Genomic DNA, 56063 nt, shown 5'->3' on the forward strand with positions numbered 1-56063 from the left:
AAAGGTCCCGAAAAAGAGCGGCGAAAACATCACTCTGCATTCAAGATATTCAGTCGGTAAAGCAGATCAATTGCATTAATTTTTACATATAGGCTAGAATATGTGCGAATCCAAACGAAAGAAGATGATCAAATGAATCCTAAGTATAAGCCACTGTTTGAACCATTTACGTTTAAAAGCGGCGTTACAATCGACAACCGGATCGCAGTAGCACCAATGACTCATTACGCTTCTAATGAAGACGGTACAATTTCTGAAGCGGAGCTCGACTACATCATCCCCCGTTCAAAAGAGATGGGAATGGTGATTACAGCCTGCGCAAATGTTACACCGGACGGAAAAGCATTCCCCGGGCAGCCGGCCATCCATGACGATTCCAACATTCCAGGTTTAAAAAAGTTAGCACAAGCCATTCAGGCACAAGGCGCTAAAGCTGTTGTACAAATTCATCACGGCGGTATTGAGTGCCCGTCTGAGCTCGTTCCTCAACAAGATGTTGTGGGGCCAAGTGACGTGTTTGATAACGGCAAACAAATTGCTCGCGCATTAAAAGAAGAAGAAGTGGAAAACATTGTGAAGGCGTTTGGAGAAGCGACAAGACGTGCCATTGAAGCGGGCTTTGACGGTGTCGAAATTCACGGTGCAAACGGCTACTTAATTCAGCAGTTTTATTCTCCGAAAACCAACCAGCGCACGGATCGCTGGGGAGGAAGCGATGAAAAACGATTAGCCTTCCCGCTCGCTATTGTCGATGAAGTGAAAAAAGCCGCTTCAGAACATGCGAAGGGTGCGTTCTTAGTCGGCTACCGTCTGTCTCCGGAAGAACCTGAGACACCGGGATTGACAATGACTGAAACTTATACGCTTGTTGATGCTTTAGGGGATAAAGAATTGGACTATCTTCATATCTCACTGATGGACGTGAACTCAAAAGCGCGCCGCGGTGCAGATCCGACTCGCACACGCATGGACTTATTGAATGAACGTGTCGGAAACAAAGTGCCGCTGATCGCCGTCGGTTCCATCCATTCCGCTGATGACGCGCTTGCCGTCATCGAAAACGGTATTCCGCTAGTCGCTATGGGACGCGAAATTCTAGTTGACCCTGACTGGACGGTAAAAGTAAAAGAAGGCCGTGAAAAGCAAATCGAAACAGTGATCAAAGGCACAGATAAAGAAAAATATCATTTGCCTGAACCGCTATGGCAAGCAATTGTGAACACGCCAGGCTGGGTGCCTTATAAAGATTAATGTGCAAAAGACTGCCGAAACGATTCGGCAGTCTTTTTCCCTTTATATAAATAGTTTGTGTACACATCTAAACAGCAAAAGAAAGAGCTCCCCACCAACTTCGAAAAGAAAGTCCAGGAAAAACCCCTCACGCTTTCTTGCTTTTTTCTTTTTCATTCGTACGTCTCCTTTTTACATGAATACGCCTTACTTACGATTTTGCAGGAGAAAGGTTTCATTTTATAACGGACACATTTAGGGTCGATCATGCTTCGTGATCCTATAAGATGTATGAATGGACCAAGAGTGCAGGTAATACCGCCATTTGCTTTCCTTACTTTTCAAACCTATCCTTTACTATATGCGGATACTTAATATTCTTCTCCCATACTACAAATGTCCCCAAAACAAAACGCCTCCTATTTATCAGCGCAAACTAATAAATAAAAGACGTTTGATTTAATGACCACTTAATAAGCTCATGTTTAAGAAGCCTTATGTTCTAATCTCAGCTTATCCGCAACCATTGCAATGAATTCCGAATTTGTCGGTTTAGCTTTTGTCATGCTGACAGTATAACCAAACAACGAGGAAATGGAATCAATGTTTCCTCTGCTCCATGCCACTTCAATTGCATGGCGGATCGCTCTTTCTACACGGCTTGCGGTTGTGTTAAATTTTTTGGCGATGTCCGGATAGAGGACTTTTGTAATGCTGCCGAGCAATTCGATGTCATTGTATACCATTGAGATTGCTTCGCGCAGATAGAGATAGCCTTTAATATGGGCTGGGACGCCGATTTCATGGATAATGCTTGTGATGCTCGCGTCGAGATTTTTCTTCTTTGGTTCAGGCTGGCTGCTGCGTATAATACTGCTTTGCGATGATGGCGCACGATGCGTCACACTGCTGGCATTTCCGCTGACCTGGCGGATATGGCCGACAAGGTTTTCCATATCAAACGGTTTGAGAATAAAGTAGGACGCGCCTAAATCGACGGCCTTTTTCGTGACATCTTCCTGTCCAAAGGCTGTCAGCATAATGACATTCGGCTGTTTTTTCAGATCTGATTCCCTCAGCCTCTCTAAAACCGCAAGTCCGTCTAAATGCGGCATAATAATATCTAATACGAGCACATCGGGATCTTTTTCTTTAAACAGCGACAGGCATTCCTGTCCGTTATAAGCAACGCCGATCACTTCCATGTCTTCCTGTCCTTCTATATATTCACTTAACAGGCTTACCAGCTCTCGATTATCATCAGCAACACAAACTTTAATTTTCTCCACGTTTCTTCCTCCCCAAATGTAGTTAACAGGATTCACCCTTGCTACATGTTTACATTCGACAAAACCGCTATATACCCTCTAAAAAAATCATAATCACCAATATTAGTGGCATATCTTTGTTATTCTATGTTTTTCTCTGTTTTTCGACTAAAAATGAAATTTGACAAACAAGGAAACGTGAATTTGTCGAAAAATCTTCTTTTGTATATTTTACCGTATGTATTCTGAGAAGTGAAGAGGGATCAAAATAAAAAAACTGCCGGAAACTCCGGCAGTCAACTTGCTTTTTCTTTTCCATAAATATCGATTCCTGCTTCTGACAGCATCCATTCAATATGAACACCGTAGCCGCTTGTCGGGTCATTTACAAATACATGGGTGACAGCACCGATCACTTTTCCATTTTGAATAATCGGGCTTCCGCTCATCCCCTGTACGATGCCTCCTGTTTCTTTCAACAGCCTTGGATCGGTAATTTTCAACACCATTCCTTTTGTCGCAGGGAATTTTTGCGGCGTTGTGCTGACGATTTCAATATCGAATTTTTCTACTTTGTCATCATCAATAACCGTTAAAATTTCAGCCGGCCCTTTTTTGACTTCGGTAGAAAACGCAACCGGCAATGCTTGATCTGATATGTTGTTTTGAATCGGCTGATGCAGTGTGCCGAAAATCCCAAACGGGCTGTTTCTGTTAATATCCCCGATCGTTTTGCGTTCTGAGGAAAATCGCGCCAGTTTTTCTCCCGGATTACCGCCTGTCCCTTTTTCAATTGATGTTACAGTGGATTTAACGATTTCTCCATTCTCCACTACAATTGGTTTCTTTGTGTCCATATCGGAAATCACGTGGCCAAGTGCTCCGTATTTTTTTGTTTTCGGTTCATAAAAGGTCATAGTGCCGATGCCGGCAGCAGAATCTCTGATATATAACCCGATTCTGTATTTGCCTTCTCCTTCATCCTTTTCTGGGATCAGCTTCGTTTTGATTTTCTGTTTATCACGTTTGATCAGTAAATCTAAAGGTTCACCAGTTTTCCCAGCCTTTTGAATAAATGGGGCTACATCATTCATTTTTTCAATTTTCTGTCCATTCATCTCAATAATGATGTCGCCCGCTTCAATTCCGGCCGTTTCTCCCGGAGATTTTTTGCCTTCACTTGTATTGATTTGATGAAATCCGACGACAAGAACACCGACGGAATGAAGTTTTACACCGATTGATTGTCCGCCAGGTATAACCTTTAAATCAGGAAGAACATGCACTTTTGTTTTTTTTATTGGAAATCCGGCAAGATCGTATACCAATTCTGACTCACCTGATTTTTTGCCCGTCACCTTGATTTCATGCGGATCTTTCTTTACTGTAAACGCTTCTGAGGATTCTGATGGCTGAGCGTTTACCGATAAACTCGTTTCAATCGCTTGTGTTTGGGTTTCAAATACTCTCATTTGCGTTGGAATCAGTAAATATTCTTTTAGCGGTTTGCATAAACCTACACTTAATAACGAAACAAGGAGAATTAAACCTACTGCTTTTCTGATGTTATCGGGCATTCACTACTTCACTCTCCTCGCTCCTATCCCACACCTTCTTTATGACTTGCTGCTACATCATTTAATTTTGCCTTCTGACGGCTTATTTATAACTGTCATATGAAGAAAAACATTGGATATACTGATGAACGAATGGATGTACACGAAAAAAATAAGCTGCGCTTCTCGCGCAGCTTACCCAGTTGTTTTGACTTGATCCGCTTGTTTTAAAAGTTCTTTCGCATGGCGTTTCGTTAAGTCGGTTACTTCGACACCTGCAATCATGCGCCCGATTTCCGCTACCTTTTCCTGCTTAGAGAGCGGCTTGACACGTGTCGTCGTTCTGCCGTCTTTTAACTCCTTCGCAATATAAAGATGCGTATCGGCCATGGCAGCCACCTGAGGCAGGTGTGTAATGCACAGCACTTGTGAACCTATTGACACCTTATGGATCTTCTCAGCGATTGCCTGTGCGACCCTGCCGCTTACACCGGTATCAACCTCGTCAAAAATGATCGATGTCACATCCTGTTGTGAGGAGAAAATGCTTTTTATGGCAAGCATCACCCGTGACAGCTCTCCACCTGAAGCGACTTTCGAAAGGGATTTCAGCGGCTCGCCTGTATTGGTTGAAATTAAAAACTTCACCAGGTCAATCCCTTGTTCAGTCAACTGAACGGGCTGGCCGTTTACAAGCGGCGCCTCTTCATTGCGTGACGCTGTTCTGACCTTAAATTCCGTATCGAAAGTTGATTTTTCCATGTACAGGCTTTTTAATTCCCGATGAATCTCATCAGCCAGCTTTTTCGCCCATGTTTTTCGGATTTGTGACACATTTGCCGCTTCCACTGCGACATCTTTGCCGACGGAGTCAAGCTCCTTTTTCAAGCTTTGAAGGTGGCTGTCCCTGTTTTCAATTTGGTCAATCTCTTCTTCAATTTTAGAAGCATATTCCAAAATGTCTTCAACAGTGGCACCGTATTTTCGTTTCAGCTGTTTGATTTCATTAAGTCGTGTCTCAATATAGTTCAAGCGTTCCGGATCAAATTCAAGCTCATCCAGCATATTTCTCATCTGAAATGTGGCATCCTCAAGCAAATAGTAGGAGTTCGAAACACTTTCAGACAGTTTTTTCAGCGGTTCGTTAATATCAGAGATATCTTCAAGCTGCGCTGAAGCCATTCCGACCCAGTCCAATCCGCCCTGCTCACTGCGAAGCGCGTTATATGCATTTTGCAGCGATTCATATATCTTCTCAAAGTTTGAAATTTCCTGGCGCTCTTCTTGGAGCTGTTTATCTTCGTTAAGCTCAAGCTTTGCCGATTCGATTTCTTCGAGCTGAAATTGAATAAGATCAAGACGATGGGCCATTTCCTGTTCGCTTTCAGAAAGCTGCTTAAGCTTTTTGAGCAGCTTCATATACCGCTGGTATCCTTCCTGATACGTTTTGAGCGCGCTTTCCACTTCGGCCCCGGCAAACTTGTCCAAAAGCTGGAGATGATTTTCGTCTTCCATTAACAGCTGGTTATCGTGCTGTCCGTGAATATCTAATAAAAGCCTGCCGATCTCTCTTAGCGAAGCAATCGTGACAAGCTTGCCATTGACACGGCAAACGCTTTTCCCGCTCGTGCTGATATCCCTTCTCATGACGATCATTTCGTCTGAAACGTCGATTCCCTGCTCAGCGCATACGCCTAAAACAGGATGGCCGCTCTCCAACAGAAACAGCCCTTCAAGTTCAGCTTTTGCTTCCCCATATCTAACAAATTCAGATGATCCGCGGCCTCCGACTAAAAGAGAAATGGCATCTATGATGATGGATTTGCCGGCTCCGGTTTCTCCTGTTAAAACCGTAAGCCCGCGTTCAAAAGAAACCGTCAGTTCCTCAATAATGGCAAAGTTTTTAATCGATAGTTCAGCTAACAAACAGCATTACACCTCTTATCTTTGTTAGATTCTGTTACAGCAGTTCAAGCAGTCTGTTTTTTACACCGTCTGTATCTTCAGGAGTCCGGCAAATAATTAAAATCGTGTCATCTCCGCAAATGGTCCCCATCATTTCATCCCAGTCCAAATTGTCCATCAGCGCCCCGATTGCCTGAGCATTGCCCGGCATCGTTTTCAGTACGATCATATGGCTTGCAGAGTCTATTTTCACAAATGCGTCCATCAAGGCCCGCTTTAGCTTAGACAGCGGATTGAAACGCTGGTCCGCCGGAAGACTGTATTTGTAAGAACCATTATTTGTAGGCACTTTTACAAGGTGAAGTTCTTTAATATCCCGTGATACCGTGGCTTGCGTTACTTTGTATCCATCCTGCTTTAGCATGTCGACCAATTCATCCTGCGTTTCGATTTCATTGCTTGTAATGATCTCTCTGATTTTAATATGCCTCTGGCCTTTGTTCATGTAAGCACCTCTATTTCCAAGCTTATCTGTTCTTTTATGTTATATGATTCTCTGCACATTGTACATGAATGCAGAAAAAAGGAATAATAGCGCCCTATTATTCCGGTACATCTGCTTTTTTTTCTTTTAACGTCTTATGTGCTTCTTCTACAACGCGCATGATCTCTTCTTCCGGCAGCTCCTGGCCTTCCTGTCCCTCTCCCGGCCAATGCAAATGAAGGAGAAACTCAATATTTCCGTCTCCTCCCGTGATTGGAGAAAATGACAAGCCTTTACAGATATAGCCTTCAGCGGCAGAAAAACTGATCATTCGCTTGAGCACATCAGCATGCACTTTAGGATCTCTGACAATTCCTTTTTTGCCGACGGATTCCCGTCCCGCTTCAAACTGAGGCTTAACTAGAGCCATGCAGTCGCTGCCCGGTACGAGTAAAGTCCTTAGGACAGGCAGGATGAGCCGCAGTGAAATAAAGGACACATCAATTGTGGCAAACTCCGGCATGCCCTTTGTAAAGTCTGCCGGTGTTGCATAACGAAAGTTCGTCCGTTCCATCACGACGACCCGTTCATCCTGTCTAAGCTTCCATGCAAGCTGATTATAGCCTACATCCACAGCGTATGACTGTTTAGCTCCATTTTGCAAAGCGCAGTCCGTAAAACCGCCGGTGGAGGAGCCAATATCAATCATAATTTTATCTTTGACAGAGACGGGAAATTCCTTCAACGCTTTTTCGAGCTTTAAGCCGCCCCTGCTCACATACCTCAGCGGGTTTCCTTTGACGGTTAACGGAAGGTCGCGGTCAATTTTTTCTCCAGGCTTGTCCAAGCGGTTTTCGTTTGAATAGACGATCCCCGCCATAATGGCTCTTTTGGCTTTTTCACGCGTTTCCGCCAGCCCTCTTTCCACTAATAATACATCTAATCGTTCTTTCTTTGACGTCATGATCCAATTCCTTTGTGTGTCTTTGGCGGCATCAGTAATCTAATACGATTTGCCACCTGCTGTTTTGTCAGTCCAATTTCCTCAAGAAGCGCTGTTACACTTCCGTGTTCAATAAACCGATCAGGTATACCCATTCTGTCGATCGGAGTATGATATTCACCTTGATCATGAGCGAATTCTAAAATCGAGCTTCCGAAACCGCCTTCTAAGACCGCTTCTTCAATTGTTAAAATTGGCAAGCCTTCTTTTAGGATACTCTTCATCATCTTTTCATCAATCGGCTTAATAAAACGCGCATTCACAACGCGCACGGAAAGGCCTTCTTTCTGCAGCTCTTCGGCTGCTTCAATCGCCATTTCGATTGTTGTGCCGAATGTTAAGATGACAGCATCGTTCCCCGGACGTAGCACCTCCCACGTACCGATCGGAATCGTTTTCAACTGTTCATCCATTTTTACGCCGAGTCCGTTTCCGCGCGGAAAACGCATCGCTATCGGGCCTTCGTCATAGCTAAGTGCTGTATGAACCATGTGCTGGCCTTCATTTTCGTCTTTCGGCATCATTAAGACCATGTTTGGAATGTGGCGCATAAACGCAATATCAAACACGCCTTGATGTGTCTCTCCATCAGCGCCAACGAGTCCTGCACGGTCAATTCCAATAAACACATTGGCGTTTTGGCGGCAGATGTCATGGACAACTTGGTCATATGCCCTTTGCAGGAAGGTTGAGTAAATCGCCAAAAACGGCTTCATACCCTGCATTGCCATAGCTGCCGCCATCGTTGCGGCATGCTGTTCTGCGATTCCTACGTCGAACATCCGGTCAGGGAATTCCTTTGCGAAACCTTCAAGCTTTGAACCGACAGGCATAGCCGGCGTAATGGCTACAATGCGTCCGTCCTCGCGCGCCATTCGCTGCACAGTTCCGCTGACAAGACCGCTCCACGAAGGAGCTGCGGCTTTCGGCTTTACAAAGTCACCGGTATTAATTTTATATGGTCCGGTACCATGCCATGTCCCAATCGTATCGGTCTCAGCCGGTTTGTACCCCTTCCCTTTTTTCGTGATGACATGCAGAAGAACAGGGCCTTTCGTTTTTTTGGCGTATTGAAGATTCTCAATCAGCTCATGATAAGAATGTCCGTCCACCGGGCCCAAATACGTAAAACCGAGCTCCTCGAAAAACATTCCGGAGACGAGCATGTATTTCAGGCTGTCTTTGACTCGTTCCGCCGTGGCGGCAAGCTTGCCCCCAACTGCCGGAATCTTTTTAAATAAGTATTCAAGCTCATCTTTGACCCACTGGTATTTCCCCGCAGTACGGAGCCGTCCGAGCATAGAGTGAATGGCACCGACATTCGGTGCAATACTCATTTCATTATCATTAAGGATGACAATCATGTCTTTTTTCTCGTCGCCGATGTGGTTAAGGGCTTCGAGCGCCATACCGCCGGTCAGCGCGCCGTCACCTATGATCGGAATAATATATTCATCCGTTCCTTTAATATCACGGGCAGCTGCCATTCCCATCGCGCCTGACAGAGAAGTCGAGCTGTGCCCGGTTTCCCAAACATCGTGCTCGCTTTCACTCCGCTTTGGAAATCCGCAAAGCCCTTTGTACTGGCGAAGCGTCGCAAATTCTTTTCCGCGTCCTGTCAGCAGCTTATGGACATACGATTGATGGCCTACATCCCATAAAAATTTGTCTTTCGGGCTGTTAAATTCCTTATGCAAAGCAATAGTAAGCTCTACGACACCTAAGTTTGGGCCGATGTGGCCGCCGGAAGCGGATAAACTTGTAATTAAAAACTGACGGATTTCATCACTTAATTTCTCTAATTCATCAATGGACATGTTTTTTAAAAACGACGGGTCCTGTATTGATAAAAGATCCAAAGCGGATCAACTCACTTTCAGCATGAATTTCTGCAATGATACATGTCTTTTGCATGCCGAGCTGACAATAATCTCAGACATAAAAAAAGACAAACGCGCTTTTCCTTTTCATTTTTCATATAAACTGCTTACATTTTACCATATCTCGTGCAGCCGCTTCAAATTAGGATCGTTTTAGTGATCTCTTGCCGCAATTAAATCACAAAGCTCATATAAAAGGTCTTTTTGAAGAGAGAGTCCGTCGATCAATCGCTTCGCCTCTTTTATATGAACATCCAATTTATGTTTGGCCCCTTCCAATGAAAGAAGCGACGGGTATGTCGATTTGTCATTTGTGGTATCCGAGCCGACACGTTTGCCGATTTTCTCTTCACTGCCTTCTAAATCTAAAATATCGTCTCTGATTTGAAATCCGATTCCAATGTGGCTGCTGAAGGTACGCAGTGTTTCAATGTCTTCCTCAGGCGCATCAGCCAAAATAGCACCGGCGATTACACAAAAGCCAAGGAGCTTGGCAGTTTTCCGTTCATGAATGGATTCGAGCTCTTCAAGCGTGACTTGTCGGTTTTCCGCTTCCATATCAGCTACTTGCCCACCGACCATGCCTTCGGTGCCTGCCGCTGAAATCAGTTCATTCACAAGCCGCAGGCGCTTTTCTGCTGACACCTCGTCTGACACGTGGGAGGTAATCAGCTTAAAGCTTTCTGTGAGCAGCCCGTCACCCGCTAATACTGCCGTCGCTTCACCAAACACTTTATGGTTTGTCGGCTTCCCACGGCGCAAATCGTCATCATCCATGCATGGAAGATCATCATGAATTAACGAATACGTGTGAATCATTTCGACAGCACAGCCCACCGGAATGCCGTCTTTTTCGCTTTTTCCATATGCGTTTAAAACAGCCAGTACAATCAGAGGCCGCAGCCGCTTTCCGCCGGCCTGTAGAGAATACAGCATAGACTTCTTTAATGAGTCCGGCATATCAAGCTTTTCTGTATAGACAGAAAGCTGATTTTCAATTGTTTTTTTCCGGTCCGCTAGAAAGCTCGTTAATTTATTTGTCACCTTCGTCTTCCTCCTGAACACTGAAAGGTGCCAGTTCGCCGTCTTCTTTTAAAATGAAGTCCATTTGCTTTTCGACTTTTTGCAGCTTTTCATGGCACATTTTTGACAGAGCCATGCCTTCTTGGAAATAGTTAATGGCTTGCTCTAGAGGCACATCTCCCTCTTCAAGCTTTGATACAATGCTCTCAAGCCCTTTCATCGCTTCTTCAAATGTCATGTTTTCATTTTTTTTCACGTCTGTCATTTTTCTTCCCCTCTCTTTTCTAATACTTCACAGGTCAGCACGCCATCCTTCAGCTTGACTTCAAGCCGGTCCTGCTCTTCTATTTGACTGACACTTTTAATGAGTTTATCTTCTTTATAAGCCAAGCTGTATCCTCTTTCCATCACTTGAAGAGGACTTAGTGCATTCAGCTTGCCAAGAACGGTTTGAAATTGGGAATGCAGCTGCTTCATTTGGATATTCATATTTTTTCTCAGCTGATTTGTTTGTTCCTGATATCGTGTTCTTGCTTGTTTCAGCTGTTCATGAGGATGCAGTGCCTCTAATCTGTACGTTTCACGCTCCAGCTGTCTGCTTTTCCGATCTAAAAGAGCGGTCAGCTGTGCTTGAAACTGCTGGTACGCGAGGTCAAACTGCTGCTCTTTTTGCGCATACAAACGCTTTGGAAAACGAAAGGCATAGGACGATTGCAGCGTTTGTATCCGTTCTTTTTTCTGGCCGAGATGCTGCTGCATTGCTCTTGTCATTCTGACTTCCGCTGTTTTTGTCCGTTCGATTAAATCAGTGGTATGAGGCACAGCAATCTCAGCTGCTCCTGTCGGCGTCGCAGCTCTGATATCGGCGACAAAATCACTGATCGTAAAATCCGTCTCATGTCCGACTGCCGATATAATCGGAATATTGGAAGCAAAGATGGCGCGTGCTACAATTTCTTCATTGAATGCCCACAGTTCTTCTATCGAACCGCCGCCTCTCCCGACAATTAATACGTCGCAAATCTCTTTTTCATTTGCCTCTTCAATGCGCGTAACGATGGATCTGCTCGCATTTTCACCTTGTACGAGCGCTGGAAGAACAATGACTTTTACAAGGGGATATCTTCTTTTTAGAGTTGTAATAACGTCTCTGACAGCGGCACCCGTTGGAGATGTCACAACCCCGATTGTGGCTGGAAATGCGGGGATTTGTTTTTTGTAGCGGTCGTCAAATAAACCTTCTCCGGCAAGCTTCTTTTTTAATTCTTCGTACGCTAAATAAAGCGCTCCAACCCCGTCAGGCTGCATTTCTTTGGCATATAATTGATAGTTTCCGCTCGGTTCATATACGGAAATTCCGCCTCTTACCAGCACTTTCATTCCGTTTTCAGGTTTAAAAGGCAGACGCTCGCTTTGTCTCGCGAACATCACCGACTGCATTCTTGCGTTTTCGTCTTTTAAAGTGAAATAAATATGCCCTCGTGTGTGTATCTTTACATTCGACAATTCGCCTTTAATCCAAATATTTTCAAGGTGAGGATCTACATCGAATTTTCGTTTTATATACTTTGTCAGCGCTGAGACGGTCACATACGCTGCTTCACCCATGTCTAAAAACTCCTCTCCTAAGCATTCCTGCACCATAACTAAAGAAAACCCGCCCTGGCTTTAGGAGCCTGAAGAAGCGGGTATCGTGCTCATATTCAAGGCGGGCAAACATTTCGCCTGTGAATATCTCCAATTATCTATGATAACGTACGTTTCGCAGATTTAACAGTATTATGCGCAAGCATCGTGATGGTCATCGGACCTACTCCGCCCGGAACCGGCGTGATGAAGGACGCTTTTTTCTTTGCCCCTTCAAATTCAACGTCTCCGCAAAGCTTTCCGTTTTCCAGACGGTTAACGCCGACGTCAATGACAACAGCGCCCTCTTTGATCTGGTCTGCACTGATGAAGTTGGCTCTGCCGACTGCCACCACCAGGATGTCCGCTTTTTTCGTATGTTCAGTAATATTTTCTGTTCTTGAATGACAGTAAGTAACCGTCGCGTTTTCATTTAATAAAAGCTGGCCGACAGGTTTGCCGACAATGTTGCTTCGGCCGACTACAACAACCTCTTTACCGGAAAGGTCAATATTGGTTTTCTTCAAAAGCTCAACAATTCCATGAGGCGTGCAAGGAAGAAACGTATCTTCGCCAAGCAGCATTTTCCCTACGTTTAACGGATGAAAACCGTCTACATCTTTATCAGGGGAGATACGTTCGATCACCGCTTTTTCAGAAATATGGTCTGGGAGCGGAAGCTGAACGAGAATGCCATGAAACTCAGGGTCTTGGTTATATTGATCAATAATGGAAAGCAGTTCAGCTTCTGTGAGGCTGCTGTCAAATTGATCGAGCTTGAAATTCATTCCCATTGTTTCTGCCGCTTTTTTCTTTCCTCGCACGTAAGAGTGAGAAGCAGGATCATCTCCAATCAAAATAACCGCCAGTCCGGGAGTGACGCCTTGCTTTTTAAGCTCTTCTACCTCTTTTGCCAATTGTTCGCGTTTTTCTCTAGCCGTTTCTTTTCCGTCGATGATTGTTGCAGTCATTTTCTTTCCTCCTATGATTGTTCAATATCAGATTTAATGTTAGAAAGAACCCCGTTTACAAACTTTGTCGCTTTGTCATCACCAAACCGTTTTGCCAGCTCAATCGCTTCGTTCATGGAGACATTCACCGGAATGTCTTCGGCATATGCCATTTCATATGCTGCCAGGCGCAAAATCGCACGGTCAACATTGGCAATCCGATCGAGCTTCCAATTCACCAGATGCTTGGAGATCATTTCATCCAGCTGATCTTGGTGTTCCAATACCCCGTGTACAAGCTGTTCAAAGAAAGGATCTGTTTTTTCTTCATCCAGTGCGTGTTCTATGGCTTCATTCACTGCAATATCGCTGACATCAATTTGAAATAGTGCCTGCAAAGCTTTTTCTCTTGCTGTTCTTCTTTTCATTTTCTTTCTCCTTTGATCCTCTTTATCCGCTTGTCGTTAAGCCACAAAGAGATCATAACATATTTTTTTCGTATCCGCATATTGAAATCAAGGTTTTTTACCCTATTACCGAATATTTTCACACACCTTAATATGATTATTCGGATTTCACGTTCATGAAGAAACTCGGCTATGTAAGCCGGCTTTCTTCATGCTTTGAAATAAAGGGTAACGTGTAAAAAAACCAAAGGGCCGCCCTCCCCTTGGTTTCGTGTTAAGCCATTTACATTTCTTCGTCGATTTGGACTTCTTGGGCTTTTGTGTCAAATTGAATGCCGACGATGTGAATATTGATCTCGTTAATCGAAAGAGACGTCATATTTAATAAGGTTTGACGAATGTTTTCCTGAACGGATGCTGCAACTTTCGGAATCGAAACGCCAAATGTAACGACACAGTATACATCGATCGTAATTCCGTCTTCCGCCAGGTCGACTTTGACACCTTTGCCATGATTCACTTTGCCAAAGCGCTCAACGACGCCTGTCGCAAAGTTTCCGCGCATTTCGGCAACCCCATCAACTTCTGATGCTGCAATGCCGGCAATGACCTCAATGACCTCCGGTGCAATCTCAACCTTACCCAAATGCGTATCTTCGTGATCCATTTTAAGCAAGCTGTTGTCTTTCATTCAATTCACCTCCGTAAAAATTATGAGCCCATTACATCATATGTTTCTAAAAATTTCGTATTAAACTCTCCGCTCACAAATGTTTCGTGTTCAAGCAGTTTTAAATGGAAAGGGATTGTTGTCTCAATGCCTTCGATGACGAATTCGCTCAATGCGCGCTTCATGCGGGCAATCGCTTCATCCCTCGTTTTTCCGTATGTGATGACCTTTGCAATCATGCTGTCATAGTACGGTGGGATGGAATAGCCAGGGTACGCAGCTGAATCGACACGGACACCAAGACCGCCAGGAGGCAGGTACATTTTAATTTCACCAGGTGACGGCATGAAATTTTTACTTGGGTTTTCTGCGTTGATTCGGCATTCGATGGCCCAGCCTTCAAATTCAACATCCTCTTGCTTGAGGCTCAGTTCCATTCCTGATGCCACTTTGATTTGTTCCTTGATCAGGTCAGTTCCCGTCACCATTTCTGTGACTGGGTGCTCTACCTGAATTCTCGTGTTCATTTCCATGAAGTAATAGCGCTGTTCATTGTAGTCATAGATAAATTCAACTGTTCCAGCACCTGTATAGCCAACCGCTTTTGCAGCCTTTACCGCTGCATCTCCCATTTGCTCCCTGATTTCTGAATCAAGGGCAGGAGATGGTGATTCTTCCAAAAGCTTTTGCAGGCGTCTTTGGATCGAGCAGTCGCGTTCGCCCAAATGGATCGTATTTCCGTAGTTATCAGCAAGCACTTGGATCTCAACGTGGCGAAAATCTTCTATGTATTTTTCGATGTATACACCTGGATTTCCGAATGCAGTTGCCGCTTCCTGCTGTGTAATCTTAATGCCATTAATCAGTTCCTCTTCAGTGCGGGCAACCCTAATTCCTTTTCCGCCTCCGCCTGCGGTGGCTTTTATAATTACAGGATACCCAATTTCATTAGCAAGCGAAACCGCTTCTTCCACATTTTCTATAATTCCCTGTGAACCCGGTACGATTGGCACGCCGGCCTGTTTCATCGTTTCCCGCGCAACGTCTTTTGTTCCCATTTTTGAAATGGCGTCAGCGCTCGGGCCGACAAACGTGACATTCACTTCTTCACATAATTCAGCGAAATCAGCATTTTCAGCTAAAAATCCGTATCCCGGATGAATGGCATCCGTGCCAGTCAGCTTTGCAACACTCACAATATTTGTAACGTTTAAATAGCTGTCTTTTGATGCTTTCGGTCCGATACAAAAAGCTTCATCGGCCATTTGAACATGAAGGGCATCTTTATCAGCTTCTGAATAAACAGCGACAGTCTCAATTCCGAGCTCTCTGCAGGCTCTGATGATTCTGACAGCAATTTCTCCTCTGTTGGCGATCAATAGCTTTTTAATCATGTTCAGTCTCCTTACTCCGCTTTTACAAGAAATAGAGGTTGTCCGTATTCGACCAGCTGGCCGTTTTCTACTAATACTTCAACGATTTCGCCTTTCACTTCTGCTTCGATTTCGTTGAAAAGCTTCATCGCTTCTACAATGCAGACAACTGTGTTTTCATTTACTTTTGAACCGGCTGTTACATACGGGCCAGCTTCCGGTGATGAAGAAGCATAAAATGTTCCTACCATTGGTGAAGTGATTTTATGCAGATTCTCATCTTGCTTTGGTGCTTCTTGGGCAGGTGCCGCTGCTTGCTGCGCTTGCGGCTGGACTGCCTGCGGAGCCTGTGCTTGTACAGGTGCTGCCGGTGCCTGCTGCATGACTTGAACCGTGCCTGCTTCGTGTTTTTTCAGTTTTAAGGATACACCTTCATTTTCATATACGAATTCGTCAATTGTAGACTCGTCAATTGCTTTAATCAGCTCGTGGATTTCTTTGATATTTAACATTCAATCGCACTCCTATGTATGAAATTTCTTTTTTTATAGGTTACTACTAAAAGTACATACTATGTTCATCTTACAGGAGCGGACTTTTGAATTCAACTCTAATATGACAGCAACGCAAAAAGCCCGCTTGTTTAGCGGGCTTCTTTTTCCTCTTTCTTACTTGGATGGTTCAAACGTGACAGCGACATCTTTCATTGTTTTGATTTCTTTTGCGACAAGGTCTATAATGGCTGTCGCCTTCGATTTGGAGTGTTTGTCTGATTTGACTGTAATATTGATTTTATCTCCTTCAGCATTAACAAGCGCATCCTCGTAACCTTGTGTTTTAATCAGCGTTTCCAGCTGTTTTTCTGTTCCTTCCACTTCACTGAGAGCCGTCATTTTATCGTATGCTTCGCTTTTCTCCTTGGCTGTTGCATCATCGCTTGACACAATGGCATTCAGCTCTTCTCTTTCTTTGCTTCTGGCATCTTCTAAATCAAGACGGTACGTTGTAAACAGATCATCATCGGCTGTTTCCGTAACAACAGTTCCTTTTTCACTGGCTTCAGCGGATGTTTCCTTGTCTGCTGATGAATCTTTCGTTCCCTTTGTTCCATCTTCTTTTCCTTTTTCAGTTTCTGTACCGCTTTTTTCCTTCGTGTCTTGCTTGGCAGGCGCTTTTTCAGTTGCGACCTCTCCGCTGTCAGACGCGCTTTTTTCACTTTGCATCTGCACGGCGTTTTTGCTTTCCGGCGACATGATATAGTAGACGCTTAACACCACGACAAGACTGAGCATTGTTAATAGCCAAACGGTTTGTTTTTTAAGCATTTATGAATCCTCCTTTATTTTTTTAGGGGCAACCGCAACCCGGTGGCTTGGAACATCCAGGACCCGTGTCACCGCTTCGATAATGGTTTGTTTTATTTGAACGTTGTCCACTCCCTGAGCAACAACGAGTACACCGCGTATATCAGGTTTTTTCGTTTGGACGACGACAGGTGTTTCTTTATCGCCGTTTTTGATCATGACGATTTCTTCCTCCGATGTTTGGTCTGTAACGCTTCTTGTTCCGCCTTCTTTGTCAGTTTCTTCAGTGGTTGTATTTTTGTTTGATTTGTTTTTTTCGTATACTTTCAGCGACGTTGCATCTACATTCACGACAACCGAGACATCGTCCACACCAATGATTGTTTCAAGGATTTCTTTCAGCTGATTTTCGTACTCTTTTTCATAGTCATCGATCGAGTCTTTAGGTTTATCAGATTTTGAGGCTTTAAACACTTCAGCTGTTTTCTCTTTGCTGTCTGCGGAATGTTGCGATGATACGGCCGTTATCGTTTTGGCGTTTTCTGTTTTCTCAGGTGAAGAAAACAGCTGGCTGACAAGCATAAAGGAAACTCCGAGAACAAAAACGAATAGAAAGTAATGATATTTGGTCAGCTTCGGCTTTTCGCCGTCCTTCGTTTGTCCCGGAAGAAACTGCTTTTTCAATACATTCCATAATCCGTTTTTATTCATTGCCGACACTCTCCCCGCCTTCCATATGAACCGTAATTTTCTCACTTCCGATTTCCCAAATGTCCGCGAGCTGCGTTTTTATCTGTTTGGCTTCTTTTTGTTCGGCTGCTTCTTTCGTTACGTATGCATGATCTGTATCAATGTGGACCGGCGCGACCGTTTGGACCGTTTTTTCAGAAGACGGGGCCATATACACGCTGATTGTTTTAATATCCTCTTCTGAATCTACCTTTTCTCCTGCCGTGAGTTTGATGCGGCCTACTTTATATTCATCATGACTGAATCTCTCCTCCGCTTTCTTTTTTAGTTGGACAGCCATTTCTTCTAGAATATATGCGCGCTGGGAAGCTTGTATTTCTATTTTTTTTGAATTGATTTGATTTTTTATGTCGGCAGACTCTGACTGCCCGTTTTTTGTGAGGTATTCAAAGATGATTTCGGGGTCTGTCTTGAAAAGTTTAAAAATCGGCGTAAGCATGACGACAATCAAGAGCAGGCTGACTACCATTTTTGCGTACTTTTGCATGCTGGAGCTCGGCAGCAGCATATCAATCACAATTGCAAATAGGATAAACAACACGATAGTGGTAAGCCATTCCGTTAAAAAACTCATTCGCCTGCCTCCTTCATTTCATCATCATCGTGAGGTTTCCGGCTGTGATTATGACAGTAAGGCTTAAAAAAAACATGAGAGACACAATAGCGAGAGCTGCAAAAATATAAATGACGCTTTTGCTGATGACGTCGAGGCAGGTGATGACGGGCCCGCCTCCAAGCGGCTGAAGAATCGCGGCTGCCAGCTTATAAATAAAAGCGAGGGAAAGCACTTTGATTGCCGGAAATGCCGCGATACAGATCAAAATAGCGACACCGAGAATCCCTACCGTATTTTTCAGCAGTAAAGAGGCGCTGATTACTGTATCTGTTGCGTCTGTAAACATTCGGCCAAGCACAGGAATAAAATTTCCGGTTATAAATTTAGCCGTCCTGAGCGTAATGCCGTCTGTCACTGCAGCCGAGGCTCCCTGAACAGAGATGACGCCGAGAAAGATGGTAAGAAAAACAGCCAGCGCTCCGATGGCGATATTTCTGAGCAGGTTGGCCAGCTGTGTTACTTTGTATTGTTCGGTCATGGTGCTGACAATGCTCAGAATCGCTGATAAGAAAATCAGCGGCATGACGATATTCTGAATCAAGAGACCGCTCGTGTTCATCAGGAAGAGGATAACAGGATGAAAGAAGGCAGCAGATACAGCTCCGCCTGAGGAAGCCAAAAGCGCCAAGAGGAGCGGAATGAGCGCCAGGATAAAGCTGGTCATCGTCTGAATCGCCTCAGTTGCATAGTTAATTGCCACATGAAAGCTATTAAGCGCAAGGATAATCAGCACCATGTACACAATTGAGTAAGCGACCTTACTGACGGTGCTTTGCTGAAAAGCATTTTGCAAAAGCTGCAGAATGACGCAAAAAATCGTGAGCAAAATCAATGTGCCCAGCAGCTTTCCGTTGGCAAGCACTTCATGAAACAAATAAGAAAAGAGAGCTTTCAGCCATTCTTGAGGTGAGAATGATTTATCGCCATTGATAAACTCCATTAAGCTGCCTTTTTGGCTTTCCGGCAGCAGTCCGCCGTATTCTGTCATAATGTCATTCCAAAATTCCCCGATCTTATCTGTTTCAAGCGAGGCTGCTGTCCTTTCCGCTAATTGCTCAGCTGTTTCAGCATGGTCTTCCGTTTTTTCTGCATTACCAGCTGCTTGTACAATTTCTGCACGGCCTGCTATAATCAGCACGGCCAAAAGCAAAACCCATCGAAAGCGCTTCAATCTACCGCCTCCTTTCGGTTATGACATAGAAGGTATAAGTCCGAGAATCGTTTCGATAATGACGGTTAAAATAGGCACAGCCATAACGAGAATTAAAATTTTTCCCGCCAATTCTATTTTCGAGGCGATGGCCCCTTGGCCGGCATCTTTTGTGAGCTGCGCCCCGAATTCAGCAATATAGGCGATTCCGATAATCTTTAAAATGGTTTCAACATAGACCATGTTGACATTTGCATTAATCGCAATTTTTTCTATCATTCGAATAATGTCGTAGATTTGGTCTACTAAATAAAGAAAAATGGCACATCCGGCAAAAACGACGATTAAAAACGCAAAAGTCGGCTTTTGTTCTTTTACGATTAAAGAAAGGAAGGTGGCGATCAGCCCTAAACCTACAATTTGAACAATGTCAATCTGCAAGCCCCCCTATCCTTGGAATAAAAACACAGCTTTTATCTTTTTAAATAGGTCATCTACAATCGTGGCGACCATAAATAAAATATAGATAAAACCTAACAGCGTCACCCACTGAGCGTATTCTTTCTTGCCCATCTGATCCAATATCGTGTGTAAAAAAGCGACCACGATCCCCACTCCGGCGATTTGAAATATGACATTCACGTCTACTCCCATTTTATTTTTGCTCCCCTCACGTTTACATCAATAGAAGAATGAGTAACAAGCCCGCTAAAAAGCCCAAACTTTTTATCATCTTTTCATTTTTCGCTTGCGCCTGCTCAGCATCCGCTTCCGAGGCTTCCAAATGTGTCAGCGCCAGCTTGATGTGCTTTTGCTGAGAGATTCGATCATGAATCCCAAGCGTCTCGCCAAACTGCTTCAGCACTTCGTATTCGCTTTTTTTCAAAGACAGGGTGTCCCATACCTTCTTTAAGCTTTGCTCCCACGCCGTTTTCGCGGAATCACTTCCCTTGTCCAGCTGATCACTGAATGCGGAAAAAAGAGCTGAAACAGGCTGTGCGAGCTGTTTGGCAATCTGCTGTGAAGCAGTATGAAGCGGTGTATGGCCGTACATGATTTCAGCCTCGAGGGATTGAAGCGCCGCACGCAGCTGGCGGATTTGCCGCGGCCGTTCTGTATAAATCTTCGCCATCTCAAAACCTGTCCATGTTGTCGCTACCACAATGAATACAGCGCCCAGCAGCTTCAGCATGTTTTCACGCCCGTCGTCCTAGACAGCACATTTCCGTCTTTGTCATAAATTTGGCTCACTGTGCCCGGCCCCTTCGCTCTCGATATTTCCAAATAGCGGTCAAAGGCTCTTTCTTCCCACAAACGCTTCAATGAAGGCCGCTTCATCAGGTCGGATATGCTCCAGCCATGCGCCGACACGATTACTGAAACACCGGCATGCAGCGCCTCCAGAAGTGCATCTGTATCTTCCATACGCCCGATTTCATCGACAATCATCACCTCAGGGCTCATGGATCGAATCATCATCATCAGCCCTTCAGCTTTTGGACAGGCGTCTAACACGTCAATTCTCTGACCAAATTGATGCTGCGGAATGCCGCGAAGACACCCGGCAATTTCTGACCGTTCATCGACGATTCCTGTCTTAACGGGCAGCATGGGTTTTTTGCCGGTGCTTGAGAGCCTCGCAAGGTCCCGGAGAAGTGTTGTTTTGCCGGTTTGGGGCGGTCCGATAATCAGCGTATTCAGCCAGCTGTTTTGATATAAGTATGGAAGCAGCGGCTCCGCAATCCCCAGCTTTTGCCGGGCAATTCGTATATTAAAAGATGCGATGTCACGGAGGCCTTTCACACCTCCGTTTTCCGTAATGACTCTGCCCGCCAGTCCGACTCTGTGGCCGCCTCTGATCGTGACATACCCTTTCTTCAGCTCTTCTTCTAGTGTATACATACTATAGTTGCTGAGCCGGCTCAGGATCAGATGGGCATCCTCGGCCGTGCCCGCATAGGACAAATAAACAGGTTGTCCTCTTCGAATCAATTCAACAGGGCGGTTGATCCGAATTCTGACTTCTTCGATTTCCAGCCATTGTTGTTCCGGTATTTCAGAAAGGGCGTTTTTCATGGATTCAGGGAGAACCTCAGCAATTTCATTCAACAGAGCCTCCTCCTTTCTACCGATTGGCTTCTTTAAAATGTATGATGTGAGGCAGACTTTATGACAAGCCTCTCTTTATTTATGAACACCCGCCAAAATCAAAACAACACCCGTAAAAATCAGAATCAGCTTTGCATACGAAAGCTGCCCGGCAATTTGGTAGATTCCGACAGTCATTGTAATGATAAAAATCAACGGACCGACAATAGCGAGAATGCTGTTAACCACAACCGCCTTCCGGACATCGTTGGTCACAAGCATGACAATTGCTGCCGTCAGCTCAATCATAGAGGATAAAACTCGTAATCCCGCCATTGTTAAAACAGTAGAATTGATATTTCCAAGTAAAAATTTCATAGCACTCTCCCAACCTCCCATTTTTTTATATGATATGCTCTAGCTTGCTGAAGTAGTCTTGTCATTTTCGTATAAAAGAAAGATTCTGTTTTTGGGCACAAAAAAAGCCTGCTCCCATTTGGGAACAGACTTCTTTTTTTCTTTCTATGCTCTTGAAACGTAAGAACCGTCTGATGTATTGACAACAAGTGTGTCGCCTTCATTCACAAAGAACGGCACGTTTACAACAAGCCCGGTTTCAGTTTTCGCAGGTTTTGTACCGCCTGACGCTGTATCACCTTTAATACCAGGTTCAGTTTCAACAACTTTCAGCTCAACTGTGTTTGGAAGTTCGATACCAAGTGTTTCATCCTGGTACATCATGATATGCACAGACATGTTTTCTAGCAGGTATTTTAATTCTTCTTCGATTTGAGTTGCGCTCAGTTCAAGCTGCTCATAAGAAGAAGTATCCATAAATACGTGCTGATCTCCGTTTGCATATAGATATTGCATTGTTTTGGTTTCGATTTGCGCTTTCGCTACTTTTTCACCAGCGCGGAATGTTTTTTCCTGAATCGCGCCAGTGCGAAGGTTGCGGAGTTTAGAGCGGACAAATGCCGCACCTTTTCCAGGTTTTACGTGCTGGAAGTCAACGACGCGCCAAATGCCGCCATCTACTTCAATTGTTAATCCTGTACGGAAATCGTTAACTGAAATCATGTTTAATGTCCTCCTATATTCCAATCACAAAATAATAAGTTCTTTTGGGGAATGGGTGATTGTCCGGTTGCCGTTTTCTGTAATCACGATGTCATCTTCAATGCGGACACCGCCTGTTTCTGGTATGTAAATGCCCGGCTCCACTGTGACCACCATACCCGGTTCAAGGATAGCTGAAGATCTGACGGATAATCCCGGCGATTCATGAACTTCCATGCCGAGCCCGTGCCCGGTTGAATGGCCGAAATAGTCACCGTAGCCTTTTGCAGCAATATGATCCCTTGTGAGGGCGTCAGCCTCTTTTCCTGTCATTCCCGGCTTAATATGTGCGACGCCAAGCGCCTGAGCATCAAATACAACCTGATAGATCTCCTTCAATTGATCACTGGGCTGACCTACAGCGACCGTCCGGGTAATATCAGAACAATATCCTTTATAATAAGCGCCAAAATCAAGCGTAACAAGGTCTCCGCTTTCAATCAGTTTGTCACTGGCCACACCGTGCGGAAGGCTTGAACGAAGGCCTGAGGCGACAATCATATCAAAAGAAGAGCTGTCTGCTCCCTGGCTTCTCATATAAAACTCCAGCTCATTGGCAACAGCGATTTCAGAAATGCCGGGTTTCATAAACGTCAAGATATGTCTGAAGGCATCATCTGCAATCTTCGCAGCTTCCTCTAATATCTTAATCTCTTCACTAGACTTAATCAAGCGCAACTTTTCCACGGATTCAGCCACAGGCACTAATTCGGCATCACTGATAACGGCGCTGTATGAAGCGTAAGTGCCATATGTCATGCTGTTCTGTTCAAAGCCGAGACGCTTGATGCCAAACGATTCAACAGTGTCGGCAGTGGTCTGAATCAAGCTGCCGCCATGTTCAATGATCTCAAAACCCTTTACCTGAACCTTCGCCTGCTCAGTATAACGAAAATCCGTAATAAACGCTGCTTTGTCACCCGATATAACAGCCAAACCCGCTGAACCTGTAAACCCTGTCATATAGCGTACATTCGTGCTGCTTGTAATCAGCATGCCGTCAATTCCCAGCTGTCCAAACAGGTTTCTTAATTTCTCTAGCTTCATCTTGATTCTCCCCCTTGCTGGCTTAATAAGTAGCGAACAGCAAGCTTGTAGCCTTCAGCTCCAAGACCGACAATCTGCCCTTTCGCAACAGGAGCGATAACCGACTGATGCCTGAATTCTTCCCTGGCGTATAAGTTTGATAAATGCACCTCTACCACAGGAAGACTGATGCTTGAAACAGCATCCCTGATCGCATAGCTGTAATGACTCAGGGCGCCAGGGTTCAGAACAATCCCGCTGTATTGCTCCTCAGCCTCATGTATCGCATCTATCAAATCACCTTCGTGATTAGACTGGAAGAAAGTGAGCTGGATATGTAAGGCTTCAGCAAACTGAAAAAGATCTGTTTCAATATCGGTCAGTGTCTGGCGGCCGAATACTTCAGGCTCACGCTTCCCAAGCCGGTTAACATTCGGTCCGTTCAAAATCAAAAAATGAGGCACATAATCTCTCCTTTTCGCGAGGGTTTCTCATGTAAAAAATGTTCACTTCTCGTGAACATTTTATCATACTGGAAAAGGATTATACACTATTCTCTATGCATTCCCAGCGCACGTGCAAGCTTTTCCGAATTCAGCTCATTGTATTCAAATGAAATGGAATACCCGACAAACAGCCCGTAAAGCAAATAAATGCAAATGGTCGTAATAATTGTATCTGATGTCAGTTCGGTCACCGTGCGCACTTCTGGAAAAATCGGATTAAAAACAAAAAACACGAGCAGCCAAAGCACCAAGCCGTATAAAATACCCGGCCACATTGTTTTTAAACGTTTCAATAGAAGAAAATAAAGAAACGCTGCGCCAATTGAAATTACTCCAATCAAAATGATGCTGATTACCGTTCCCAGCCCATGTTTTTTCCACTCTCCGAGCACAAACGGCTGCAATATCATATTCGGGCTGATTTCGGAAAAATGAAACAAATATGCGATATAAGCAACGAAACTCCAAAGTACGCCTCCGCAAAAACCTGTTGCCGCCACCCTGCCGGCCATTGAAACAGGCGGCTTTTGCTTCTCATTCAATTCTTCATTTTGTTCTGTATCTTTTTCGCTTGTCATCATGGCACCTCCAGTTAAAGTGTGCCCAAAAAATGAAATGTCAATAAAAAAGCTCACACTTTTTGGCAGCTGCGAGTAAAATTTGAAAATAACGGGTATAATGCATGTAGAAAAAGCAAGGCTATGGCAATTTTTTCAGCCTGTCAATCTAGAGGTTTAGCGCTGTTTCCTGTACAATAGAGTGAAAGGAAATGGTTAGCAATCCTAAAGAAATAGGCAGGTTGATAATATGTCAAAACATAAAGTTCCGCCCGCTTACGGCGGGCAGGCTGTTGTGGAAGGCGTTATGTTTGGCGGAAAGCATCATTACGTTACAGCCATCAAAAGAACGGATGGAAGCATTGACTTTTTTAAGCTTCCACGCAAACACAACCCGAAACTGAACATCGTGAAAAAGATCCCGTTTTTACGGGGGATCGCGGCCATTATCGAAGCGAGTGCAAACGGCACAAAGCATCTGAATTTTTCAAGCGAACGTTACGGGCTCGATCCATCTGAAGACGAGACACTTGAGCAGGAAGAAAAAAAATCCTCCGGGCTGTCTATGTATCTCAGCCTCGCAGTTATAGGCGTCCTATCATTTTTGTTCAGTAAATTCGTATTCACATTGGTTCCAGTTTTCTTAGCGGAACTGACAAGGCCGATTTTTTCCTCGGACACGGCGCAAATCGCGGTTGAAAGCCTGTTTAAGTTGATTTTGCTGCTCGGTTACATCTATTTTTTGTCCATGACACCGCTCATTAAAAGAGTGTTTCAATATCATGGAGCCGAACATAAAGTCATAAACTGTTATGAACAGAATTTGCCAATTACTGTGGAGAATGTCCAAAACCAATCTCGGCTTCATTACCGCTGCGGATCAAGCTTTATTTTATTTACGATTATTGTCGGCATGTTTGTTTATTTACTTGTTCCGACAGATCCGCTTTGGCTGCGTGTTATAGATCGTGTCGCACTGATACCGGTCGTGCTTGGTATATCCTTTGAAGTTCTGCAGCTGACAAACAAAGTGCGTGACATTCCCGGTCTGAAATTACTTGGGTACCCGGGTCTTTGGCTTCAGCTGTTAACCACAAAGGAACCTAAGGATGATCAGGTTGAAGTTGCCATCGAAAGCTTTAACGAACTTCTCAGACTCGAAGCATTGTCTGAGCAAAATCAGAAGCCTTCTCACAACGTCATCTAAAATCCGTTGCCCTGCTATTACTTTCGGAGGTGGACAGTTATGAATCATCGTGTACAACCTATTATTGCTGTATTAATTGCGCTGGGAGCGTTCGGTTTCCTCTATGTGCTGGTAACCAATCCCGGAGAAATGGCAAAAATGGCGGTAACCGTCATCGTGGCAGGTATCATTATTTATTTTATTGTGAAATATGTAATGAATCGAAATGCGGGCAGCGAAGGAGCAGCCTTCAAAAAAGCGGCGAAACAATCGCGGCGCCGGATGAAAGAACAAAAAGCAAAACACCGCGCCGGACATAAGGGACGTGTCAGCCACCTGCGAAGCGTTCCGAGCGCCAGCAAGCCTAAGCCGATGATTCTCAAGAAAAAAAGCCAGACTCAGCTGACTGTTATAGAAGGGAAAAAAAATAAAAAGAAAAACAGAGCGCTTTTTTAATAGGTCCACTGCTTTAAAAACAGCTCTGTCCGTCTTTTACCTAGCTCAATCAGGGCTAGTTTTTTTTGTTGTGTTAAATGAAAATCAGTTGCCATTACGCCATCAACCGGGAGAAAAATGATATTTTGTTCATAGCGTGATGCAATGTGCCTTGCGTCATGGGCATCCTTCATCGTTTCAAACAGGGCGCCGAACAGTTCAAAAGCGTTGCGGATATTTTTTTTCGGACGCTCTCTTTCACGCGGCGCAAGCGTGACACCGATCACAGGGCGCTTTCTTTCCTTTGAAAACAGCCAGATGGGAAAATTGCTTAACACGCCTCCGTCGACAACCGTGGCGGTGCCTGTGTCCGTTTTTAATTTTATCGGTTCAAAGAAATATGGAATGCTGCAGCTCATTCTGACCGCTCTGGCAACCGGGAACATATCTGGATTTAACCCGTAACGGGCCAAATCGTCCGGTAAAACAATCATGGTGCCGTTTGTCAGATCAGAAGCAATAAGGCGCAGAGACCCTTTTTGCAAATCGCCGAAAACCCTTATGCCTTTCGCTCTTAACAGATCAGCAATCCATTTTTCTATCGTATCGCCTTTGTATAAGCCAAGACGCCAGTAGATGGACACCCACTGGAGCATTTTTAAGGGGAGAAAAGAGTACCTCTGATCCAGCAATTTCTCTCCGTCCACTTCTTCAATTAAAGCGTGGATTTCCTTACTGGTGTAACCTGACGCAATGAAAGCGGCAATAATGGCGCCGGCGCTTGTACCCGCAACTCTTTTAAAGCGGAAGCCTTTTTCCTCAAGCGCTTCATAAGCGCCTGCAAGCGCAATGCCTTTTACTCCTCCGCCGGAAAAGACACCGTCAATATACATCTCATTCCCTCCCCCTCCATCCGATCGTTTATTACCATTTTAAGAAAACACGCGAAGAAATAGACCAATGAATGACGGGCGGCGCAGCGCATCAAAAAAGACGGCCTCCTTTGAGACCGCCTTTTTACTGATTATGATGTTCTGTTTTCTTTTGGATTGATTTCAGATCTTTTTTACGGGCATCATCTTCTTCAAAATATTGAACAAGATCCCCGATGCGATCAATGCTGTTCCAGCTTAAATGATGTTCGATTCCTTCGACATCGTTATATATTTTCTCTTCATCAACACCAATGATTCTTAAAAACTGCTCAAGCAATTCATGTCTGTATACCAGCCGTTTGCCTATTTTTTTCCCTTTAGACGTTAACACGAGACCGCGATATTTTTCATAAATTAAATATTCGTCTTTATCTAGTTTTTGAACCATTTTTGTTACAGAGGAGGGATGGACTGCCAATGCTTCCGCGATATCGGAAACTCGTGCATATCCTTTTTCTTCAATCAGCATATAAATCTGTTCAATATAATCTTCCATACTTGGTGTTGTCATCGAAACCCTCCCAAAAAGCACCTTAACTTTATAAACCATTACAAGTTTACACTAATGAACTTGAAAAAACAAGGATGCTCCGCGGGTCAAAAGCCCTGTTTACCGCTTATAATTCCATTCATCTGAAGCGTACTTTGTTTCAGCCAAGTGATGAACAAAATCAAGCTCTTCCTGAGAAAGTTCATATGGCTCCAAATGAATGTTAAGACCTGTTTCAAATCCTTCTTTAAAGGCTTTACGAGCCTCATCCATCGTCACCCGCTTTTCAGTGAGTTCATTAATGGCAACCGCTTTATTTTTGAAATTGCGCTGCATCCGTTCTCTTACTCTTTCACTCGGATATAAGAACAGATCGAACAGCTTATCCTCATCCAAATCAAGCAGAATGGAGCCATGCTGAAGAATCACGCCTTTTTGTCTCGTTTGCGCGCTTCCCGCCACCTTGCGCCCCTCAACCACTAGCTCATACCATGAAGGCGCGTCAAAACAAACAGATGACCGCGGATTTTTTAAGCTTTCTTTTTCTTTTTCAGTTCTCGGGATGGCAAAGTAAGCGTCCAGACCGAGATTTCTAAAGCCTTGAAGTATGCCTTCTGAAATAACCCGGTAAGCCTCAGTAACAGTTGCCGGCATCTCGGGGTGCTCTTCCGAAACAATTACGCTGTATGTCAGTTCCTGATCGTGCAGCACACCTCTCCCGCCGGTCGGGCGTCTGACGAATCCGAGATTATATTTATGTACTGCTTCAAAATTGATTTCCTTTTTAATATTTTGAAAATACCCTACAGAAAGTGTCGCCGGATTCCAGCCGTAAAAACGGATAACCGGGGGGATTTTCTTTTCGCTGTGCCAATATAAAAGCGCTTCATCAAGCGCCATATTGAATGCAGGACTTGCATTGCCTGAGTCTATAAACCGCCAAGTTTCTTTTTGCATTTTAAGACCTTCCTTACCGTTTTAATAGAATCAGTTTATCAAACTGTCGGGAAAATGAAAAATATTTTAGTTCCATTATAGATGACAATCACGCTGTGCTTTACTATAATAGTATTTGTCGAAAACGGCTCTATGACCTTGTTTTATGAAGCAGGGTTTTGATTTTATATGCTAAAGGAGTAGAATCACATTGTCTAATATGATCGTTTTGATTATTTTTGCTGCATTTATCATCTATATGATTGCTTCATATGTCTATCAGCAGCGAATTATGAAAACACTTACCGAAGAAGAATTCCGCGCGGGTTACCGCAAAGCGCAGCTTATTGATGTTCGTGAGCCAAATGAGTTTGAGGGCGGACATATTTTAGGCGCCCGCAACATCCCGCTTTCCCAGCTGAAACAGAGAAAAAATGAGATCCGTACGGACAAGCCTGTTTACCTGTACTGCCAAAACAGTGTCCGCAGCGGACGCGCGGCACAAACCCTGCGCAAAAACGGCTGTACTGAGATTTACAACCTAAAAGGCGGCTTTAAAAAATGGGGCGGAAAGATTAAAGCGAAGAAATAAAGCAAACAGCTGTCTGGTAGACAGCTGTTTTTATTTATCTTTCTTCCGCCTCGTATCTGAGCACTGGGTGTCTCGCCGCTTTTGTTTCATCCATTCTTTTTACAATCGTTGTATGCGGGGCCTCCTGAACAAGCTCCGGATTCTCCTCCGCTTCTTTTGCGATTTGAATCATAGCATCAATAAACGCGTCCAGTGTTTCCTTTGATTCGGTCTCTGTCGGCTCGATCATGATGCATTCTTCAACATTAAGCGGGAAATAAATCGTCGGCGGATGATAGCCGAAATCAAGCAGCCGTTTTGCAATATCAAGCGTACGCACTCCCAGCTTTTTCTGCCGCTTCCCTGATAATACAAATTCATGCTTGCAATGGCGGTCAAACGGAAGATCGTAATAAGGCGCGAGCTTTCTCATCATATAATTGGCGTTTAACACTGCGTTCTCAGTAACAGCCTTTAATCCGTCAGGCCCCATGGAGCGAATATACGTATACGCTCTCACATTAATGCCAAAGTTGCCGTAATACGGCTTCACACGGCCGATCGCATGAGGGCGGTCATAATCAAACGTAAAGCGCCCTTCTTTTTTGACTAAAACTGGCTTTGGCAAATAAGGAATCAGATCTTGTTTTACGCCGACAGGGCCTGAGCCCGGGCCTCCGCCGCCATGAGGGCCTGTGAATGTTTTATGCAGGTTGAGGTGCACCACGTCAAATCCCATATCACCAGGTCTCGCCTTGCTTAAAACGGCATTTAAATTAGCGCCGTCATAATACAGTTTCCCCCCCGCTTGGTGTACAATTTCCGCCATCTCTGTAATCTGCTCCTCAAACAAGCCGAGCGTGTTCGGATTCGTCAGCATAAGCGCTGCAGTTTCTTCATTCACTGCTCTTTTTAAATCCTCTAAATCAACAAGCCCTTTTTCATTCGATTTCACCGTAACGGTTTCAAAGCCTGCTACTGTCGCTGATGCAGGATTCGTCCCATGCGCGGAATCAGGGACAATGACCTTCGTCCGCTTGAAATCCCCGCGAGCTTCATGATAGGCACGGATCATCATCAGCCCCGTCCATTCGCCGTGCGCTCCGGCAGCAGGCTGAAGCGTAACCTCATCCATTCCCGTTATTTCTTCAAGGTGCTTGCTTAAATCATATAAAAGCTCTAATGCGCCTTGCACCGTGTCTTCATCCTGAAGGGGATGAATCGCAGCAAAACCAGGTATACGCGCGATTTTTTCATTGATTTTCGGATTGTATTTCATCGTGCAAGAACCGAGAGGATAAAAACCGGAATCCACCCCGTGATTGCGTTTGGACAGCGCTGTATAATGGCGCATGATGTCCAGCTCTGAAACCTCCGGCAGCGCTGCGTCTTCGTCACGAATATAGGTGTCTGACAAGAGGTCCCCCAATTCGATTTCCGGTACATCGAGCTCCGGCAGACTATAGCCGATTCGGCCTTCTCTTGAAAGTTCAAAAATAAGTGCCTGGTCCTGATTACTCATGGCGATCCCCCAATTCCTGAATGAGTGCGTCAATTTCTTCTTTTGTTCTCAGCTCCGTTACAGCAATCAGCATATGGCAGTCCAGCTCCGGATACGTCAACCCAAGATCATATCCGCCAATCATGCCTTTTGCCAGCAAACGCTTGTTCACAGCTCTCACCGGCTCATCCAGTTTGATGACAAATTCATTAAACATCGGCCCGTCAAACATAACAGTAAGGCCTGCTTTTTTTGCTTCTTGCTTTGCATAGTTGGCTTTTAAGAGATTTTGGCGGGCTATATCTTTTACGCCGTTTTTTCCGAGAGCAGTCATGGCCACTGATGCTGCCAGCGCATTTAAAGCTTGGTTCGAGCATATATTTGATGTTGCTTTATCCCGGCGGATATGCTGCTCCCTGGCTTGCAGGGTAAGCACAAAGCCTCTTTTTCCGTTTTCGTCTTCCGTTTGTCCGACGAGACGGCCCGGCACCTTTCTCATTAATTTTTTAGTAACGGCAAAAAAGCCGCAATGCGGGCCGCCGTATGCTGAAGGAATGCCGAAAGGCTGCGCATCACCGACGACGATATCAGACTGAAACTTGCCCGGCGGAGTGAGAAGACCTAGCGCCAGCGGGTTGGCTGAAACAATAAACATGGATTTCCCTTGATGAGCGATAGGCTCAATATCCTTTAGCGGCTCGATCCGGCCGAAAAAATTCGGGTACTGAACGATCACTGCGGCTGTGTTCTCGCAAACGGTTTGACGCAATGCATCAAGATCCGTAACGCCATCCGCAGCGGGTACTTCAACAACATCAATATACTGACCTTTTGCGTACGTTTTCAGCACCTCTCGCGATTCAGGATGCACGGTTTTTGACACAACAATTTTTTTCTTTTTCGTGTGGCCTGAAGCAAGCATTGCTGCTTCTGCCAAGGCTGTTCCGCCGTCATACATCGAGGAGTTGGCGATATCCATGCCTGTCAGTTCACAGATCATCGTTTGGAATTCAAAAATAGCCTGGAGCTCTCCTTGTGAAATCTCTGGCTGATAAGGCGTATATGCGGTATAAAACTCAGAGCGTGAAATGACATGATCCACAATGACAGGCTGATAGTGGTCATATACACCCGCTCCTAAGAAAGAAGCGTATTGTACGGTATCACGATTTTTAGAGGCCAGCTTTGTCAGTTCTCTTGTTAATTCTGTTTCTGATTTCGCTTTTTTGATTTGATACTCTTTTTTATATTTGACGTTTTCCGGTATATCAGCAAATAAATCATCGATGCTGCTTACGCCGATAGTAGCAAGCATCTCCTGTTTATCCTTTTCTGTTGCGGGCAAATAACGGTGCTTCATGTGTTGTCTCCTCTCTCCAAGAAAAAATATTAGCGTTTATAAAATGGTGTTTTGACAACCTTTGCTTTCACTAATTTTTTGCGAATCTCTACATCTACAACAGTCCCGATCTCACTCGTTTCCGAATCAATTAAGGCAAGGCCGACGTTTTTCCCTAATGTCGGTGACTGCGTGCCGGTTGTCACCTTTCCGACAGACCTGCCATTTTGGAAAACCTCATATCCGTGCCGCGGTATCCCTTTTTCAATCATTTCGAGACCGACAAGTTTGCGCTTCGCTCCGTTTTCTTTTTGTTCACTCAATACTGACTTACCGAAAAAGTCAGACTCCTTTTTGTGCTTTACAGCAAAGCCTATACCTGCTTCAATCGGTGTAATATCCCGGGTCAGCTCCTGACCGTAGAGCGGGAGCTTCGCTTCAAACCGGAGTGTATCACGTGCACCGAGACCGCATGGAATCAATCCGTATGCATCCCCTGCATCGATGATTTTTTTCCAAATATGCATAGCATCATCACTGCGGCAGTAAATTTCATACCCGTCTTCTCCCGTATAGCCAGTGCGTGAAATAAGTGCTTTGCGGCCGCTGATATCGGCTTCATCAATAAACGCAAACGGCTTTAATGCAGACACATCTGCATCTGTCAGATTTTTTAAGATCGCTTCTGCTTTCGGTCCCTGTACAGCCAAGAGCGCGATTTGATCTGACTGATTGTCAATCTGCACATCACCTGCTGCATGTTCTTTCATCCAAGCCAAGTCTTTATCTATATTAGAAGCATTAATGACAAGCAGATAGCGGTTCTCTCCTTTTTGATAGATAAGCAAATCATCGACGGTTCCGCCATCCGGGTAACACATCGCTGTATATTGAGCACGGCCTGGCGTTAACGCGGAAACATCATTTGTCATCAATCTTTGCAAAAAAGACAGACTGTCGTTCCCTGACACTTCGACTTCTCCCATATGAGATACATCAAACAAACCGGCTGCAGTTCGGACAGCCTCGTGTTCTTTTTTTATAGAAGAAAATTGAACAGGAAGCTCCCAACCTCCGAAATCAATCGTTTTTCCTCCATATTCCTTATACAGGTCAAATAACGGCGTTCTTTTCAGCATCTAATTCCTCCCCTTTATCAACGGCGCAGCTAAAAAACATACAAAAAAGGACAGAGAAACACCTCATGTAAAATGAAGGTTCTCTGTCCTGGCACCTGAAAGTTTACTTTGCATACGCAAAGACGTCCCCTTTGGTGGTTTGCGCATCCGCACAAACACTCTCCAGAGTTGCGTCGAGCAAGAGTTCTTTTGCCTGAGAGATTCACTCCGCAGTTTGCTCCTTCGGCGCCTGTATCCCGAGGTTTTCGGTCAGGTCTCTCCCCTTGCTGTCATTCGCTCATATTTTCATGCTGTTATGGACATACTATAGCAATATCTTACATCAAATACATACTCATATCCTACCATCATCACTATATGCTGGGCAACAGCAATTTGGGCAGATTTTTCTTATATTATTCATCTTAAGAATCGAAGAATAAGAAAGGCGGTTTCAAAGCAATGAATACAGAAATGATCTACGATGCAAAATGGCCTGAAGAATTTGCTGAAAGACTGAAAAACGATGGCCCTTGGGCAAACTGGGAACTGTACAAGCTCTCTGCAGAAATCCAGAAAACATTAGCAATTCCAGAGTTTGAAGGCTTACGGGCTCCTTTATATCTGCCTTCCTTTACGCCGCTCCCCCACCAGCTTGAAGTGGCGCAAAAAGTGGTTGAAAAAATGAACGGGAAAGCGATTTTAGCAGATGAGGTTGGTCTCGGAAAAACGGTTGAAGCTGGACTGATTCTAAAAGAATATATGATTCGCGGGTTAGCAAAAAAAATTTTGATCCTTGTGCCCGCTTCCCTTGTGTCACAATGGGTCAAAGAGCTTCAGGAAAAATTTTTGATTCCGGCTGTTGAACAAAAGAAAAGCTATGTGTGGGAGCAATGCGATATTGTCGTCTCATCAATAGACACCGCGAAGCGCTCGCCCCATCGAGAAATCGTTCTGTCTATCCCATATGATCTTGTCATTATTGATGAGGCACACAAACTGAAAAATAGCAAAACGAAGAACTATGAATTTGTCCGGAATCTCGTAAAAAAATATTGCCTGCTTCTTACCGCGACGCCAATCCAGAACCGTATCGAAGAGATTTTCAATTTGGTGTCCTTATTAAAACCCGGCCATTTAGGCAGTCAGAATCACTTTCAGGAGGAGTTCGCCAAGAAGAAATCCAGTTTAGAAGCGCATGAACATTTAAAAGATCTTGTGAATAAAGTCATGATCCGTAACAGGCGGCATGATACAGGGCTGAATTGGAAACAGCGCCATGTTGAAACAGTGCCGATTCAATTTTCTCCATCAGAGCAGGCGCTTTATGATGAAATTTCTCGCTTGAAGGACAGTATCAATAAACCAGCCAGCATGTTCTCGATTATGACCTTGCAAAGAGAATGCTGTTCGAGCAGAGAAGCGGTATATATGACGCTGAAAAAGATGCTTGATCAAAAAGAGAAACAAGCACCTGCCATTGATGAGGATACGATTTCAGTTTTGATAGATCGCATCAATCAAGTGACACAAAACTCTAAAGCGCTTCAAGTTGTTGACTTGATCAAAAAGATCGACGATAAGGTCATCATTTTTACAGAATACCGTGCAACCCAGATTTATCTGCAGTGGTTTCTTCAGCAAAACGGCATCAGTTCTGTGCCGTTTAGAGGCGGATTTAAACGTGGAAAAAAAGACTGGATGAAGGATCTTTTCCGCGGAAAAATCCAAGTCCTTATTGCAACTGAAGCAGGCGGTGAGGGAATTAACCTGCAATTTTGCAATCACATGATCAACTATGACCTGCCATGGAACCCGATGCGGCTTGAGCAAAGAATCGGAAGAATTCACAGACTCGGGCAGGAGCGTGACGTGCATATTTATAACATGGCGACAAAACATACGGTGGAAGAGCATATTCTAAAGCTTTTATATGAAAAAATTCATTTGTTTGAAAAAGTGGTCGGTGAACTTGATGATATTTTAACGAAAATTCAAGTGAACAATTTTGAAGAGCACCTTCATGACATTTTGTATCACTCAGCAACAGAAGAAGAAATGAAAATAAAAATGGATAACTTAACCTCATTTTTGTCTTATAAAAAACAGCTGCCTGCTGAAAAAAGAGGATCTTAGCCTGTAAGGAGGTTTTATTAGTGAGACAGCAAGAGGTTCACGATTTTCTGCTGCGTTTTTTTCAAGCAAACAGCTGCCAAATCGTCGATCAAGGCTTAGGCTATATGACAGTGCAGCTTACAGTTGAAATGGACAAACAAATCATGAACCGCCCTTTCTACTGGCATTGGCGCGAGAAGACAGGCGGTGATCCGAATCCAATGAAAATCACTTTTATTACAGATAAAGAAAATGCGCCAAAAGACCTAGATGGTGAATTTATATATTTTGGGGCCCCGCGTCTTTTTCAAATATTTAAAGCTGTTAAACAAAATGGGAGATTTACCAGAATGTATGAGAAAATTGAATCAGCCGGAGCTAAAGTCCCACTTCAGCCTTGGCTTGGTATAAATGTCACGATTTCATACCAGTCCGACATGAAAAAGGATAAGTTATTGTCACTAGGTCTTCACCTAGTCTCTGGAACGATAATTGAAGATTTTCAAAGCAAGCTGACCCAGTTTTCACTGACGTCTCAAATATGTGACTATTGCTTCACCATTTCACCTATGATCAAACCAGAAAGCGGACTTAAGCGTATGGAAAACTATATTTCCAAATCCGCTATGCAGGAGCCGTCCGACTGGGCGGAACAGGCGGTTAACAGGTGGAAGAATGATATGACATTGCTTGATAAGTTTTACGAGCATATAGAAGAAAAACCAGAAGAATACCATCTAGAAAAACAGGCGCTGAAAACCTTGTATCAACCAAAGATATCAGTTGAAATTGAAAATGGCGGATTGTTTTATCTGCAAAATAATATTTCAAGCTAACTTTTTTACCATTCGACATCATTCTCGTTTTTTTTGAGAAAATACGATTATAATAAAGGTATATTGGAAAAAAATTCTGGCGATTTAATGGCAAATGACTTCCAGAGACTAATGAAGCATACAATAAGTCATGGCCGGACTGGCTGAAATACATAAACAAGTATTTTAGGAGGAGAAACTGCATGAAGAATGCAAAACAAGAGCACTTTGAATTGGATCAAGAATGGGTTGAATTAATGGTGGAAGCCAAAGAGGCAAATATCAGCCCGGAAGAAATACGAAAATATTTACTTTTAAACAAAAAGTCTGCTCATCCTGGTCCGGCAGCCAGAAGTCATACCGTAAATCCTTTCTGAATGTGCTATAATATCACAAGGAAGGTGATGACATTGATTGGCCAGCGTATTAAACAATACCGTAAAGAAAAAGGCTACTCACTATCAGAACTAGCTGAAAAAGCTGGGGTAGCGAAGTCTTATTTAAGCTCAATAGAACGAAATCTACAAACGAACCCCTCCATTCAATTTCTCGAAAAAGTCTCCGCTGTTCTGGACGTCTCGGTTCATACTTTGCTCGATGAGAAACATGAAACCGAATACGATGGTCAATTAGATAGTGAATGGGAGAAATTGGTTCGCGATGCGATGACATCCGGGGTATCGAAAAAACAATTTCGTGAATTTTTAGATTATCAAAAATGGAGAAAATCTCAAAAAGAGGAGTAGTGCCTGAGCAGAGGCACTAACTCCTCTTTTGTCAATAAACATCGAGACGGCCCAGTATATGAATACTGGGCCGTCTCTTTTTATTGCTGTTATTAATTTTTATCCTCGCTGTGCGCTTTTTCATTTTCTTTCACATAACCGTCTTTATCAGTATGGTCCTTTTTGATTGTCAAGCCGTTCCACTGTGTAGCTTCGAACGAGAATTGAAGCTTAATGGAGTTGCCTTGATATTTATTTTGAACCATAAGTCCGTTTTCATCTTTTGTTTTATCATCTTTGAATTGGATTTCCATTTGAACCTGATCGAAGTCAGTTGGTGTTTTTGGAACACCATCATATTCAGGAGCGGTTTTACCGTCAATTGTTGCTACATTGACTTTACCGCTTGCATTTAAGAATTTAGGGTCAATTTGTTTTTTGATTTTTTCAGTAGCCGCTACATCATTTTTAGCAGACATCAAATACAAGTCTTTAAGGTTCGCATCATCTAAAATAATGTTTTTCGGGTAACCATTGCCGCCCTCTTTTCCAACTGTCAACAATGTCACTTCAAACTGGCTGAGGAAATCTTCTGGAGATGTATTGCTGCCGCCGTTTGCTTTAAAATCTCCATAATTAAGCGCCATTAGAACTTCTTTGATCGCAAGTGATCCGTTATTTTCAAATTGGAAATCCTTTGTCAACTTATCTCCCGGCTTTAGATTTGATAAGTTCACACTCGCTGAATTCTCTTTAGCAGATAAATCAAGCGTACCTGATGCAAAAGTAGCATCCTTTGATTTAATGTCGTTAAATGCTGCCCATGTTCCTCCTCCAACTAAAGCTAATCCTAGTGCTGCAGAAGCAACTCCTAAACTCAATTTCTTTTTCATACCCATGGTAAACTCCCCTTTTATTGAATGATTTTATATCGAAACCTGTTGCCAGGTTTACAACTGAAGTTAAGTAGACATGGTGCTGTCCTTTGTATCTGTTTCCAAGGCTTTTGTCTTTCTTTCAATTTCTCTAATGGCGCTGCTGATCGTCACAAAAGCGTACACTAACAGCATCACGCCGGGAACAATCAATAATACAGCCGTTCCAATCGGCTGGCTGGCAAAATGAAGCATATAGCCGGCATATGGAAGCTGAAAACCTGTGTATTGCGCGCGAACATTTTCGTCCGATACAGGCGCTGAATCAGCTGCTGCATTATTATCACCTTTTGTTTTAAATAACAAATGGTCTCCTTGCTTTGTTATGTCAACAATTCTGTGGGTGACCGCCGTATTTGCATCCTGCATAAATGTAATAACGTCACCTTTTTGGAGCTCTTTCACATCAGTGATTTCTTTGACCAATATTAAGGAACCTGTATTGAACTCCGGCTCCATCGAACCTGACAGAACTGATTTCAGCGTATACCCAAACACTGCCGGCTCTCCCCCGGATGAACGTGTTGAAATCACGACAAGTGTCAGCACAATAATAAGAGTAAAGATGATCACGTATAAAATATTACTGATCAGCTTCATTGCTTTTTTCATCCTCTTCCCCGCTTTCCTTCTGGTCTGATTGAGTTTCTTTTTCTTTGGTTACAGCTTCTTGAGATGTTTCTTCTTTCATTGTTTTTTCCTGTATATCTTTTTGTGTTGTTTCATTCTCCTTTTTGACGTCCGACTTTGTTTCTTTTTTAGGGACTGTCGGTTTTTCATCGCATTTTGCAAGCCTCATAGGCTCCGACCACTCAAATGTACTGCCGTTTGCCGGGTAGCCTGCCGGTTTATATACTTTAAATGCATAAATGCCGGGTTTCATTTTTTTCTTCGTCTCAATTTTATAAAGTGAATCGCCAATTTGATTGGAGACAAATCCTTTTTCGATCACGTTCCCATCCTTTAACGGTTTGCGGGCATTTTCAAGCTTATGAAGCTCCCACTTCCACTTTGATTTCTTAAGTTTCTCACCTGTATTTTCGAGCACAGCAAATAAGGCGAAAGGTGAGCATACAGTGCCTTTCGTATCCGTTTGATCTGATATGTGCAAATCACTTTGATCCCAGCGTTTATCATAATGGCAGTTTTTATCTGTATGCTGAAAGTCTTTACACGTTTGAAGTGAGACATCAAATGTTTCAATATCATGAAAAGCAGCGCTTGTATCATCGGAAAATTGTAAGCATAGTGCGGCAGTCAGACTGAAAATGACTGAAAGCTGAAAGATAAGCAGAACTTTCAGTTTCGTCTTCGCCTTTTGCTGATTGTGAAACAATCGAAACATATCTTACCCTCCTGTAAAACACTGTAACTTGATATGACAACCGTTCTCTTTAAAGAACTTTACAAATAGAGTATAATCAACGATTTATAGATTTAAAAACACCGAAATCGCTCATTTCGTTCGTTTAAAAGAATGTTTTCATCATATTACAAAGTCTTGCTCAGTATTGCTCATTTTTTCAATTTTTTTGAAATTTTTGGGATTGTTATGTGAGAATTTAAATGCATATCCCATTATTATTTGGTAATAATAAACAAAGAAAGGGTGACAGCATGATGATCAAACAATGTGTGATTTGTCTATCTCTTCTCGTCTTTGGCACCACAGCCGCTCACGCAGAAGAAACACCGCTTGTAACCGCCCGCCACATGTCCAAATGGGAAGAGATTGCTGTAAAAGAAGCAAAAAAAAGGTACCCGCTTGCACAGGTACTGTTCAAACAAAAAGTATGGGACCGTAAAAGAAAAGATGAAGCAGTGAAGCAATACCATTTAACTCTGAGGGAAGGGTCAAAAGAATTCGGCGTTTTTGTGACGATTTCATTTGATCCTTATAGCCAAAAGGTCAATAAAATTGCCATATTAGAAGAATATCAATAAGGTCCTCCATTTTTTGAAGGACCTTACTCGTTTATTTGCGGTTATTTTTTCCGTTTCAGCCAAAGTCGGAAGCCATAGGGTAAAATACCGAACCACTGCTGGGAAACAGGCGTTTTTGTTTCTTTCCGCACCTCTTTTCGTTCTTTTCGCTCATCTCTCGGAGTATCTATATATTTGACAAATTGCTGCGTCATATATTTAACATAATCATTCGTTTTCACGTGATCACCTCATCATTCAATTATTATGAGTGTTGTCTCACATGACTTTTTTTATACCCTTTACACTGTTTTATTCTGTCCATCTCAGCAGTTTTTTCTGTTTTTGATCAAACACGATCTGTGCAGTTCTTTCTGTTCCCGACTCCGTTGACACTCTTAAGTTGATTTCTTTTTGCTCTTTTATCGATGTATCATGAATGTAATAAGAAACCCGTCCATATGGAAATTGCTGCGTACCCTCCTGGCCTTTCCGTTCCTCTAGAACATGCCGAATCGAAAGAAGCACCCCATTTTGAAGCAAATTCTCTCCTATGTATAACTCTTTTGTTTCCTTCTCAAACATGCAGCGTGAAATATATTGAGCAGCAGCAAAGTTCACGATTAACAGCACAAGCGCTGACACAAAAAGAACAGCTGGATAAATAAACCCTCTTGTACGATACATTCACCCCCCTCCTAAATACGAATAGACTGGAAAAGCAGTTTGATACACTTTTTGGTCCTCACTCTCAATTTTCAGCAAAACAACACCATTTTTAATATCAGCTTTCATGGCAGTAATATGATCTAAAATCGGAACATGCCCTTTGCCATCCACTCTTTTTCTTATCATTGAATGATAAATTTCGAAACGGATGTCCTGCCCGGAAAGATTGATGCAGATTAACACGCTCCCATGCTCGGCTGTCTTAACTGCCTGTGACTCCTTGCATTCATTCATCATCTGTTCTATCGAAATCATCCATTCTTGCTGTGTGAAACCGTCATATTCCTGCTGTCGAGACAAAAACAGATGGAAAATCGCAGCTAACGATCCTGATATGAGCAAAAAGACTGAGAGCGAAAATAATACGTTAAGAAGCGTGTAGCCATTCTGTCTGCAGGATGCTGAGGCAAAATGATTTTTCCTTATAAGCTGCGGCTTTGATACATACGTTTTGATATTCGCCCTCCTCCTCCCACTTCATTGCATAGATATGATTGTTCTTTGTAAACGTTTTTGACGCGGCTCCTTCACCACTCATGACATATTTGCTAATGCTCTCATTCATCATCTGATAGCCGATTTCTCGTGATTCCGCCATTTTTTCATCAGCTATCAGCTTGTCCCACAAGGGGACGACTGTCAGCAGCACAAACAGCCACAGGCTTAGCGCAGACATTGTTTCTATTGTAGAAAAACCTTTATTTTCTCTCCACATTGACTCTCCCGCTCCCTAGATAAACTGTTATGTCATAAACGGCATGGCCTTTTACTCGTATTTTTCCGCCTGCATTCGGGTGCCCTTTCTCATTAAATTCCAAACGGTCTTTTAATGTCAGCAGTTCTATAGAAAGTCCCGTTGCATACGGACGTTCAATAACCGTATCACCAATGACTAATTGATATTCTTTTTTATGAAAGAGAATTTTTGTTCTTTGTTGACGGGAAATAGCAGTCTGCTGTGTGAGCATAATGTCATTTTTCAGCTGCCTTGCTGCCTGTCGGACAGCTGTATTGTCATAAGCAGGAGGAAGTGTAGTGAAGACGGCCACCAGGAGGATAGAGGCAAGGCTTAACACAAGCAAACTTTCTAAAAGGGTAAACCCCTCCTCCTCGTTTAATTTAATGTTCAACCTTAACTTCTCCGCCGGTGATGATAATGTGCTTCCCATTTGGACAGACAGCATCCTTTTTCACATAGCCCTCTGACTGTAAATCGGCAAGGCTCGGAGTTTGTCCTTCATGATCAAGCTCAAATGCAGTCACTTGTGCCTTAACCATGTTTTGTAGGCCTTCACAGCCCTTTTTTTGAATGGTTTGATTATGTTTCGTGACGTTCGGTATCGTAATTAAAAGCAAGATCGAAATAATAAAGAGCACGATTAACATTTCAACAAGTGTAAATCCTTTCTCATTCATCAGCCTCTTCCTTTCACATTTGATTCATCATCTGATACATAGGCACAAGCATAGATAAATACACAAGTAAGATCATCGCTGCAACAAATCCATAAATCATTGGCTGAAGAATGCCTGTCCATTTTTGCGCCTTGTGTTCCAGCCGCTGCAATATGAACTGGCTGTATGTGAAAAGCTCTCGATCCAATCGGCCGCTCAGCTGGCCGTGAGATATGACTTTTGAAAAATCAGTTTCATAAAAAGGGCTTCCACAAATAGCGGCTTCAATTGACTCACCGGCTTTTAGCCGTTCAATCAATTGTTCAGCCTCGCAGCGGTAGAAAGGGAGAAACGTTTGATATTTAAATGCATTAAGGCTGTCATAAATTGAGAGGCCTGATTTTAAAAGGCTGCTTAGCTGCAAAGAAAAAAAGTAACTGTTAAACAGCTTGACAAGCTTTCCAACCAAAGGAATCCTGACACAAATCAGCATTTGCCGGGCAGGTGATTTTTTCTTAAACACAAGCCAATAATAAATCCCGATACCTGCTGTAAAAAGAGCCAGCAAAATGATCACAAGATCAATATGCTGGAAAAAAGCAAAAAGCATATCGGTTGAACGTGAGGTTTCCATATTCATCGATTGATAGATACCGGAAAACTGAGGAATGATGATGGACTGTAACATATAAAACATGACAGCGACCGTAAAAATGAGGAAAAGCGGATAGCGCAGCACTCTTTTCAGCTGGTCTGACTGTGCAATTTTTCGTTCCAGCAGCTCTCCGCTCTGGATCATGGAAGCAGGCAGTTCACCATGTGTTTCAGCAAAATAACAAATACCTACGGCTTCCTTATGAAATGACAAACTCTTTAGTACTTGATAAAACGGAGCCCCTTCCCTCAAAAAAGTGACCGTATCTGTCAAGTCAGCCGCCTGCCTCTTATTCATCTGAAGTTCCATCAGGCGTAATCCATCCAGAAGCGTATATCCGCCCGCAGTCATTTCACCGAGCCGCTTTAATAACCTGGCTTGATCCTTTAACGACCAGACTTTTCTAATCTTTATCATGATAAACCCACCGGTCATAGTTGTTTGTCGTTAAATAGCCGAGCGCAATTCCTTTTCTGATAATTTGACGAAGCGTTTGATATTGGTAATTTGCATGATTTCCTTTTGCCTCCTGAATACATTGCTGAAGATTTTTCCCGTATAGAAGCTCATAAACACTAGCTCTCCTGGTATTTCGTGACTGGCGGCAATACACTGATGAACATCCGTTTTCACAAAACGGGCAAGCCAAATCAACCAAGCGCTGAGCCGCTATTGCAATGACAGTCTGTTCGATTTCATTCATATTGATACCGAATTCAAGCAGTCTGTAAATTGCGCCCTTTGCGTCTCTCGTATGAAGGCTCGTCAGTACCAGATGTCCCGTCATCGCTGCCCGCACCGCAATTTCAGCTGTTTCCGCGTCTCTGATCTCACCTAAAATAATCATATCGGGATCATGGCGCAAAATTGCTTTCAGACCTGTGGAATAAGTTACACCGGCTTTTTCATTCACCTGAACCTGAAGAACATCTTCGTCCCTTGTTTCAACAGGGTCCTCTAATGTGACAATATTTCGATTAAAGTGTTTTTTTGCATATTGAACGAGAGAGTATAATGTGGTAGTCTTTCCTGAACCAGTTGGCCCGGTAAAAATGAGCATGCCATGGGAATGTTTTAAAAACGAGAGTAATGTGGCTCCTGTCTTCGGAAATAGCGACAATTTATCAATCGAAGGGATATTGTATTGGGGCATCACTCTGATCACGAGGCTTTCTTCATTAATTGTGGGCAGCGTTGACATTCTTAAATGAACATTTCCCTCTTTCAGCTTTAACGTAAGCGAACCGTTTTGCGGCTTTCGCCTTTCACCTATATCCATTGCTGAAAGAAATTTAAAATGTGAGATCAGTCTTACGCACTCTTCTTTTTTCATGTCCCTTTTTTTCAGCAAGGCATGATTGACCCGAAAATGAATGATAGCGTCCCGCTCCCTCGGCACGATGTGAATATCAGAAGCCTTTGTTAGATATGCCTCTTCAATCAAGTTTTTGCTTACCTTTTCTATTGAATCCAATTTGATTCCCTCTCCTTTCAACGCATATTGTAGAAAAAGAAGAAACGGTAATCAAACAGGGAAAACGTGATTTTGTGAGATGTTATATGCTGAAAAACCAATTCTTTCTGGCAAGAAAAAAAACTTTCAACTGAATGTGCCCCTTTCATTATAATTTTCCCAATAATAAAAAAGCAGACATGGTCACCATGCCTGCTTGAGGTCCATTTTCATTATGCTGTTTTCGCTTTTTGACCAGTATCTTTTTCAACGGAAAGGTCGCCTAATGCAACAATACCGGTCATTTGGTCATTTTCAAGAATCGATAAACTGCGGATTTGATGCTCTGTCATCGTATCCGGTCACCCTGATATGTCTGGTGAAAAAGCGGGGCACGCTGCACAAAATATGAAACATCCTATAGAGTCCGCCTTTTTCGAGGTTTCTTTTTCTTCTTCCGCTCCTGCAGCATATCTCCCGTCCAGCCTTTTTTTCTCAAATAGAGATAGATCAGAACTGTAGATGTGACAATCAATAAGAGAGAAAAGAGATATCCGTATTTCCAATTCAGTTCCGGCATCACTGAAAAGTTCATCCCCCATAAGGCACCCAGAGCTGTAATCGGCGTAAAAAGCGTCGTAAAAATGGTCAGTGCTTTTACAATTTCATTTCCCCTATGTGAGGTAATGACTTCCTCTGAATGCAGCAGATTGTTAAGCTCCCCTTCAAATTCGCTGATGTATGTAAATCCCCTATCAATTTTCAGTTGTGTCCGCTGATAATCCTTTTTCTCTTCATTTTGAGGTAAAAAGGTTTCTTTCAACGCCATTTCAATTTTTTTAGCGCTTAGTATCAAATTTTTCCAAATCATCAGTTCATGGCGCAGGAGATGGACGCGGTTTAAAATGCTTTTGCTATTGTCGTCTTTAATCTGCCATCTGAGCTTTCTCAGCTTTACTTCAAATTCATCAACACCGATTAAATACGCATTCATTAGTTCGCCGAGAAGAATTAAAAACCCCTCTATCGCATTGTCCGCTCTTTCCATTTGCCGGACAACTTCTTTTCCTTTAATCTCTCTCAAAATCGAAAAGTCAAAATTGATTGTAAAAAAATATTGTCTGGTGATATAAAAGTGAAAAACAGTATGGTCTTTTTCTTCACCAAGCCCCTGATCATAAACAATCGACCCAAATACCGCTTCATTTTCCGTTTCAGTTGTATCTACCCGCAAAAAATTAACGTGGTGGTTATTTTCAAACCACTTTTCACACTGAGGCCAGTGAGAAAAATGGATTAGATCTCTTGCCTTACTTCTTTCTTGAGGCCCCATTTGGTACCAAAACCAATCCTTTCCTGTATGTGCCTTCATGTCAAGATCCTCCAAACTTTTGTTCTTTATTCTTTAATTGCCCAATAACCGCGTCACTAAACCAGTCTGCCGCTTCCACACATGTTTTATGAGCATTTTCAGGTGGTATGGAATGTAGAAAGACATCGGAAAAGGGAGGTGCATGCCTTCCTTGGAGAAGGCAGTTGTTTTGGAATTTGTCAATTTACTAGCAGTCGCTATTCTCATTTTGTTAACAGGATTTTTTGTTGCCGTAGAATTTTCAATCGTGAAAGTGCGGCGGTCCAAAATTGATCAGCTTGTCGCAAAAGGAAAGAAAGGTGCTAAAGCGGCAAAGCATGTCATCACTCACCTTGATGAATATTTATCAGCCTGTCAGCTGGGCATCACAGTCACAGCTTTAGGACTGGGATGGCTTGGGGAACCGACTGTGCAAACTCTGCTTCGACCGCTTTTTCATAAAGCAGGCTTAAATGAATCGCTTACCCACCTACTTTCACTCGTCATCGCATTTTTAGCGGTTACGTATTTAAATGTCGTTATCGGGGAACTGGCGCCAAAGAGTTTCGCCATTCAAAAAGCTGAAAGCATTACCTTGTTGTTCGCTAAACCGCTTATTTGGTTTTATAAGATCATGTTTCCATTCATTTGGCTGTTGAACCACTCTGCCCGATTGATTACAGGAGTGTTTGGGCTGAAGCCGGCATCAGAGCATGAGCTGGCTTATACAGAGGAAGAACTTCGGGTCCTATTGGCTGAAAGCTATAAAAGCGGCGAGATCAGAAAAAGTGAATTAAAGTACATGAATAATATCTTCACCTTTGATAAACGAATGGCAAAGGAAATTATGGTGCCGCGAAATGAAATGGTTAGTTTGTCACTAGATGAAGACTCCATTTCAAATCTTCAGGAAACAGTCAAGCAAACAAAATATACACGGTACCCGGTTGTAAGAGAGGATAAAGATAACGTCATTGGCGTGATTAATATGAAAGAAGTGCTGTTTTCCATGCTGACGAAAGATTTTTCAATCAAGAAGCATCAAATTGAACCTTTCGTACAGCCCGTTATCCATGTCATTGAGACGATTCCTATTTATAAACTACTGCTGAAAATGCAAAAGGAACGCACTCATATGGCGATCCTCATAGATGAATATGGAGGGACGTCCGGTTTGGTCACTGTCGAGGATATTATCGAGGAAATTGTAGGAGAAATCCGTGATGAATTTGATGCGGATGAAGTGCCTCATATCCGCGAACTTGGAAAGGATCATTACTTGTTAAATGCAAAATTATTAATCAGCGATGTTAACAGCCTGCTTGGAACCGATTTATCAGACGCAGAAGTAGACACCTTGGGCGGCTGGTTTTTGACACAAAACATAGACGCTGAGCCTGAAAGTACCATAGAACATGATGGCTACTCTTTTAAGGTAAAAGACATCAACAGCCATCACATTTTATTTATAGAAGTTAAAAAAGCTGAATAGCCCGTGAAAGGCTGTTCAGCTGCTATCTTTCAGATAAACATGGCAAAGGCATCAGCACTCTTTTATTTTAAACCCTTTATTGGCCAGGGCTTTAGCAAGACTTTGCTCGGTTTTCACATTCGAAAAATCCAGACCCAGCTTCACGACAGTTTGGGCAATTTCCGGCCTGATTCCTGAAATAATCGTCTCAATGCCGAGCAATTTGGTGCTGTCAATCACTTTAAAAATTTGATAGGCTACCATGGTATCAACGATAGGAACGCCCGAAATATCTAAAAATAAATACGAGAGCTTTAACGCTGAGCACTGCTCCAGCACAGACTCCAAAATCGTCCTCGCTCTGTACGTATCAATTTCACCGACAAGCGGAAGAATCCCAATTCCATCAGTAATCGGCATAATCGGCGCACTCAATTCATTAATCATTTCTTTTTGCGCGTTTAATTGTATCATGGTCACCTGGTGATATTCTTCCGTAAACACTTCGATGATCTCATCAATGTTTTGATTCAAGATCCGGCTCCACTCATAAAAATCCTGAATGCTGATGTCTTGAGAAGAAGCTTCGCTGAATTTCTGAATCCATTCAAACATGATGTGCCTGAAGGTGTTAAACTGGCCGACACTTTCTGTTACCGTCACTTCATGAACGGCACGGTCTCTGGCGCATTGAAGAGACCACCTGTTGAGCTCATCCTCTACGTCTTCTTTTCTAAGGGATTTTGCTACGATGGTCACCAATAATTCATGCTGGTCTTTTAACTTTTGTTCTAATTTTTGCTGATCTTTCGCTGAATACAGCCAGCTGCCTTTTGACGTACAAACTTCCAGCCATTGTTGCGTGATATCTTCTTTGTGCTCTGTTAAGTGCTGATCAAGAGCTATCATCTTAATGAGTTACCTCCTGTTTTTGAAAAATGTACGCTATATATGTATAACGCGTCTGCCTTTACACATACTATGTTTACATTCAATGGGCTATAGCCAAGCGGTAAGGCAATGGACTTTGACTCCGTGATCGTTGGTTCGAATCCAGCTAGCCCAGTTTCTGAACAGGTGAAAAACCGAAGATAAGCTGATTCGTATAAATCAGCGGATCTTCGGTTTTTCATCATGCAGATTGATGAACCGTTTTCTTCTTCGATAACTTCAACAGTTCTCCCGGGTTATAACCAATCACTAGCTTTTTGTTGTCTACTAGAATCGGGCGTCGCAAAAGCTTCGGCTTTTCGATTAAAAGTTCCAGCACCTCATTTACCGTCATTTCTTCAATGTTTAAATTTAAATTTTTGAAAGTCTGGCTTCTTGTCGCCAAAATTTCATCAATTCCTTCTGTCGTTAACGATAAAATGTACTTTAATTCTTCTCTTGTCGGGGTTTCTCTGAATAAGTGCCGTTCGTTAAATTCAATTTGATGTGCTTTAAGCCAATGTTTTGTTTTTCGGCATGACGTGCAGCTTGGATATGAGTAAAAAGTTAATTGTTGTTCCATTCGTTTTTTCCTCCTCAGTTAACCATCTCTTTGTAGAATAACTACCCGGATCATTTTTCATTTAAACCATTTACAGAACTTTTTTCGGATTATTTTTTAAAAAACATTCATACAATAGAAAACACAATCAAAGGGACAAATTCCATTTGTATATTAATAATGAAAATGTTTACATTTCTAGGTGTGATCTATTATAATAACAGTCAGAGGGACTCTCGGGAGGGGATAAAAATGAATCGCATGTTCCGGGTGTTAGGATTTTGGACGGGAATTTTTGCAGTCATGTTTTATTTAGGTGATATGAAAGATGCTTCCCTTTTATTTTTTGGACAGACGATCTTATTTGTGTTTCTATCGTATTTGAACTTAACCGAACGCATGTATATTTATATTTTTGGCGCTTATTTAACAATTTTCTTCGCCGGCTTTACATATTACTCAATTTTTATTATGGTGCCCGGCGGCGGAGGCCATTAAATGCAGAAAGAGACAAACCTTATCGGTTTGTCTCTTTCTTTACAATGAAAACCCATTTAAAAACGGATTTTGGTCCTGCTCAGTCAGTACGTCTGTTTCAGGTCCATGGCCGCTTAACACCAGCGTGTGTTCCGGAAGCGTAAGCAGTTTTTCATGAATGGACGTCAGCAGCGTCTCTTGATCGCCGCCTATTAAATCCGTACGTCCTATACCGCCTTGGAATAAAACATCTCCGGAGATGACCAAGTCTGCATCTTTCACGTAGTAAGACACACTGCCTGGTGAATGTCCCGGCGTAAATAATGTTTCTAAATGAAACGGCCCGATATTCAACTCACCGTCGCCTTCAATTAGATGATCTGCAGGCTTAGCTGTGACCTCTATCCCTCGCAGCATGCCGGAGCCGTTTAAAGAAGCATCCGTAAGCCAATTTTTTTCATTTTGATGCAGGTAAACAGGGATATCCCATTTTTCTCTCACTTCATCAAGCGCCCCAATATGGTCAAAATGGGCATGTGTAAGCAAAATGGCTAAAGGCGTCAGCCCTTTTTCTTTTATGTATTGATTGATTTTATGTCCCTCGCCGCCCGGATCAAAAATCAGGCATTGATCATCACTGATGAGAAAATATGCGTTCGCTTGAATCGGCCCTACTGGCATTCGTCTCCATTTCACTATTATCACCTCTTTCTTTTTTATGCTCTTATTATGAGGGTTTTTAAAAAAAGATTCAAACAATCGCAATGAAAACGCTATCGACAAACCTATAAAAAACAGGTAGAATAAAACTGGAAAGAATTGCAGGTTTTTCAATGTAAAGGGGGCTGTGTTATGTTACTTGTCGTGATTTTCGGCCTTGTCGCTCTTTTCGCTTTATGGGGAGTCTTGCGTTCTGTTAGAAATAAAAATATACTCGGGTTTTTATTAGCCGGTGCCACCTTATTTGTCTTTGGCTGGTTTACCGTGATGACCGTAATAAACAGCGGGTATCCAACCGCACATTAAAACCTGTATCCGATGGGATACAGGTTTATTTTTATGGCTGTAAATGTTTATTGACACTTTCTATTTTGCTCTCAAGCGTCGTTTTTTTGTCACGCCTGTCATCGATGCGGATATTCGTTGCCACTCTGTGCAATCCTTTTTGAAATGGCGCTTCGTGAATTGCCTGAATGACTGCAAAAAGGTCACTGAGTTCTCCCTCGATCAGCGTATTCATCGGAGTCAGCTGATATTTGATTTTCCCTTCTGCTTGATATCCTTCTAATATCTTTTGCACATCGGCTACGTAAGCACTGACACTGGGTGTTTCCGTACCGATTGGGATAATGGTTACATCTGCGATAGCCATCGTTATTCCATCTCCTTTTGATCAATGATGAGTTGCTTCGTTTCATGTGATTTCAATAAAATAATTTGCTCAAAATGAAAGCCGTATAACGCATATTTCCCGTTCGGAGATATTTGAATCGGCTCCATTTCCCGCAGAGACACAAGATCTTTTGTCTCTCCCGATGCTACATTGACTGCTGCGAGCTTATATGCATCGCCGCTTTGTTTGAATGTATAAAACAGGCCTCCTGCTTCATCATAGTCATACTCCATTGGAGCCAAACTTGTATATTTCGCTTGGAGCGGCCATTTCGCTGTAACAGGTGATGTTGATTGCGGCGTTTTAAACTGATACGTCCCTTTTCCTCCGGAAGCTGATTTGACAGTAAAACTCATTTTATGGAAAGAATCGAAGAATAGAACGTCATCCTCAAGCTTCTGTTCCGTCTTAGAAGCTGTATCGAACGTATATAAAGGCCCTGTTTTATCGTCTCTTCCCTCTTTTACATAATCAAATGTATTTTTGGATGTCCAATGAATGAACGGAACCTGTACCGGGCTTAAGAAAGATTCGTCTTTTTTAGCATTCACCTGATATGTATGGAAATCCCAGTTTTCATTGAATTCCGTCACCATCATTTGATAAGGATCATACTGATTCCAAGCAGCCTCAAGCTCATACGTTTCGTAATCTTTTTCGTAAAGCGTCTCTCCTTCTGCATTAAGCAAAACGACTGCCGTCTTTTGGCTATGTGTGATTTGCAGCAGAATCATCTGCTCCCTCGCATTGATTTGAACATCAACGATTTGACCATCCGTTTGATAGAGCTTTTTCGCTTTGCCTGTAAAGATGCGGTACGCAAAAAGCTCTGTTTTCGTCGGATTAGACGCAGTATATAATATTGTGCTGTTATTCAGCCAGCCTTCCGCCCCATCCGCTTTTTCCGCAGAAAGCGGTATGATGTCTTTTTTCTCATCTTTTGCCGCCGATGCCTGTTTTTGCTGCTGATGAGATGGTTCGCATGCCGATAAACTAAACAGCAATACCGCCAGCAGAATAAAACAAACTGATCTCATCAGCATTCCCCTCCGATCATCTTTATTCTCTCATATTTGCTTCGGCAGAAAAAAGAAAAAGTTTCAGTTACTCATGAAAAAATAACGCCCTCCACAAGATGCCGTTTGTGGCGTTATATATGTGTAAAAACTGCTGAAACGGCAAAGGATTTTGGCCTTTTCCAAGTTCCACCGTATACCCTTCCTTAAAATAATGATGAATAAACCAATCACGAAATCCAGCATAGCTGTCTATATCCCTTACTCCCTTATAAATGTTCCCGCTTAACTCCTCAAAATCCTTTATCACGGCAGCAGATTCCTCAGGCTCAAGGCCTTTATAGCCCCAATAAATTTCTTCTCCTTGAGTATGAAGAGCCAGCAGTCTGTCAGGCGGATTCTCCGTGATCAGCCGGTACATCGCAATAGATTCCGGCTCCGTAAGCGGAGAGATTCCCGGAAAATCGCGGTAGCTGGGTGCTGCCGGTTTTCGGTATTTTTCAATTTCCCATAATGATGGAAATTGTTTATTTAAATCAACCCCGTTTATATTCGCCTTCCATTCATTAAAATTCGGACGATGTTCATTTAGCCTTTCGAGCTCATCTCTTCTGGCTCCCATGACTTCTGATCCGTTTAAAACAAGATCAACGCCATCCGGATTGACAAGAGGAACGAGGGATAAGGATGTGCTGTTAAACAGCTTTATGGGAGAAAAGCCAAAGAAAGGCGAATTGCAGCATAATGACATACAGTATTCCTTAAACCATTTTAGCAGGACAGACGTTGTAATCCACTCATTCGCATGAAATGACGCGTTCATATGGACCTTTTTTACGGCATGCTCCCCACCAGCCTTCAGCTCCCAGATAGGCCTGCCGAGTACAGAACGGCCAATTTCCCGGCATGAGACAAACGGAAAAACATCAATAATCTTCTTTATTTCCTTTTCAACAGCTGAATCATCATAGATTTTCTCTTGCTCAATCCAGCTATCAGAAAGTTTCAGCTGCCGAGGCTGTAAAAAGCGCTTTATGTCCTGAATGGTTTGAAGCTCTTTGCCGCTATGCTCCTCTATCACATAACCAGGGCAATACAATTGATGTTTTTGTGCGGAGCGATTTGCACTTTTAAGCAATTCCTCGTCTATCTTCAGTTCTTTCGCCACTCTGGCCAAATTGTTCTTGATCTCAGGTTTCACCGTAATAAACGCCATCATCATCCCCCTTTTTTGTTACTATATGACAGCGTATTTAAAAAAAGAAAGCCTCCCGCTCACTTTGACGCGGGAGACATTGTGATTACGATGCCTGATCAAGCATTTGTTTTTCTTTCCGTTTTGATGAATTGTCCAGCCTTTTCTGGTCATAAAATCGCAACAAATCCCCATAAATGATTTCATCAGAAAGTGTTAGCTCCTGTTTTGCTTTATCAGCAAATGCTTCACATTGTTTTGTCTCTTCTAATGGTTTTCCCGTCTCTTTGTCATAACACGCACCGTCTGTATAAACAACCTGATCTGTGATAAAGCTCCCGTCCCGGAGCACCGTAAAGTCCAGTTTTTCGTCTGAAAGCAGATCGTTGCCGAATTGAATTTGATCTTTCGTATCAATCCCTAAAAGATTCATTAGCGTCGGCCTGATATCAATCTGCCCGCCTACTGTTTCAATGGTTTGCGGCTTTTTATCAGTAATACCCGGAATATGAATGACCAGCGGCACTTTTTGGAGCTGCACCTCTTCAAATGGGGTTATTTCTTTTCCTAAAAACTGCCCCATCGCTTCATTATGGTTTTCTGATATACCATAATGGTCACCATATAATACAATAACAGAGTTGTCGTATAATCCGTCTTCCTTCAGCTTTTCGATAAACCGTTTTAGCGCCTCATCCTGATAACGCACTGTCGGAAAATATTTATTTAGCGTCTGGCTGCTTGAATCATATTCATCAATCAATTGATCCTCTTCATCAAGATCAAACGGGAAGTGGTTCGTCAGTGTAATCAGCCTCGAGTAAAACGGCTGAGGCAGATTTTTCATCAGCTCTGAAGACTGCTCAAAAAATTCTTTATCCTTCAGTCCCCAGCCGACTGAATTTTCGTCAGTTACATCATATGAGTTAATATCAAAAAACGAATCATATCCAAATGAGTCGTACATTAAATCACGATTCCAAAAGCTCTTATTATTAGCGTGGAGCACCGCTGAATAGTATCCGCTGTTTTTCAAAATTTCAGGAGCGGCCATATATTGATTGCCCGCATTCGTAAAAAACACGGCACCTCGTCCAAGCGGATACAGTGAATTGTCCACGATAAATTCAGAATCCGAGGTTTTCCCCTGGCCTGTTTGGTGGTAAACATTATTAAAGTTGTAGCTCTGTTTTATAAAGTCATTCAGAAAAGGCGTGATTTCTTCTCCATTCAATTTTTCATTAATCACGAAGCTTTGCGTCGACTCTAAGGATACGAGAATGACGTTCCTTCCTTTTGCAGCGCCGAATAAGCGTTTGTTGGCATCCTTCGCATTAGCGGTTACATAGTTTTCAATCTCCGTCAGGCTGTTGCTGTCTGCCAACGCTCTCTGTGCGGATTGCTTTGACTGAAGAACGCCATCGTAAATATGAAAATTAAACAGGCTAATGTTTTTAACAAGCATTTCTCTGTCAAATGAGCGTGTCAATAGCTGAGGTCTTTCCGCCTCAGACAAGCCCAGGTTGAAGAAATAAACAGAAGCAACGAACAAAAAATAAGCCGCCCGTTCATTTTTCGTTGAGGGAATGTCCGATTGAAAAGCTTTTTGCCGGATGTGAAGCCATATTAAAACCACAATATCTACAGCTAATAGGAGGTCTGTCGGCTCAAGAAGTGTTCCGATGCTGCTTCCGAGATCACCCATATTGCTCGTTTGAAAAAGAACAGGGATTGTTAAGAAATCATTGTAAAAACGGTAAAAAACCATATTTGCCAGCAATACAAACGTGACAAGACAGCTCATCGCGATAATATAGCGATTTCTGTTTTTGCCTTTTAAAAACAGGCTGAGGCCAAAAATAAGCAACAAAAAACTCAATGGGTTGATAAACAGAATAAATTCCTGTGTTAGATTGTCGATTTTAATATGAAAACTGGTTTTGTAAACAGCATACGTTTTCAGCCACATCAATAAAATGGCAATCAGCATAAATGAAATCTTCGAAAAAAACGTTTTTCGCATTTCAACCTCCTATGCAGCACGCTCAAAAAATCAGTCTATTCCCAACATTCTCATTAACACATCAAATTAAATCTTAACCTGAGCACAACAAAAAATCAATTTGATTTACACAATTTTAACAATTTTGATGTTTCAGCCATTCATTTTTAGCGATCCAAGCGCCTCCGATAACGCCGGCATCATTTCCAAGTGCTGCGATTGAAATATCAGCAGCTTGGGCAGCCCGCGGAAACGCGCATTTGCGGAATGTTTTCTCAACTTTTGATCTCAGCAGTTCTCCGGCTCTCGATACGCCGCCGCCAAGAACGATTTTGGATGGATTAAGCGAGCTTGCCAAATTTCCGAGCACCAAACCAAGGTGCTTGGCTACATAATCAACCACCTCAAGGGCAATTTCATCATTTTCACCCGCCGCTTCAAACACATCCCGCGCTGACAATTGTTCGGTTGCTTGTAAACGTGTCGTCTTTTTAGCATTTGCTATTTTTTCTTTTGCAATTCTTACAATTCCGGTTGCTGACGCAATTGTTTCGATACAGCCCGTTTTGCCGCAGTTGCAGGGCGCTCCGCCTTCAGGGATGCTGCAAATATGGCCGATTTCTCCGCCGGCGCCATTTATGCCATGTACAATTTCACCATTTGCAATGATGCCTCCGCCAACTCCTGTGCCAAGCGTCACGAGAATGACGTCTTTTGCGCCATCACCCGCTCCCTTCCACATTTCCCCGAGCGCAGCAATATTCGCGTCATTTTCTATAACAGCTGGGATGCCGGTTTCTGTCTCCAGATGGTTTTTCAAAGCATAATTTTCCCACCCTAGATTTACTGTTTCATAAACAACTCCTGCCGCCATATCTACAGGGCCTGGCGCACCCATTCCGATGTATTTGATGATGTGCTTCGGTTTTTGCAGCTCATCCAGCTTGCTGTCGATTGTTTTTGCAATTGTGACAGTAATCGTGTCGCCGGTTTTATCAGTCGGAACTTCCCACTTATGCTGAATTTCGCCATATTGATTAATAAAAGCGAGTTTAATCGTCGTTCCTCCCAGGTCAATGCCCGCAAACCATATCTCGTCCATTTTTATCACCTTAGCCTTTATAGAAATCTCTTCCGTTTTTTGTTTGTTCCAATTCTTTTCGAAGGACAGCTGCCGCTCTGGCCCACTGCTCCTTTTCAATCATGTGGTTCATGTATAATTCCTTTAATTCATCCAGCATAAACTCAATTTCAAGCTCTCTGTCTCCAAAATAAACAATGTGGCCAAACGTTTTTAACAGCTGCTGCACATCATAAAATGTATTCATTTTCCTCACCATTTCTTGAACTTAACTATCATAAGCGTATTCATAAGGAAGCGGTCAGTCAAGAAGAAAACGCTGACAAAAAAGCCAGCCTCCTTTCCATATTCCACCTTTATGATTCTTTATTGTTTTCAATTTGTTGCTGCAGCTCCTTGTAGCGCTGCTCCTTCGGCTCCAATTTTAAAGCCAGCCTAATGGCCTTTTCTGCTTGTGCAAGCTCATTTTTTTCCGCATACAATAAGGCTAAATAGTAATATGAGGCATGGTCTTTAGGTTCTTTTTTCACTGCTCGTTCCAAAAGGGAAACCGCCTGATCATATTCGCCGATTTGAATATCAGATACAGCAAGAATTTTCAAAAGATCGGCAGAGGCATCTTTTTGCTCTGCTTCTCCGTTCAGCAATTCTGTTACTTCTTCATACTTTCCTTCCTGATACAGCTCGCTTGCCTGCTGAATCAGCGCTGACTCCTGGTGTGAAGGCGAATGCAATCCGTAATATAAAAATCCGGCAGCCAAAGCAATCAGCAAAACCGCTGACAACAATCTTTTTCCAAAGGCTCTGGCTTTGGGCAACCCCAATGCCGCTGCAGCGA

The 56063-nt window shown here is 43.0% G+C and carries 68 protein-coding genes, 1 tRNA gene and 1 riboswitch (2 of these 70 only partly in view); of the genes, 14 read left to right on the top strand and 55 right to left on the bottom strand.

From position 1 onward, the window contains the following. Together ACZ07B_RS03130 and ACZ07B_RS03135 are read left to right on the top strand one after the other, a co-directional pair. Positions 1-60 carry the 3' end of a hypothetical protein gene (locus ACZ07B_RS03130; protein ID WP_015384065.1) on the top strand. 93 nt of this gene lie to the left of the window's left edge, so the window shows 60 of its 153 coding nt (coding positions 94-153); the start codon falls outside the window, past its left edge; its stop codon occupies positions 58-60. A 72-nt stretch (positions 61-132) separates the two neighbouring features. After that, entirely contained in the window at positions 133-1251 is a 1119-nt protein-coding gene (locus ACZ07B_RS03135; RefSeq protein WP_017696437.1) for an NADH-dependent flavin oxidoreductase, read from the top strand. Between the two features lie 464 nt (positions 1252-1715). Here ACZ07B_RS03135 and spo0A read toward each other — a convergent pair whose 3' ends face one another. From spo0A to ACZ07B_RS03270, 27 genes are all read right to left on the bottom strand, one after another. Continuing rightward, positions 1716-2519 (bottom strand): sporulation transcription factor Spo0A, encoded by an 804-nt coding sequence (gene spo0A / locus ACZ07B_RS03140; protein WP_003226427.1) that lies wholly within the window; start codon positions 2517-2519, stop codon positions 1716-1718. Between the two features lie 275 nt (positions 2520-2794). Continuing rightward, on the bottom strand, positions 2795-4075 hold the full coding sequence (spoIVB, locus tag ACZ07B_RS03145) for a SpoIVB peptidase (protein WP_464876893.1): 1281 nt from the start codon (positions 4073-4075) through the stop codon (positions 2795-2797). Between the two features lie 174 nt (positions 4076-4249). Then, positions 4250-5980, bottom strand: a complete 1731-nt coding sequence (recN, locus tag ACZ07B_RS03150; RefSeq protein ID WP_072173936.1) for a DNA repair protein RecN — start codon at positions 5978-5980, stop codon at positions 4250-4252. A 34-nt stretch (positions 5981-6014) separates the two neighbouring features. Continuing rightward, complete coding sequence (gene argR / locus ACZ07B_RS03155; RefSeq protein WP_124072962.1) at positions 6015-6464, bottom strand: arginine repressor ArgR; 450 nt, start codon at positions 6462-6464, stop codon at positions 6015-6017. A gap of 97 nt (positions 6465-6561) precedes the next feature. Next, entirely contained in the window at positions 6562-7407 is an 846-nt protein-coding gene (locus ACZ07B_RS03160) for a TlyA family RNA methyltransferase (RefSeq protein WP_003230264.1), read from the bottom strand. Next, positions 7404-9305 carry a 1-deoxy-D-xylulose-5-phosphate synthase gene (gene dxs, locus ACZ07B_RS03165; RefSeq protein WP_015384069.1) on the bottom strand — a complete coding sequence of 634 codons (1902 nt, stop codon included), beginning with the start codon at positions 9303-9305 and terminating at the stop codon, positions 7404-7406. Before dxs ends, ACZ07B_RS03160 begins: the two co-directional genes overlap by 4 nt. 174 nt (positions 9306-9479) lie before the next feature. Beyond that, positions 9480-10370, bottom strand: a complete 891-nt coding sequence (locus ACZ07B_RS03170; RefSeq protein ID WP_032726127.1) for a polyprenyl synthetase family protein — start codon at positions 10368-10370, stop codon at positions 9480-9482. Then, positions 10360-10614 carry an exodeoxyribonuclease VII small subunit gene (locus ACZ07B_RS03175; RefSeq protein ID WP_003226409.1) on the bottom strand — a complete coding sequence of 85 codons (255 nt, stop codon included), beginning with the start codon at positions 10612-10614 and terminating at the stop codon, positions 10360-10362. Before ACZ07B_RS03175 ends, ACZ07B_RS03170 begins: the two co-directional genes overlap by 11 nt. Further along, complete coding sequence (gene xseA / locus ACZ07B_RS03180; RefSeq protein ID WP_015251733.1) at positions 10611-11957, bottom strand: exodeoxyribonuclease VII large subunit; 1347 nt, start codon at positions 11955-11957, stop codon at positions 10611-10613. The genes ACZ07B_RS03175 and xseA overlap by 4 nt, the downstream gene beginning before the upstream one ends. A 137-nt stretch (positions 11958-12094) precedes the next feature. After that, positions 12095-12946 carry a bifunctional methylenetetrahydrofolate dehydrogenase/methenyltetrahydrofolate cyclohydrolase FolD gene (gene folD, locus ACZ07B_RS03185; protein WP_032726131.1) on the bottom strand — a complete coding sequence of 284 codons (852 nt, stop codon included), beginning with the start codon at positions 12944-12946 and terminating at the stop codon, positions 12095-12097. A gap of 11 nt (positions 12947-12957) precedes the next feature. Continuing rightward, a complete protein-coding gene (gene nusB / locus ACZ07B_RS03190) occupies positions 12958-13353 on the bottom strand; it encodes a transcription antitermination factor NusB (protein ID WP_003230256.1) in 396 nt (131 codons plus the stop codon). Positions 13354-13615: 262 nt separating this feature from the next. Then, positions 13616-14023 (bottom strand): fatty acid biosynthesis protein YqhY, encoded by a 408-nt coding sequence (gene yqhY / locus ACZ07B_RS03195; RefSeq protein WP_014480235.1) that lies wholly within the window; start codon positions 14021-14023, stop codon positions 13616-13618. A 20-nt stretch (positions 14024-14043) separates the two neighbouring features. Further along, positions 14044-15396, bottom strand: a complete 1353-nt coding sequence (gene accC, locus ACZ07B_RS03200) for an acetyl-CoA carboxylase biotin carboxylase subunit (RefSeq protein ID WP_003230253.1) — start codon at positions 15394-15396, stop codon at positions 14044-14046. A gap of 11 nt (positions 15397-15407) precedes the next feature. Continuing rightward, entirely contained in the window at positions 15408-15887 is a 480-nt protein-coding gene (gene accB / locus ACZ07B_RS03205; RefSeq protein ID WP_003230252.1) for an acetyl-CoA carboxylase biotin carboxyl carrier protein, read from the bottom strand. Between the two features lie 156 nt (positions 15888-16043). Next, positions 16044-16700, bottom strand: coding sequence for a stage III sporulation ratchet engulfment protein SpoIIIAH (gene spoIIIAH, locus ACZ07B_RS03210; protein WP_003230250.1), 657 nt, complete (start codon positions 16698-16700; stop codon positions 16044-16046). Beyond that, a complete protein-coding gene (spoIIIAG, locus tag ACZ07B_RS03215; protein WP_014477307.1) occupies positions 16701-17390 on the bottom strand; it encodes a stage III sporulation protein AG in 690 nt (229 codons plus the stop codon). After that, positions 17383-18003, bottom strand: coding sequence for a stage III sporulation protein AF (spoIIIAF, locus tag ACZ07B_RS03220; protein WP_015251730.1), 621 nt, complete (start codon positions 18001-18003; stop codon positions 17383-17385). Before spoIIIAF ends, spoIIIAG begins: the two co-directional genes overlap by 8 nt. A 13-nt stretch (positions 18004-18016) precedes the next feature. Beyond that, positions 18017-19216 (bottom strand): stage III sporulation protein AE, encoded by a 1200-nt coding sequence (gene spoIIIAE, locus ACZ07B_RS03225; RefSeq protein WP_134156327.1) that lies wholly within the window; start codon positions 19214-19216, stop codon positions 18017-18019. Positions 19217-19234: 18 nt separating this feature from the next. Further along, on the bottom strand, positions 19235-19636 hold the full coding sequence (gene spoIIIAD / locus ACZ07B_RS03230) for a stage III sporulation protein AD (protein WP_003230228.1): 402 nt from the start codon (positions 19634-19636) through the stop codon (positions 19235-19237). A 6-nt stretch (positions 19637-19642) separates the two neighbouring features. Then, positions 19643-19849, bottom strand: coding sequence for a stage III sporulation protein AC (gene spoIIIAC / locus ACZ07B_RS03235; protein WP_003153142.1), 207 nt, complete (start codon positions 19847-19849; stop codon positions 19643-19645). 22 nt (positions 19850-19871) lie between these two features. After that, positions 19872-20387: a stage III sporulation protein SpoIIIAB gene (gene spoIIIAB, locus ACZ07B_RS03240; RefSeq protein ID WP_014477309.1), complete on the bottom strand. Its 516-nt coding sequence runs from the start codon at positions 20385-20387 to the stop codon at positions 19872-19874. Next, entirely contained in the window at positions 20381-21304 is a 924-nt protein-coding gene (gene spoIIIAA, locus ACZ07B_RS03245) for a stage III sporulation protein AA (RefSeq protein WP_464876894.1), read from the bottom strand. The genes spoIIIAB and spoIIIAA overlap by 7 nt, the downstream gene beginning before the upstream one ends. 75 nt (positions 21305-21379) lie before the next feature. Continuing rightward, positions 21380-21661 carry a YqhV family protein gene (locus tag ACZ07B_RS03250; protein WP_004398639.1) on the bottom strand — a complete coding sequence of 94 codons (282 nt, stop codon included), beginning with the start codon at positions 21659-21661 and terminating at the stop codon, positions 21380-21382. A 144-nt stretch (positions 21662-21805) separates the two neighbouring features. Continuing rightward, positions 21806-22363, bottom strand: coding sequence for an elongation factor P (gene efp / locus ACZ07B_RS03255; protein ID WP_003226377.1), 558 nt, complete (start codon positions 22361-22363; stop codon positions 21806-21808). 24 nt (positions 22364-22387) lie between these two features. Continuing rightward, a complete protein-coding gene (gene papA / locus ACZ07B_RS03260) occupies positions 22388-23449 on the bottom strand; it encodes an aminopeptidase PapA (RefSeq protein ID WP_015251726.1) in 1062 nt (353 codons plus the stop codon). After that, entirely contained in the window at positions 23446-23892 is a 447-nt protein-coding gene (gene aroQ, locus ACZ07B_RS03265; protein WP_015384075.1) for a type II 3-dehydroquinate dehydratase, read from the bottom strand. The genes papA and aroQ overlap by 4 nt, the downstream gene beginning before the upstream one ends. Before the next feature lie 86 nt (positions 23893-23978). After that, positions 23979-24515: a YqhR family membrane protein gene (locus tag ACZ07B_RS03270; RefSeq protein WP_072557057.1), complete on the bottom strand. Its 537-nt coding sequence runs from the start codon at positions 24513-24515 to the stop codon at positions 23979-23981. A 226-nt stretch (positions 24516-24741) separates the two neighbouring features. Between ACZ07B_RS03270 and ACZ07B_RS03275 the strand changes: the two genes are divergently transcribed. Together ACZ07B_RS03275 and ACZ07B_RS03280 are read left to right on the top strand one after the other, a co-directional pair. Continuing rightward, entirely contained in the window at positions 24742-25698 is a 957-nt protein-coding gene (locus ACZ07B_RS03275) for a DUF1385 domain-containing protein (protein WP_048655107.1), read from the top strand. 39 nt (positions 25699-25737) lie between these two features. Next, entirely contained in the window at positions 25738-26133 is a 396-nt protein-coding gene (locus ACZ07B_RS03280; protein ID WP_003226367.1) for an SA1362 family protein, read from the top strand. On the opposite strand, the gene ACZ07B_RS03285 is transcribed toward ACZ07B_RS03280, so the two are convergent. The 3 genes from ACZ07B_RS03285 to lipM form a co-directional block, all read right to left on the bottom strand. Further along, a complete protein-coding gene (locus tag ACZ07B_RS03285; protein WP_015251724.1) occupies positions 26130-27005 on the bottom strand; it encodes a patatin-like phospholipase family protein in 876 nt (291 codons plus the stop codon). The two genes, ACZ07B_RS03280 and ACZ07B_RS03285, sit on opposite strands and share 4 nt — an antisense overlap. Before the next feature lie 124 nt (positions 27006-27129). Further along, positions 27130-27558 (bottom strand): transcriptional regulator MntR, encoded by a 429-nt coding sequence (gene mntR, locus ACZ07B_RS03290; protein WP_003236923.1) that lies wholly within the window; start codon positions 27556-27558, stop codon positions 27130-27132. A 99-nt stretch (positions 27559-27657) separates the two neighbouring features. Continuing rightward, positions 27658-28494 (bottom strand): octanoyltransferase LipM, encoded by an 837-nt coding sequence (gene lipM, locus ACZ07B_RS03295; protein WP_014664579.1) that lies wholly within the window; start codon positions 28492-28494, stop codon positions 27658-27660. 190 nt (positions 28495-28684) lie between these two features. Here lipM and ACZ07B_RS03300 point away from each other — a divergent pair, with 190 nt between their 5' ends. Next, the gene (locus ACZ07B_RS03300; RefSeq protein WP_004398485.1) at positions 28685-29065 is read left to right on the top strand and encodes a rhodanese-like domain-containing protein; all 381 of its coding nucleotides are present in this window, start codon (positions 28685-28687) and stop codon (positions 29063-29065) included. A gap of 34 nt (positions 29066-29099) precedes the next feature. On the opposite strand, the gene gcvPB is transcribed toward ACZ07B_RS03300, so the two are convergent. The 3 genes from gcvPB to gcvT are packed head-to-tail and all read right to left on the bottom strand — an operon-like array spanning position 29100 to position 33023. After that, the gene (gene gcvPB, locus ACZ07B_RS03305; protein ID WP_003230209.1) at positions 29100-30566 is read right to left on the bottom strand and encodes an aminomethyl-transferring glycine dehydrogenase subunit GcvPB; all 1467 of its coding nucleotides are present in this window, start codon (positions 30564-30566) and stop codon (positions 29100-29102) included. Continuing rightward, positions 30559-31905, bottom strand: a complete 1347-nt coding sequence (gene gcvPA / locus ACZ07B_RS03310; protein ID WP_029317920.1) for an aminomethyl-transferring glycine dehydrogenase subunit GcvPA — start codon at positions 31903-31905, stop codon at positions 30559-30561. The genes gcvPB and gcvPA overlap by 8 nt, the downstream gene beginning before the upstream one ends. A gap of 29 nt (positions 31906-31934) precedes the next feature. Then, entirely contained in the window at positions 31935-33023 is a 1089-nt protein-coding gene (gene gcvT / locus ACZ07B_RS03315; protein WP_015251720.1) for a glycine cleavage system aminomethyltransferase GcvT, read from the bottom strand. Positions 33024-33194: 171 nt separating this feature from the next. Beyond that, a riboswitch (glycine riboswitch) is annotated at positions 33195-33296 on the bottom strand. A 168-nt stretch (positions 33297-33464) separates the two neighbouring features. On the opposite strand from gcvT, the gene ACZ07B_RS03320 reads away from it, so the two are divergent. From ACZ07B_RS03320 to sinR, 4 genes are all read left to right on the top strand, one after another. Beyond that, on the top strand, positions 33465-35138 hold the full coding sequence (locus ACZ07B_RS03320) for a DEAD/DEAH box helicase (protein ID WP_004398544.1): 1674 nt from the start codon (positions 33465-33467) through the stop codon (positions 35136-35138). Positions 35139-35158: 20 nt separating this feature from the next. After that, positions 35159-35953, top strand: coding sequence for a YqhG family protein (locus ACZ07B_RS03325; protein ID WP_003230200.1), 795 nt, complete (start codon positions 35159-35161; stop codon positions 35951-35953). A gap of 182 nt (positions 35954-36135) precedes the next feature. Beyond that, the gene (sinI, locus tag ACZ07B_RS03330; protein ID WP_003230187.1) at positions 36136-36309 is read left to right on the top strand and encodes an anti-repressor SinI; all 174 of its coding nucleotides are present in this window, start codon (positions 36136-36138) and stop codon (positions 36307-36309) included. A gap of 33 nt (positions 36310-36342) precedes the next feature. Continuing rightward, a complete protein-coding gene (gene sinR / locus ACZ07B_RS03335) occupies positions 36343-36678 on the top strand; it encodes a transcriptional regulator SinR (RefSeq protein WP_003226345.1) in 336 nt (111 codons plus the stop codon). A 92-nt stretch (positions 36679-36770) separates the two neighbouring features. On the opposite strand, the gene tasA is transcribed toward sinR, so the two are convergent. From tasA to tapA, 3 genes are all read right to left on the bottom strand, one after another. Beyond that, entirely contained in the window at positions 36771-37556 is a 786-nt protein-coding gene (gene tasA / locus ACZ07B_RS03340; RefSeq protein ID WP_212130175.1) for a biofilm matrix protein TasA, read from the bottom strand. Positions 37557-37619: 63 nt separating this feature from the next. Continuing rightward, a complete protein-coding gene (gene sipW, locus ACZ07B_RS03345; RefSeq protein ID WP_003246088.1) occupies positions 37620-38192 on the bottom strand; it encodes a signal peptidase I SipW in 573 nt (190 codons plus the stop codon). Continuing rightward, positions 38176-38937, bottom strand: a complete 762-nt coding sequence (gene tapA / locus ACZ07B_RS03350) for an amyloid fiber anchoring/assembly protein TapA (protein WP_129092525.1) — start codon at positions 38935-38937, stop codon at positions 38176-38178. Before tapA ends, sipW begins: the two co-directional genes overlap by 17 nt. 272 nt (positions 38938-39209) lie before the next feature. Between tapA and ACZ07B_RS03355 the strand changes: the two genes are divergently transcribed. Next, complete coding sequence (locus ACZ07B_RS03355) at positions 39210-39536, top strand: YqzG/YhdC family protein (RefSeq protein ID WP_003246051.1); 327 nt, start codon at positions 39210-39212, stop codon at positions 39534-39536. A 41-nt stretch (positions 39537-39577) separates the two neighbouring features. On the opposite strand, the gene ACZ07B_RS03360 is transcribed toward ACZ07B_RS03355, so the two are convergent. The 9 genes from ACZ07B_RS03360 to corA all read right to left on the bottom strand — a co-directional run bounded on the left by ACZ07B_RS03360 (position 39578) and on the right by corA (position 45119). Then, positions 39578-39757, bottom strand: coding sequence for a YqzE family protein (locus ACZ07B_RS03360; RefSeq protein WP_003230176.1), 180 nt, complete (start codon positions 39755-39757; stop codon positions 39578-39580). A 70-nt stretch (positions 39758-39827) separates the two neighbouring features. Continuing rightward, on the bottom strand, positions 39828-40202 hold the full coding sequence (gene comGG / locus ACZ07B_RS03365; RefSeq protein WP_014480253.1) for a competence type IV pilus minor pilin ComGG: 375 nt from the start codon (positions 40200-40202) through the stop codon (positions 39828-39830). Continuing rightward, positions 40203-40586 (bottom strand): competence type IV pilus minor pilin ComGF, encoded by a 384-nt coding sequence (comGF, locus tag ACZ07B_RS03370; protein WP_406900734.1) that lies wholly within the window; start codon positions 40584-40586, stop codon positions 40203-40205. A gap of 25 nt (positions 40587-40611) precedes the next feature. After that, positions 40612-40959, bottom strand: a complete 348-nt coding sequence (gene comGE / locus ACZ07B_RS03375) for a ComG operon protein 5 (protein ID WP_086344081.1) — start codon at positions 40957-40959, stop codon at positions 40612-40614. Next, the gene (gene comGD / locus ACZ07B_RS03380) at positions 40943-41374 is read right to left on the bottom strand and encodes a comG operon protein ComGD (RefSeq protein ID WP_024573390.1); all 432 of its coding nucleotides are present in this window, start codon (positions 41372-41374) and stop codon (positions 40943-40945) included. The genes comGE and comGD overlap by 17 nt, the downstream gene beginning before the upstream one ends. Then, the gene (comGC, locus tag ACZ07B_RS03385) at positions 41364-41660 is read right to left on the bottom strand and encodes a comG operon protein ComGC (RefSeq protein ID WP_129092527.1); all 297 of its coding nucleotides are present in this window, start codon (positions 41658-41660) and stop codon (positions 41364-41366) included. The genes comGD and comGC overlap by 11 nt, the downstream gene beginning before the upstream one ends. Positions 41661-41673: 13 nt before the next feature. After that, positions 41674-42711: a comG operon protein ComGB gene (gene comGB, locus ACZ07B_RS03390; protein ID WP_464876895.1), complete on the bottom strand. Its 1038-nt coding sequence runs from the start codon at positions 42709-42711 to the stop codon at positions 41674-41676. Beyond that, positions 42698-43768: a competence protein ComGA gene (gene comGA, locus ACZ07B_RS03395; protein ID WP_464876896.1), complete on the bottom strand. Its 1071-nt coding sequence runs from the start codon at positions 43766-43768 to the stop codon at positions 42698-42700. The genes comGB and comGA overlap by 14 nt, the downstream gene beginning before the upstream one ends. 397 nt (positions 43769-44165) lie before the next feature. After that, positions 44166-45119, bottom strand: a complete 954-nt coding sequence (corA, locus tag ACZ07B_RS03400) for a magnesium transporter CorA (protein WP_015483432.1) — start codon at positions 45117-45119, stop codon at positions 44166-44168. Positions 45120-45261: 142 nt separating this feature from the next. On the opposite strand from corA, the gene ACZ07B_RS03405 reads away from it, so the two are divergent. Further along, entirely contained in the window at positions 45262-46590 is a 1329-nt protein-coding gene (locus ACZ07B_RS03405) for a hemolysin family protein (protein WP_464876897.1), read from the top strand. A gap of 51 nt (positions 46591-46641) precedes the next feature. Here the strand turns inward: ACZ07B_RS03405 and rsbRD are convergent, their stop codons facing one another. Continuing rightward, positions 46642-47478, bottom strand: coding sequence for an RsbT co-antagonist protein RsbRD (rsbRD, locus tag ACZ07B_RS03410; protein WP_015384093.1), 837 nt, complete (start codon positions 47476-47478; stop codon positions 46642-46644). Between the two features lie 86 nt (positions 47479-47564). On the opposite strand from rsbRD, the gene ACZ07B_RS03415 reads away from it, so the two are divergent. Then, positions 47565-47635, top strand: a tRNA-Gln gene (locus tag ACZ07B_RS03415). A gap of 66 nt (positions 47636-47701) precedes the next feature. Here the strand turns inward: ACZ07B_RS03415 and mgsR are convergent. Then, positions 47702-48082: a transcriptional regulator MgsR gene (gene mgsR, locus ACZ07B_RS03420; protein WP_003230147.1), complete on the bottom strand. Its 381-nt coding sequence runs from the start codon at positions 48080-48082 to the stop codon at positions 47702-47704. A gap of 231 nt (positions 48083-48313) precedes the next feature. Here mgsR and ACZ07B_RS03425 point away from each other — a divergent pair, with 231 nt between their 5' ends. Further along, the gene (locus tag ACZ07B_RS03425) at positions 48314-48559 is read left to right on the top strand and encodes a DUF2626 domain-containing protein (protein WP_003226300.1); all 246 of its coding nucleotides are present in this window, start codon (positions 48314-48316) and stop codon (positions 48557-48559) included. Positions 48560-48598: 39 nt separating this feature from the next. Here the strand turns inward: ACZ07B_RS03425 and ACZ07B_RS03430 are convergent, their stop codons facing one another. Continuing rightward, complete coding sequence (locus tag ACZ07B_RS03430; RefSeq protein WP_014480263.1) at positions 48599-49234, bottom strand: MBL fold metallo-hydrolase; 636 nt, start codon at positions 49232-49234, stop codon at positions 48599-48601. A gap of 156 nt (positions 49235-49390) precedes the next feature. On the opposite strand from ACZ07B_RS03430, the gene ACZ07B_RS03435 reads away from it, so the two are divergent. Beyond that, a complete protein-coding gene (locus ACZ07B_RS03435; protein ID WP_003230141.1) occupies positions 49391-49564 on the top strand; it encodes a DUF2759 domain-containing protein in 174 nt (57 codons plus the stop codon). Positions 49565-49595: 31 nt separating this feature from the next. Here the strand turns inward: ACZ07B_RS03435 and ACZ07B_RS03440 are convergent, their stop codons facing one another. The 7 genes from ACZ07B_RS03440 to yqgP all read right to left on the bottom strand — a co-directional run. Continuing rightward, positions 49596-49910 carry an MTH1187 family thiamine-binding protein gene (locus ACZ07B_RS03440; RefSeq protein WP_003230139.1) on the bottom strand — a complete coding sequence of 105 codons (315 nt, stop codon included), beginning with the start codon at positions 49908-49910 and terminating at the stop codon, positions 49596-49598. Between the two features lie 2 nt (positions 49911-49912). Next, the gene (locus ACZ07B_RS03445; RefSeq protein ID WP_064671033.1) at positions 49913-50968 is read right to left on the bottom strand and encodes a YqgU-like beta propeller domain-containing protein; all 1056 of its coding nucleotides are present in this window, start codon (positions 50966-50968) and stop codon (positions 49913-49915) included. 67 nt (positions 50969-51035) lie between these two features. Continuing rightward, positions 51036-52166 carry a M14 family metallopeptidase gene (locus ACZ07B_RS03450; protein ID WP_080121341.1) on the bottom strand — a complete coding sequence of 377 codons (1131 nt, stop codon included), beginning with the start codon at positions 52164-52166 and terminating at the stop codon, positions 51036-51038. An 82-nt stretch (positions 52167-52248) separates the two neighbouring features. After that, entirely contained in the window at positions 52249-54165 is a 1917-nt protein-coding gene (locus ACZ07B_RS03455; RefSeq protein ID WP_038829727.1) for an LTA synthase family protein, read from the bottom strand. Between the two features lie 115 nt (positions 54166-54280). Continuing rightward, complete coding sequence (gene glcK, locus ACZ07B_RS03460; RefSeq protein ID WP_021480031.1) at positions 54281-55246, bottom strand: glucose kinase GlcK; 966 nt, start codon at positions 55244-55246, stop codon at positions 54281-54283. A 10-nt stretch (positions 55247-55256) separates the two neighbouring features. Then, entirely contained in the window at positions 55257-55472 is a 216-nt protein-coding gene (locus ACZ07B_RS03465) for a YqgQ family protein (RefSeq protein ID WP_004399107.1), read from the bottom strand. A gap of 109 nt (positions 55473-55581) precedes the next feature. Further along, a protein-coding gene (gene yqgP / locus ACZ07B_RS03470) for a rhomboid protease YqgP (RefSeq protein WP_464876898.1) crosses the window boundary here: on the bottom strand, positions 55582-56063 show its end. The gene runs 1042 nt beyond the window's last position; 482 of the gene's 1524 nt are visible here — the last part of the coding sequence; the start codon falls outside the window, past its right edge; its stop codon occupies positions 55582-55584.

Source organism: Bacillus sp. 9.4 (assembly GCF_055486415.1).

Bases quoted from the DNA above. Each gene is read 5' to 3' on its own strand.
- ACZ07B_RS03465 (WP_004399107.1), bottom strand. From the start codon at position 55,472: ATGAATACATTTTATGATGTGCAGCAGCTGTTAAAAACGTTTGGCCAC.
- accC (WP_003230253.1), bottom strand. From the start codon at position 15,396: ATGATTAAAAAGCTATTGATCGCCAACAGAGGAGAAATTGCTGTCAGA.
- mgsR (WP_003230147.1), bottom strand. From the start codon at position 48,082: ATGGAACAACAATTAACTTTTTACTCATATCCAAGCTGCACGTCATGC.
- ACZ07B_RS03425 (WP_003226300.1), top strand. From the start codon at position 48,314: ATGAATCGCATGTTCCGGGTGTTAGGATTTTGGACGGGAATTTTTGCA.
- ACZ07B_RS03285 (WP_015251724.1), bottom strand. From the start codon at position 27,005: ATGTATATTGACGGTGTCTTTTCCGGCGGAGGAGTAAAAGGCATTGCG.
- spoIIIAF (WP_015251730.1), bottom strand. From the start codon at position 18,003: ATGAGTTTTTTAACGGAATGGCTTACCACTATCGTGTTGTTTATCCTA.
- mntR (WP_003236923.1), bottom strand. From the start codon at position 27,558: ATGACAACACCAAGTATGGAAGATTATATTGAACAGATTTATATGCTG.
- spoIIIAC (WP_003153142.1), bottom strand. From the start codon at position 19,849: ATGGGAGTAGACGTGAATGTCATATTTCAAATCGCCGGAGTGGGGATC.
- tapA (WP_129092525.1), bottom strand. From the start codon at position 38,937: ATGTTTCGATTGTTTCACAATCAGCAAAAGGCGAAGACGAAACTGAAA.
- ACZ07B_RS03435 (WP_003230141.1), top strand. From the start codon at position 49,391: ATGTTACTTGTCGTGATTTTCGGCCTTGTCGCTCTTTTCGCTTTATGG.
- spoIIIAB (WP_014477309.1), bottom strand. From the start codon at position 20,387: ATGCTGAAGCTGCTGGGCGCTGTATTCATTGTGGTAGCGACAACATGG.
- ACZ07B_RS03355 (WP_003246051.1), top strand. From the start codon at position 39,210: ATGATGATCAAACAATGTGTGATTTGTCTATCTCTTCTCGTCTTTGGC.
- ACZ07B_RS03160 (WP_003230264.1), bottom strand. From the start codon at position 7,407: ATGACGTCAAAGAAAGAACGATTAGATGTATTATTAGTGGAAAGAGGG.
- yqhY (WP_014480235.1), bottom strand. From the start codon at position 14,023: ATGAAAGACAACAGCTTGCTTAAAATGGATCACGAAGATACGCATTTG.
- folD (WP_032726131.1), bottom strand. From the start codon at position 12,946: ATGACTGCAACAATCATCGACGGAAAAGAAACGGCTAGAGAAAAACGC.
- xseA (WP_015251733.1), bottom strand. From the start codon at position 11,957: ATGGGTGAAGCAGCGTATGTGACCGTCTCAGCGCTGACAAAGTATATA.
- comGE (WP_086344081.1), bottom strand. From the start codon at position 40,959: ATGTGGAGAGAAAATAAAGGTTTTTCTACAATAGAAACAATGTCTGCG.
- gcvT (WP_015251720.1), bottom strand. From the start codon at position 33,023: ATGCTGAAAAGAACGCCGTTATTTGACCTGTATAAGGAATATGGAGGA.
- sipW (WP_003246088.1), bottom strand. From the start codon at position 38,192: ATGAAGCTGATCAGTAATATTTTATACGTGATCATCTTTACTCTTATT.
- ACZ07B_RS03275 (WP_048655107.1), top strand. From the start codon at position 24,742: ATGTCAAAACATAAAGTTCCGCCCGCTTACGGCGGGCAGGCTGTTGTG.
- sinI (WP_003230187.1), top strand. From the start codon at position 36,136: ATGAAGAATGCAAAACAAGAGCACTTTGAATTGGATCAAGAATGGGTT.
- nusB (WP_003230256.1), bottom strand. From the start codon at position 13,353: ATGAAAAGAAGAACAGCAAGAGAAAAAGCTTTGCAGGCACTATTTCAA.
- gcvPB (WP_003230209.1), bottom strand. From the start codon at position 30,566: ATGAGTAATCAGGACCAGGCACTTATTTTTGAACTTTCAAGAGAAGGC.
- argR (WP_124072962.1), bottom strand. From the start codon at position 6,464: ATGAACAAAGGCCAGAGGCATATTAAAATCAGAGAGATCATTACAAGC.
- ACZ07B_RS03270 (WP_072557057.1), bottom strand. From the start codon at position 24,515: ATGATGACAAGCGAAAAAGATACAGAACAAAATGAAGAATTGAATGAG.
- spoIVB (WP_464876893.1), bottom strand. From the start codon at position 4,075: ATGCCCGATAACATCAGAAAAGCAGTAGGTTTAATTCTCCTTGTTTCG.
- corA (WP_015483432.1), bottom strand. From the start codon at position 45,119: ATGAAGGCACATACAGGAAAGGATTGGTTTTGGTACCAAATGGGGCCT.
- ACZ07B_RS03440 (WP_003230139.1), bottom strand. From the start codon at position 49,910: ATGGCTATCGCAGATGTAACCATTATCCCAATCGGTACGGAAACACCC.
- ACZ07B_RS03455 (WP_038829727.1), bottom strand. From the start codon at position 54,165: ATGCGAAAAACGTTTTTTTCGAAGATTTCATTTATGCTGATTGCCATT.
- ACZ07B_RS03175 (WP_003226409.1), bottom strand. From the start codon at position 10,614: ATGACAGACGTGAAAAAAAATGAAAACATGACATTTGAAGAAGCGATG.
- spoIIIAG (WP_014477307.1), bottom strand. From the start codon at position 17,390: ATGAATAAAAACGGATTATGGAATGTATTGAAAAAGCAGTTTCTTCCG.
- ACZ07B_RS03135 (WP_017696437.1), top strand. From the start codon at position 133: ATGAATCCTAAGTATAAGCCACTGTTTGAACCATTTACGTTTAAAAGC.
- tasA (WP_212130175.1), bottom strand. From the start codon at position 37,556: ATGGGTATGAAAAAGAAATTGAGTTTAGGAGTTGCTTCTGCAGCACTA.
- spoIIIAH (WP_003230250.1), bottom strand. From the start codon at position 16,700: ATGCTTAAAAAACAAACCGTTTGGCTATTAACAATGCTCAGTCTTGTC.
- ACZ07B_RS03320 (WP_004398544.1), top strand. From the start codon at position 33,465: ATGAATACAGAAATGATCTACGATGCAAAATGGCCTGAAGAATTTGCT.
- comGB (WP_464876895.1), bottom strand. From the start codon at position 42,711: ATGATAAAGATTAGAAAAGTCTGGTCGTTAAAGGATCAAGCCAGGTTA.
- ACZ07B_RS03445 (WP_064671033.1), bottom strand. From the start codon at position 50,968: ATGAGATCAGTTTGTTTTATTCTGCTGGCGGTATTGCTGTTTAGTTTA.
- gcvPA (WP_029317920.1), bottom strand. From the start codon at position 31,905: ATGAAGCACCGTTATTTGCCCGCAACAGAAAAGGATAAACAGGAGATG.
- ACZ07B_RS03280 (WP_003226367.1), top strand. From the start codon at position 25,738: ATGAATCATCGTGTACAACCTATTATTGCTGTATTAATTGCGCTGGGA.
- lipM (WP_014664579.1), bottom strand. From the start codon at position 28,494: ATGCAAAAAGAAACTTGGCGGTTTATAGACTCAGGCAATGCAAGTCCT.
- comGG (WP_014480253.1), bottom strand. From the start codon at position 40,202: ATGTATCGTACAAGAGGGTTTATTTATCCAGCTGTTCTTTTTGTGTCA.
- rsbRD (WP_015384093.1), bottom strand. From the start codon at position 47,478: ATGATAGCTCTTGATCAGCACTTAACAGAGCACAAAGAAGATATCACG.
- papA (WP_015251726.1), bottom strand. From the start codon at position 23,449: ATGAAGCTAGAGAAATTAAGAAACCTGTTTGGACAGCTGGGAATTGAC.
- ACZ07B_RS03405 (WP_464876897.1), top strand. From the start codon at position 45,262: ATGCCTTCCTTGGAGAAGGCAGTTGTTTTGGAATTTGTCAATTTACTA.
- accB (WP_003230252.1), bottom strand. From the start codon at position 15,887: ATGTTAAATATCAAAGAAATCCACGAGCTGATTAAAGCAATTGACGAG.
- ACZ07B_RS03250 (WP_004398639.1), bottom strand. From the start codon at position 21,661: ATGAAATTTTTACTTGGAAATATCAATTCTACTGTTTTAACAATGGCG.
- efp (WP_003226377.1), bottom strand. From the start codon at position 22,363: ATGATTTCAGTTAACGATTTCCGTACAGGATTAACAATTGAAGTAGAT.
- glcK (WP_021480031.1), bottom strand. From the start codon at position 55,246: ATGGACGAGATATGGTTTGCGGGCATTGACCTGGGAGGAACGACGATT.
- ACZ07B_RS03450 (WP_080121341.1), bottom strand. From the start codon at position 52,166: ATGATGGCGTTTATTACGGTGAAACCTGAGATCAAGAACAATTTGGCC.
- comGC (WP_129092527.1), bottom strand. From the start codon at position 41,660: ATGAATGAGAAAGGATTTACACTTGTTGAAATGTTAATCGTGCTCTTT.